This is a genomic window from Streptosporangium pseudovulgare (genome assembly GCF_014648055.1).
In the GTDB taxonomy this organism is placed as follows: domain Bacteria; phylum Actinomycetota; class Actinomycetes; order Streptosporangiales; family Streptosporangiaceae; genus Streptosporangium; species Streptosporangium pseudovulgare.
Genome location: NZ_BMQJ01000016.1, coordinates 168,975 through 211,288, shown reverse-complemented (window position 1 = coordinate 211,288; position 42,314 = coordinate 168,975). Strand labels below are relative to the sequence as shown.

Genomic DNA, 42,314 nt, shown 5'->3' with positions numbered 1-42,314 from the left:
AGCCCGTCTCCCGCCACAGCAGCCGCGCGCAGTCCGCGGCCACGCGCGGCGCGACGGCGCCCTCCAGCTTCACGAAGCCGTCGCGGAGGAAACGGGATACCAAGGTCGTGTCGTCCATGCCCCCATCGTGCGGCGACACCGGCCCCGATCACCCGACATTCTCCGTACCGCCTTTGTCGGGTATGGGGGGTGTGGTCCCCGGTCACGCCGCCCGCTTGAGCCCGTGCCCGGAAGAGGCGGTGCGTCGGCCGTCGGCCTTCGTCGTCTTCGGCGGCGTCCGGGTCCCGGAAGGGGCGAAGGCCCCGACCGGAGCCACTGGCCTTCCGGCGTGTCCCGCCTCGTCCGGCGTCTCGGTGACGCCGGGTACGGGCGGCGGACCCGCGTGGGTCAGGTGTTGATCTGCAGAACCCACACCGACACGTGGTCGCCGCCCCGGGTGTAGACCAGGCGGAACGTCTCGGCGCGGAACTCGAAGGCGTCCGGGATGCCGCCGTACGGCCGGGCCCCGATGGGCTCGGGGTCGGCGGTGAGATCGAGCAGGGTGTCGGCGATCGTGGCGCGCAGGCCGGGCGCGGCCGCGCGCAGCAGTTCCCGTACGACGGAGGCGAGCAGGAGGCGGCGCTTCAAGAGCGCCCGCCCGGGGCGGGCAGGTCGAGGTCGGCGTACAGGTCGGCCGCGCTGTCGTAGGCCGCCATGTCCGTCTCGCCGCGGTCGTGGGCGGCGATCGCGGCGGTGACGCCGGCGATCTCCCGTTCCCGGCGCAGGCGCAGCAGCTCCTCGTACTCCTCTTCGGAGATGAGGACGGCGCGTTCGCCGGCGGAGCGGCGGATGCGGGTGGCCTCGTGGCGGTGGGCGGCGCGGGCCACCAGGACGCCGAGGTTGTTGCGCGCCTCGACGATGCCCAGTGCGTCGTTCGTCATGCCCTCCACCATACGCACATGATGTACACCCTGCGCGGGATGTTCAGGATGTACACCCCTCGGACGCCGAGCCCGCCCCGGTGCCCGGGGCGGGCCCGGCGGTCCGGCCCCGTGTCAGGCTCCGCAGGCGCCCTCGTTCCGGCCGGTGAGGGCCTCGAGTTCGGCGACCGCCCGGTCGGTGGCCGTCTCGGCGGCGATCTCGGCCGCCAGCCGCCGCGCCTCGCGACGGTAGGAGGGCTCGTGGAGGACACGGCCGACCGCCCGGGCGATCGTGCGGGGCGAGGCGTTCCTGCTCACGGTGATCCCGGCGCCGGCGAGTTCGACATGCCGCGCCACCTCCGTCTGGTCGCGCCCGAGCGGCACGCAGACCAGGGGCACCCCGGCGGCCAGTGACTTGACGGCCGTCCCGTGCCCGGCATGGGTGATCGTCACCGCGGCGTGGCGCAGCGCGACGCCGTGCGGGGCGGCCGCGGTGACCAGGACGTTGCCGGGCGCGCGGACCGTCGCCGGGTCCACGGCCGGGCCGGTGGTCAGCAGCCCGCGCACCGGCAGCGTGCCGAGGGCGTCGGCGATGCGCTGGAGTTGTGTGCGCTGGTTCATGAACGATGAGCTCAGGCCGACCAGGACCAGGGGCGCGTCGCCTTCCGGCAGCTCCGGCTTCCGGGCCCAGGCCGGGTCGTCGAGCCGCGGGCCGACGTGCCGCAGGTGGGCGGGGAAGCGCCTGCCGGGGTGGTCCAGCGCGCGCGGGGACAGTACGAGCAACCGGTCGACGCGGTCGAACGCGTCGACCACCGAGTCCACCGGCGGCAGGCCGTGCGCGGCGCGGGCGGCGTTCAGCGCCGGCAGTCCCCTCCCCCACGGTTTGACGGCCAGCCGGGCCAGCACCCGGTCGCGCAGGCGCCCCAGCGCGCCCGAGGCGGGGGCGAGGCCCAGACCCGGCGGTGGCGCCCCCGGAGTGGGGAACGGATAGATGGTCGTCACCAGCGAGGCCACCGGGATCCCGGCGGCCTCGCCGCCGGTGAGCGCGCCGAGCAGCATGTGCTCGGCGACCAGCACGTCGGCCGGGCGGGCACGCAGCTCGGCCAGCGTGTCCCGGGCGTAGTCGGCCGCGGGGCCGCAGACGATGCGATCTCTCAGCCGGGCGAGCGCGCCCAGCGGCGTACGGGCCTCGAAGTCCTTGATGACGTCCTTGGCCGGATCGGTGACGTCGCCCTGGGGCGCCGTGGTCCAGGCGACCGGTTCCACACCGGCGGCGGTGACCTCCTCGTGCAGTGACTCGTCGGCCAGCACCCGGACGCCGTGGCCGCGTTCGCGCAGCGCGCGGGCGACCGACAGGACGGGCGGCACGGCTCCGCCGCCGGCCCAGGTGGCGAACAGGAAGTCCTTACGCATCGTGCCTCTTCCGGGGGTCGATGGAGGTCAGCAGGTCGCGCATGGCACGTTCGGCGTCCTCGCGAGACAGGCCGAGGTCGCGCCGCCACAGCTTCCACAGGTAGAGGTCGGTGGCGGCGTGGTGCAGGTTCAGCGCGTGCTCGCGGGCCGGGCCCGGGGCCGGGAGGCGGTCGGCGAAGACCTGCTCCAGCCAGGCGCGGTGCTGGTCGCGCGCGTGGGCGGCCGCCCGCGCGGCGGCCGGGACACGGTCCATCTGCGCGATCCAGAGCACGCCGGCGTCGCCTTGTCGCTCGTAGTCCGCGAAGAGCACGGCCACGATCGCCGCCACGTCGCCGACCGGCGCCTGACGGGCGACCACCGTCTGTGACGCCACCAGGTCGGCGACGGCGTCGGCCAGCCCGTCTCTGCCGCCGAAGTGGTTGACGATCGTCTGCACCGACACCCCCGCCTCGTCGGCGATGTGCTGCAGCGTGACGTCGTCGTACCAGCGCCGCGTCCACAGCGCGGCCGCCGCCTCCAGCACGCGCGCCCGCGTGGCCTCCACGGCCGCGGCGCGGGCGCCCATGCGGTACGGGCGCCTGGCCCCACTTTCCATGGAGTCATTTTTATATTCAATTTAAGAAAGGTCAAGCTGAATTCGTCTCGCCCTGGCCCCGGCCCGGGGTCCACGGTGACGACGGCCTGAGATCCCGGACGATCGGGCGTGCCGGCTCGCCGCCTCCGCCCTGTCAGCGTGCCGCCGGGCGCTGACGGCGGGCGACGACGAAGAGCGTCCCCGCGCCGGCGAGCGCCATCAGCGCGGTCAGGGCGAGCAGCGTCGTCATCGAGGAGTCGAGCGTGGCCGGCCTTCCCCGGCCGCGGTTGGCCGGGAAGGCCAGGCTGCCCGAGACGGTGTGCGTGATGCGTCCGCTTCGCACCGTGAGCTGGAACTTCCACGGCCCGTCCGGAAGCCGGTCACCCAGCGGGACGGTCACCCTGCCCGCCTGGTCAGGGGCCAGGGTCGTGCCGGGAGGGATCTGGTAGGGGCCCGCCCGTATTCCGCTGGGACCGTCCGACAGCGTGAGCTGCCCGGTCAGGTCGATGGCCCGCTCGCCGGTGTTGCGTACGGCTGCCGCGATCGACGGCCGGCCGTCGTCCAGGCGCTGGGGCACCACCTCTCCGATGCGGAACTGCGACGGCGGTTCACCTTCGGGGCCGACGTCGAGATAGACACGGATCCCCACGCGGTTGACCAGCGCGATGTTCCGTTTGGCGTTCGGCCGCCCGGTGGACACCTGCGCCCAGATGACGCCGTACTGCTCGCCCTTGGTCGCCGGTTCCGGGACGCGGACGGTGGCCGTCACCTGCGAGCTGCCGTGCGGCGGCACATCGACGGCGGGACGGTTGAGCGTGATCCACGAGGTCAGCTCGTTCTGGGTGCGGCCCGGCGCGAAGGTGAACCTGCCCTGCCTGATGTCCGCGGCGGCCGCGTACAGCTTCACGCGCTGCCGCCGCGGGGAGCTGTTGGTGATCTGCAGGCGCCGGCTGAAGGTGGTTCCCGGGTTGACGTGGTCGACGATGAAGATGCGCGCGCGGGGGTCGTCCATCCGGTTCTCCGGCGCCTCCAGCAGGACGATCCCGATGGCGCCCTTCGCCCGGGGACGCGGCGGGTCGGCGGCCGCGACCGCCGCCGCGCCGAGCCCGCCGGACACCGCGAGCGCGAGTAGCGCGGCCGGCAGGCTCGCCCGCAGGAGGATGTCAGGCGACAGAGTGGTTCACCGTCCCGGTGTAGACGCCGGCGACCGCGCCGGCGGGGACGTTGATCACGACGGTCGGGTTCCAGGTGGCGGAGTTCGCGCCGGAACCGGTCGTCTTGCTGAAGGCCGTGCGTGAGAGGTCGAGCGACTGCGCGGCCGCGGCGTTGGCCTGGCCGGGCACGAAGGTGCCGCTGCCGGTGGTGCTGGTCGCGGCCCCTGACCAGTACAGGACGGCGGTGTTGGGGATGGTCTCCGGTGCGGTGCCGCCGCCCGTGGTGAACCCGCCGGTGGCCGCGACGACCGACGCGGTCCAGGTGGCGGCCAGCGTGGCCCGCTGGTCCGACACCGTGATCGAGCCGAGCTGGCCGCTGATCTGCCCGCCCGGGGCTCCGCTGCCGATGTTGACCGGTCCGCTGGGCACGGTGATCGTCAGCCCGTCGGGGGCGGTGACGGTGAAGGTCACCGTGGTGGAACAGGTGGTCGAGGCGGGACAGGTGCCCGCCGTGGCGGGCAGCGCGACCGTCAGGGCCGCCACCAGGCCCACGACTCCCCAACAGACTGTGCCGAGACGGCGTGCGGACATGGCCGCTCCTCTTTCATTCCGTCCAGGCCCACGTCAGGACCTGCGTACGCGGCTCATCCTGGCCAGGGAGATCAACGAGGAGGACCGTTGGGTGTGCCGTCTGCCGACTCTTCATCACGACCTGTACAGTCTTGGCGGTTATGCGGGATCACCAGACCCCGTCCATGCCGCGGGGTGGCCGATCGGACGGCCGCGCCTTCGGCGGGCGGTGCCGCCGCCCGTCCCCCGCGTGCTCCGCGCCCGCCCCCGTCCGCTCCGCGCCCGCCGCCGCGCTTGGCCGCGGCCCCGGCGCGGGACGTCCAACCCGGTCCTTGCCAGGGGATTACCTGTCCCGGGCGGCGGAGGGAAAGGAGGCCGGACCTCGATGATCTAGGCTGTCGATCGGTCCTCCCGCCAGCGGCGAACCGGTGCCCGGGCACGTCGCCAAGACATCTGTGAGGAATCGGCATGAGCAAGGCCCGTACCGGCGTCTTTTCCGCGAGAGCCCCTCTGGCGCCGCCGTGCCTGGCCGGTGTGCTGCTCTGCCTGGCCGCACCGGCCGCCGCCGGCCCCGTCCCGGGCTCGCCGGCCGTCCGGATCGCCACGGTCGCCCTGCGCGTCGATCCCCTGGCGATCACCGTGCCCGGGTCGGTGAACCTGGGAAGCGGACCGGCCGGCGGCTCGATCAGCGCGTCCATGGGCACGGTGACCGTGGCCGACAACCGAGGGGGAACCCCGTCGTGGACGGCGACCGTGGCGGCCACGGACTTCACCACCGGGTCCGGGACGCCCACGCAGACGATCACGAAGGGCAACGTCGCCTACTGGTCCGGCCAGGTCACCGCCTCCTCCGGCACCGCATCCCGGACCGCCGGGCAGCCGACGGCCGACCAGCAGGTCGCCCTGTCCTCGCCGGTGACCGCGTTCTCCTCGCGCAAGCTGGTGGGGATCCCCACCTCCACGAGCTGGGCGCCGACGCTCGTCGTCACCGTCCCCTCCACCGCCGCCCCCGGCGTCTACACCGGGGTCGTGACCCACTCCGTCGCCTGAGCGGCCCTGCCGGGAGAACCGGCCCGCGATAAGTTGGGGCTTTCCTGACCGGCCACGGACCGTGCGCGACCGAGGATGTTCGGTGACCCTGCCAGATTGGGTTCGCCGGGCCGGACACGGGCCGACGACGGCGCCCGGAGCGCCGCCCGGGACGAGGTCGTGCCGATGGCGCGGCACCCACGACTCCCCGGTTCCACAGCGCCACGGCGTTCGACGTCCGGGCGCTTCGCCGCGAGGTGTCACGGGGTGTCACGGACCGCCCGGCGTGACCCGGCGACCGGCCCGCGCTCGTGCCGAACGTCTGCTGAAAGGGATGTCATGCGTCATCGCACTCGACGCCTCGGGTATCCGCTGGTCGCCCTGGCCCTGGCCATGACGGCGATCGCGCCCGCGTCCGCGGCGGTCTCCGCTCCGCCGGGGCCGTCTCCGCTGCGGCCCTGGGTGAAGCTCTGCCTCACACTCAAGCGGATGCCGGAGCATCGCGGGATCCGCTGCCACTATCCGCCCGCGCCGCGGCCCGGCCCCCGGCGCATGGCCGGGGCGCTGAGCGCTCCGACGATCAACGAACTGCAGATCCCCACCAGCCCGTCGACACCGGTGGGGCTCACGACCGGGCCGGACGACGCGATCTGGTTCACCGAGAACTACGCCAACAAGATCGGCCGTGTGACCACCGGCGGCACGTTCACCGAGTACTCCCTCCCCACCTTCGACGCCGAACCGGCCCACATCGCCACCGGATCCGACGGCGCCCTGTGGTTCACCGAGTCCAACAGCGACAAGATCGGGCGCATCACCACCTCGGGGACCATCACCGAGTACAGCCTGTCCACCCCCGGCGCCTTCGTCTGGGCCATCACCGCCGGCCCCGACGGCGCCCTGTGGTTCACCGAGTCCAACGGCAACAAGATCGGGCGCATCACCACCTCGGGAGCCATCACCGAGTACAGCCTGCCGGCCGCCGATTCGTACCCGATGCGCATCACGACGGGACCCGACGGCGCGATCTGGTTCACCGAGGCCCTCGCCGGGAAGATCGGGCGCATCACCACCTCGGGGACCATCACCGAGTACACGATCCCGTCCACCGGGGCGATGCCCATCGGCATCACCACCGGGCCCGACGGCAACCTGTGGTACACCGACGGGAACGGAAAGGTGAGCAACGTCACCACCTCGGGCGTCTTCACCGAGTACCCGGTGAGCGACCCCAACAGCTTCCCGTGGGGCATCACCAGCGGCCCCGACGGCAACCTGTGGTTCGTCGAGCAGATCGGCGGCAACGTCGCCAGCGTCACCACGGCGGGGACGATCAACGAATACCCGCTGCCCACGAGCCTGGCCGGGCCGTTCGACATCGTCCTGGGGCCGGACGACAACCTCTGGGCCACCGAGGACTACGTCGACCAGCTCGCCGTCATCACTCCCTGACCCCGTGCCGGACCGGCCGGTCCGGCGGCCCTCCCCCGGTGGGAAGGCCGCCTGACCGGTCGTGCCGCGAGACCCTCTCGTCCGCGCACCCGTTGAAGCGCCACCGGAGGCCGTCCGGTTCCCCGTGCCGCCGCCACCCGGTCGAAGTGCCACCGGAGGCCGTCCGGTTCTCCGTGTCGCCGCCAGCCGGTTGAATCGTCCGGTTCCCTATGCCGCCGTCACCCGGCCCCGTGCTCGCCGCCGACGGCCGAAAGGGCCGCCATCTCCTCGCCGGAGAGCCGCAGCGCGCCGGCGGCCACGTTGGCGGCCAGGTGGCCGGGGTCGCCGGTTCCCGGGATGGCCAGCACGTGCGGTCCCTGATGGAGGGTCCACGCCAGCCGGACCTGCGCGGGCGTCGCGCCGTGCGCGCGCGCCACGGCGAGCACCGTCTCGTCGTCGGTTCCGCGCGCGCCCGCCTCGCGCCCGGCGCCGGCGATCGCGAAGAACGGCACGAAGGCGACGCCCTGGGCGCCGCAGGCCCGCAGGAACTCCCGTTCGGCGGCCGGCGCGCCGAGGCCGTAGGAGTTCTGCACGCAGACCACCGGCGCGATGGCCTGGGCCTCGGCCAGCTGGTCGGGCGTGACGTTGGAGACGCCCAGGTGGCGGATGAGCCCGGCGTCGCGCAGGCCGGCCAGCGCGCCGAAGTGTTCGGCGATCGAGCCGGACCCGCGGCTCGGCGGGACGCGGAGGTTCACCACGTCCAGGTGGTCGCGGCCGAGCTGGCGCAGGTTCTCCTCGACCTGGCCGCGCAGCTGCTCCGGAGCGGCCCACCACCACTCCCCCGACGGGTCCCGGCCCGGCCAGACCTTGGTGGTGATGATCAGGTCGTCCGGGTACGGGGCCAGCGCCCGGTTGATCAGCTCGTTGGCCGAGCGCAGCGAGGAGAAGTAGAACGCGGCGGTGTCGATGTGGTTCACCCCCAGCTCGACCGCGCGCCGCAGCACGGTGATCGACCGTTCCCGGTCGCTGGGCACGCCCAGATCGAAGGCGGCGCTGCCGGTGAGGCGCATCGCGCCGAGCCCGACGCGGTTGACCGTCAGGTCGCCGAGCTTCCAGGTGCCGGCGGCCGCCGCGGTGACGGTGGGCGCGTGCAGATCTGACATGGGTCTCCTTGGTGAGAACGGTGAATGGCGGAAGCCGGACGCCCGCCCGGGGAACGGCTCCGGCGTAGGAGAGCCGGCCGTACCGGGGACGCGGCCACCCCGGGCATGCAAAAGAGCCTCCTCGGTGGACCGGGGTCCGTACCGGGGAGGCTCAGGTGTCAGCGGAGATCATATCGCAGATCCGGGCCGCGCCCCTTTCGGGCGGCGGTCAGCGGACCTTGGCGAAGAACGCGCGCATGTCGGCGGCGAGGTGATCCGGCTGGTCCTCGCCGCGACATCGATCGCCTGCGCGAGCTGGGGTATCCGGTGCGGGCGACGATGGGCGCGGTGGGACGCGACCGCGTTCGTCACCGGCAGGCTGTACTCGCTCGCGCCCACGTACGAGGTGGTGGCGACCCTGAGCCTTCCCGCGGACCAGGTGGCGCACCTGCGCCCTGGCCGCCCGTGCCGCCCGCGCCACCCGGAGCTGACCGGCCCGCGGGGCCGGGCGGGGTCAGTCCGGCAGGTAGTCGAAGGTGTCCGGATGCGGTCCGACCCGCCCCCGCTCTCCCTTGTCGAGCGCGCCGATCGCGTCGACCTCCTGCGGGGTGAGGGAGAAGTCGAACAGGGCGAAGTTCTCCTCCATCCGCTCGCGGTGCATCGTCTTGGGGAAGATGATGTCGCCGCGCTGGATGTGCCAGCGCAGGATGACCTGCGAGGTGGTCTTGCCGTGGGCGGCGGCGATCTCGGTGATCCTCTCGTCCGCAAGGACGGCGCCGCCCTGCCCGAGCGGGCTCCACGCCTCGACGGCGACGCCGTGGCGGCGGGACGCCTCGCGCGCGGTGTCGTTGGCGAAGTAGGGGTGCGCCTCGATCTGGTTCACCGCGGGCACCACCCCGGTCTCGGCGACGATCCGGTCGAGGTGGTCGGGCTGGAAGTTCGACACGCCCGCGGTACGCAGCCGGCCGTCGGCGATCAGATCGGTGATGGCCTTCCAGGTCGAGACGTAGTCACCGTCGTACAGGGTGGGCAGCGGCCAGTGCATCAGGAACAGGTCCAGCCGCTCCAGCCCGAGCCTGGCCATCGTCTCGTCGAAGGAACGCCGCACGTCGTCGGGACGGTGGTTGTCATTGGCGAGCTTGCTGGTGATGTACAGCTCCTCGCGGGGGATTCCGGAGGCCGCGACGGCCTGGCCGACGCCCTCCTCGTTGCCGTACATCTGGGCGGTGTCGATATGCCGGTAGCCGACCTGCAGGGCCTGGCCGACGATGCCGGCGGTCTGCTCGGGCGGGATGAGATAGGTACCGAAACCCAGCTGCGGGATCTGTGTCTTGTCGTTGAGGGTGATCGTTGGAACCATGCCTTCAACGTACCCACGAAACCCCAGGTAAACGGGGGCGCCCGGCAGCGCCCCCACCGGTGCCGGTCCCGCTCGGCCCTCCGGCCGGGCCGTGCGGCCGGCGGAGCGGCGCAGGCCGTGCGGGGTCCGTCCCGGCGCGGCTGCCGGGGGCCGGGGGCCGGTGGTGCCGGACCGCGTCCCGGTCGAGCCGGGCCCCTCGCTCCGTCAGCCGACGAGCGTCTCCCAGGCGGCCATCGCGCAGGCGATGACCGCCTCCAGTTCGGCACGGCCGGCGCCGTCGCGCGCCTGGATCGACATGCCCTGCAGCACGGTGGTGTAGAACCGCGCGACGGCGTCCAGGTCGCCCGCCGCCATGGTCGGCTCGGCGGCCAGCCGCTCCCGGATGGCCTCGAACTGGCCGCGCCGCAGATCGGCCAGGAACTCCCGCACCCCGTGGTCCTCGGCGGCGCCGGCGGCGACGCGGCGCTCACCAACCGGGAGCTGGTCTACCGGCACCAGGTCCACGTGATCGGCTTCAACCTCGGCGTCCTGATCCAGGCCGCCCCGCGGATCTTCGGCGAGGTCATGGAGGAGTTGTTCGCGCTGATCGCCGCCGGGGTGCTCCACCCGGGCCGGCCCACGGTGTACGACTTGGCCGACGGCCCGAAGGCACTGGCCGAACTGGAGGCCCGGGCGACCATCGGCAAGCTGGCACTGCGCCCCTGAGACCCTCATCGAAGGACGGGCGCGACCGGGGCGCGCCCGGAACGTGGCCGACCTGCTCGCCAAGGGATCGGCCTCCCTGGCCGGCCTGGCCGGCGGCCTCGGTTTCCGGCTGGCGGTCTTCGCCGCGGCGATCTTCCTGGCGGTGCGCCTGCGTCAGGGCCGAGGCTGGGCGCGTGTCGCTCTCGCGCTGACCCTGGGGATCTTCGGCACGTTGTCGCTGGTCATCGAGCCGGTTCGGTGGCTGATGGAGGGGAATTCGATCATTGAGTTCTTCGCCGGCGCCGACGCGATGACCCTCGCCTTCACCTTCAGCCGGGTGCTGCACCTGGTGGCGGTGCTGGGAGCGATGGCTCTCATGTTCAGCCCCGGGGCCAACGCCTACTTCCACGGCGCCGGTCGCTCCCGCCGTCCTCGGCGATGAGATGAGCGGCCCCGGGATGACGGCTCAGACGGTCTTCTGGGGTTCGGGTTCGGCGGCGGGCCCGGACCCGGTGGCGAGGCCGGCCAGCAGGCGCAGGGAAGTGGCGGCATCGGAGCCTGGCGGGGCGCTGTAGATCATCATGGTCATGTCGGGGTCATCGGGCGCGCGCATGGCCACATAGTCCAGATCGAGCTCACCGAGCAGGGGGTGGGCGAAGCGCTTGTGGCCGCGGGTCTTGGCGCGCACGGCCTGGTCGGCCCACAGACGGCGGAAGTCGGCGCTGTGCAGCGACAGTTCACCCACCAGGGCGGCCAGTTCGGGATCGTCGGGATGACGGCCGGCGTCGAACCGGAGGTTGGAGACCGTGTCGCGGGCCTTGGTCCGCCAGTCGGGGTAGAGGTCCTTGGCCGCCGCGTCGAGGAAGACCAGGCGGGCCATGTTCCGCTCGGTCACCGGCAGGGCGGGGAAGTCGGCGACCAGCAGCCGGGCGAGTTCGTTCCAGGCCAGGACGTCCAGCCGGCGGCCGATGATGTAGGCGGGCACGCCGGCCAGCGCCTCCAGTGCCTGCCGCAGTTCCGGGCCCACCTTCTGGGGGCGGGCCGGGCGCCTGCGGGCCGCGGCGGGTCTGGCGAGGTTGTTCAGGTAGGCCCGCTCGTCCGTGTCCAGGCCGAGCGCGTCGGCGACCGCGGCCAGCACCTCGGAGGAGACGTTGCGGGCCCGGCCCTGTTCCAGCCGGGTGTAGTAGTCGACGCTCACACCCGCCAGCAGTGCCAGTTCCTCCCGGCGCAGGCCGGTCACCCGCCGTTGCCCGCCGAAGCCACCCGTGCCCGCCACGTCGGGGCTGAGCCGGGCGCGCCGGCTCTTGAGGAACTCGCTGAGCTGCTGTGCACGATCCATGCGGTCCAGTATCGCGAGGTTCGCCGGCTCCTGCCTGGTTCTGTCAGGCCCAGGCAGGAGCGACCCCGGCCGGACAGGGCTCTGGCCGGCTTTCGGCCCGGACCGCACGATGGACATCGTTCGCTCCGGCGAACACCGCAACGATCACTAACCACAGGAGCCACACGTGTCGAACACTCTCGTCATCGTCGCCGGATTCCGCGCCAGGCCGGGCCAGGAGGAGCGGCTGCGCCAGGAGCTGGACGCGATGATCGAGCCTTCTCTGGCCGAAGAGGGCTGCCTGGGCTACCAGCCCTACACCGACCCCGGCCGCCCCGACCACATGATCATCGTGGAGGAGTGGGCCGACAGCGCGGCGCTGGACCACCACTTCTCGTTGCCGCACTTCAAGCACGTGGCCGGGGTGCTGGAGGAGATCCTGGCGGAGCCGTTCACCCTGCGCCGCCTGACCGGAATCCCCGCCTGAGGCCGCGCGTACCGGGCCCGGCCGCATGCCCCGCCCGGGGCATGCGGCCGGGCATCGCCGGCAGGCGGTCGGCATCGGCCTGCCGTCGGCAGGGTCCGGTAAGGGGGTGTTCTCCGAACGAGTGGGTGGGTGTCGTGGGAAGCGGTGACCGGTCGTGGGTCCGGAGGTGACTCACCAGTTCAGTTCGTCGCAGCCGCGGTGGTCTGCCGGTTCCACCTGCAGCGTGGCGTGGGCCACGCCATGACGATGGCGCAGCAGGTCGCGGGCCCGGTCGAGGACGGCGTGGTGGTCTTTCTGGTCGGCGGTGACCAGGTGGGCGGTGGCCACGTTCATACCGGAGGTGAGGGTCCACAGGTGCAGGTCGTGCACGTCGCGTACGCCGTCGATGGCGGCCAGGTCGGCGGCGACGGCGGAGGCGTCGATGCCCTCGGGCACGTGCTGGCCGAGCACGGCGAAGACCTGACGGCCGAGCGAGATCGCCCGTACGGCGACGAACGCGCCGATGGCCAGGGCGATGACGGTGTCCCAGTACGCCTGCCCGGTCGCGGCCACCAGCCAACCGGCGGCGATGACGCCGACCGAGCCGGCGGTGTCGGCCACGACCTCCAGGTAGGCGCCCTTGACGTTGAGGCTTTCACTGGCGCCGGAACGCAGCAGGAGCAGCGCGACCAGGTTGACGGCCAGGCCGAGTGCGCCGACGATCAGCATCGGCCCGGTGGAGACCTCGGCGTTCTGGCCGATGCGGCCGATCGCCTCGGTCACGACGTAGACCGCGACGCCCAGCATCAGCACGACGGCCAGCAGAGAGGCGAAGATCTCGGCCCGGTAGGAGCCGTAACTGCGGCGGCCGGTGGTGTCGGGGCGGGTGGCGATCCTGGTGGCGACCAGCGCCGCGCCGAGGGTGACCACGTCGGCGGCCATGTGCCCGGCGTCCGACAGCAGTGCCAGCGAGCCCGACATCAGGCCGAAGACCAGTTCGACCACGAAGAAGCCGCCGATCAGGGCGAAGGAGACCGCCAGCCGCCACCGGTGCCGGCCGCCCGCATGCCCGTGTCCGTGTCCGGCGCCCATCAGGTGGTTCCGTCGCGCTCGGGGTGGAGGAGCTCGGTGTGCTCGATGTGGGCCAGCGCCACATCGAGCAGCAGCCGCACGTGCGGGTCGGCCAGCCGGTAGTAGGCCATCCGGCCGGCGCGGCGCGCGACGACGATGCGGTGCGCGCGCAGCAGCCGCAGCGCGTGGGAGGCGGCTGACTCGCTCTGGCCGGTCACCGCGGCCAGGTCGCACACGCACAGCTCCCCGTCCAGCAGTGCGACCAGCAGCCGCAGCCGGTTCGGGTCCGACAGCAGGCCGAAGACGTCGGCGGCGTCGGCCAGGTCCCCGGCCGCGGGCATGCGCTCGCGTACGGCGACGACCCGGTCGGCGTCGACCACTTTGGCGGTGCAGCCGTCCACCGCCACGACACCATCATCTGAATACTTATTCATATGAGCAATATAGGGGGAGATCGGGAAGGTCCGTCAAGGTCGATGCTCCGGGGCCGGATGTCCGCTCCGTCGCCCCCTTGCCATGACATTCCTGATACGGGTTATCATCGCCATATGGCGATTGATGATGATGCCGGCCGCTGCGTCAGCGCCGACATCGCCGCCGGCATCTCCCCGGCGGCGGCCCTGTTCCACTCCCTGGCCGATGAGAACCGGCTGCGCATCGTGGCCCGGCTCGCGCGCGGCGAGGCCCGGGTGGTCGACCTGGTCGGCGAGCTCGGCCTGGCCCAGTCCACGGTCTCCAAACACCTGGCCTGCCTGCGCGACTGCGGCCTGGTCGACCACCGCGCCGAAGGCCGCCAGTCCTTCTACTCCCTGACCCGCCCCGAGCTGATGGACCTGCTCGCCTCGGCCGAGCATCTGCTGGCCGCCACCGGCCACGCCGTGGTGCTCTGCCCCATCCACGGCACCCGGCACGGCACCACTCACGGCGCGGCCGACGCGCGCGGCGCGCTGCGGGCCGAACTCGATCACGACCTGGAACGCCTCGACCGGCAGGCGGGCGAGATCGAAGGGAAGACGGTGTCGTGACCACGCTCAACCTGCCCGCCCCGGACCGGCGCGCCGTACTGCGGCGCCGCATCCGGCTGCTGGTCGCGGCCACCATCACCTACAACGTGATCGAGGCGGCGGTGGCCCTCACCGCCGGCACCGTCGCCTCGTCGGCCGCCCTGATCGGCTTCGGCCTGGACTCCATCGTGGAGGTCGCCTCCGCCGCCGCCGTGGCCTGGCAGTTCTCCGCCACCGACCACGAGGAGCGGGAGAGGACCGCGCTGAGGGTCATCGCGATCTCGTTCTTCGCGCTGGCCGCCTACGTCACCTTCGACGCCGTGCGCGCCCTGTTGGGCGTCGGCGAGGCCGAGCACTCCACCCCCGGGCTGATCCTGGCCGCCCTCAGCTTGGTGGTCATGCCGTTCCTGTCGTACGCCCAGCGCCGCGCCGGCCGCGAGCTCGGCTCCGCCTCCGCGGTCGCCGACTCCAAGCAGACCCTGCTGTGCACCTACCTGTCGGCGGTGCTGCTCGTCGGGCTGGCGCTCAACAGCCTGTTCGGCTGGTCCTGGGCCGACCCGATCGCCGCCCTGGTCATCGCCGCCGTCGCGGTCAAGGAAGGCCGCGAAGCCTGGAGAGGGGACGCCTGCTGCGCCGTCCCCACCTCCCTCTCCGCAGGCAACACCGCGGCCGTCACCACGGCCGTCACCACGTCCGTCACCGCGTCCGTCACCGCGCCCGGAGCGGACGGCTGCGCGGACGGTTGCTGCCTGCCCGTCCAGGTGAACACGCAGGAGGACCAGCGATGATCGGCCGTCCGATGCCCGAGCGGGTGCGGGCCGCCTACCGCGCCGAGATGCGCGCCGCCCGCGCCGCCACCGAGCCCGAGTCTCGCCGGCGGCACCTGGAGCGCGCGCACATCATCTCCCAGCCCTGGCCCCACACCCGCAACCACATCGCCATGTTCGCCCTCGCGATCGCCCAGCGCGACCGGCGTGAAGCGTTCGGCCAGGTCGTCCGGATCATCGTCGCCGCTCCCGGCAGCGCCTTGGGCCGATACCCCGAAGGCAGCACCGGCCGCGCCACCGCGAGCCTCACCCAGCCGATGCCCATGCCCGACGATCTGGCCGCGCTGCTGCGAACCGCCTGAACCGGCTCCTCCCCGGAGGCCGACCCGCCCCTGCCGCGAACGCCTCTCTGACGTCCTCGAACCCTTTGGTGATCATGCCCTGGACGGTCATCGTCCGGTGTCCTCCTGCCGGGCGGCCCTGGTCCTGGCGGCGAGGGCGTTCAGCAGGTCCCGCAGCAGGCCGGCGGTCGTCTCATCGATGAGGTCGCCGCCGTCGTCGAAGCGTCCGTGGTCGCGGAAGACGATGAGTTCGGGTTTGGTGACGACGTCCGAGTCGGTCCAGACGAACACCTGACGGAGCGCGAGCTGGGCTCGCACCGATCCGAAGTTGGTGGGGGCGGCGCCGGCGATGGCGATGGGCTTGCGCAGCAGCGGAGGTCCCTCGGTGCCGGTCCAGTCGGTGCTGGCCCAGTCGATGGCGTTCTTGAGCACGCCGGGGATGGAGTAGTTGAACTCCGGCGTCACGATCAGCAGGCCGTCGGCCGCGTTGACGCGGTCGCGAAGATCCTGTGCCGCGGCGGGCCTGCCGAGCGGGGTGTCCAGGTCCATGTCGTACGGCGGGACGTCGCGCAGCCCCTCGTGAATCTCCACGTTCATGCCGGGGGGTGCGAACTTCCGGGTGGCGTGCAACAGGGCGGTGTTGTGGGAGCCGGCCCGAAGGCTCCCGGAGATCCCCAGGATCTTGAGTTCGTTCATCAGCGGCATGCCTTCCACCCCCACACGACGGAAGCCGACGTGGGCACCGCCGTCGCCGCGCTGATCCGAGCCCGGCGATCCGGCGCGCCCCGGCCATCCGCCACGGCGAGACCATCGCTTCCCGAACCGCCGCGTTCGCCGGCGCATCCGTGCCGTCGTGGCTGCGACACACGACGCCGAGGACGACACGGCCCAGGCCGTCAGGCATGTGAGGCGAGCAGCGTTCCGTCTCGCCTCCTCCCTGCTCGACCTCGGCCCTGCGGTCCCGTCACGCCGCGTAGCCCAGCACGCGTCGCGGCGTGATCCGGATCACCACGCGCACCTTCTCCGGGGGAAGCCGGAGGTACTCCTCTCCGCCGCCGGCGCCCTCGTACTTCTCCGCCAGTTCCACCGCCAGTCGCCTTCCCTCGTCCTCGGTGACCGTCGCGAGCCCGCGGATCTCGACGTATCTGTCGGGATCCGCAAGGTCGAACACGCTGAGGCTGGCGCGCGGATCCCGTTCCAGGTTCAGGACCTTGCGTCTTCCGGCCTCGGAGGAGATCACCACGTCGTCACCGTCGGTGCCGACCCAGACGACCGAGGTCTGGGGGCTGCCGTCGGGGTTGAGGGTGGCGAGGACGCCGATGTTGGGGGCGTCGAGGATCTGCCGTGCGGAGTCGCTGAGGGGAACGCTCATGATCGCCAGCTTACGTCTCGGAATGTTCCGGTGGCCTGGCGCTCGCCTCTCCGCGCTTGCCGCGCTTGATGTGGTCGTTGACGCCGTTGTGGTTCTCCACCACGTTCAGCCCGGATTCGGTCTCCCGCTGAAGATCGCGGTCGCGAAGCCGGCGGGACAGGAAGACGGTGCGCTGGGCGCGGCCGACCTCCAGCATCGCGTTGTAACCAGGCTGCAGCGCCCCGTCCACGAGGATCACCACAAGGAACATCAGCGGGGCGAACCCGCATGCCAGAAGCGCCCGGACGCGCCCTCGCGCGGAGCTTCTCAGGTCGGCCATCGCCTCTCCTCGGCGTAAAGCTGCTTTTCGCCTCTGTCTACGATGTAGATTTAAACTACAACGTAGCGGGAGTGAGGAAGTCATGGAAAGCGACATGGTCGTGGTGCCCGGGGCGCGGCTGCACGTCGAACGCACCGGCGATGGACCCGCGCTGCTGCTGATCTCCGGCGGCGGAGGCGACGCCGGCATGTACGCCGATGTGATCCCGCTGCTGGCCAGGACCTTCACCGTGATCGCCTACGACCGGCGCGGCAACTCCCGCAGCCCGTTCACCGAGCCGGACGCCTCGCTCACGGTCCCCCGGCAGGCCGCCGACGCGGTCGCCGTCCTCGACCACTACGGCTTCGAACGCGCGTACGTCTTCGGCAGCAGCGGCGGTGCGATCATCGCCCTGGAGATGGTGGCCCGCCACCCCGGCCGTCTGCTGGGCGCGGTCGTGCACGAGCCGCCGCTGGTCCAGCTCCTTGCGCCGGACGGCCGGGAGCGGCGGGAGATCGAGCGCATCGGCCGGCTCGCCCGGGACAAGCACGTGATGCGGGCCTACGCCGCGTTCGGCGCGATGACGCTGCCCGACCCGCCACGGCTGTTCCTGTCCCCGGCCGGCCAGGCCGTGATCGCCGCCGCCACTCACGTCATGCTCGCGTACGGGAGCCTGGCGCGGAAGATCACCCGGCGCGAGCCGGACGTGATGACCCGCCAGCTCCGCAACGCCGACCTGACGATGCGCCGCGAACTGCCCGCGTTCTGTTTCGACTACCGGCCCGACCTGGCCGCGCTGGCCGCGACCACGGCGCCCTGGTGCCCGGCCACCGGCCGTGACAGCGTCGGCAAGCCCTACCACGCGCCCGCGCACCTGATGTCCGAGCGCTTTGGCGTACCCTGCCAGGAGTTCCCCGGCGGCCACGTCCCGTACGTGCAGCAGCCGGAGGAATTCACCGCGACGCTCACAAAGCTCCTGGAGGGCTTCCAGCCATGACAGCCGACCCCAGTCCGCCGGTCAGGCTGCCTGAGCCGCCCACGCGGCCCACCCTCACCCGCGAATACCTCGCCACCGCCGCGCTCGCCCTCATCGACACCCACGGCCTGCGCAAGTTCTCCATGCGCAAGCTCGGCGCCGCCGTCGGCTTCGACCCGATGGCCGTCTACCGCCACTACGCCGACCAGGAGGATCTCTTCGACGGCGTCGCCGAGGCGTTGTTCGCCGAGATCGACGTCGGCACCTTGCCCTGGGACGGTCCCTGGCGGCGGTTGGCACGCGACTACTGCCTGCGGCTACGCGACACGCTCCTGCGCCATCCCCACGCGGTACAGGTGTTCGCGACCCGGCCGGTACGCTCGCCCGCCTCCATCGACACCGGCGTGAAGATGCTCACCAAGCTCCGCGACGACGGCATCCCCCCCGCGCAGGCCCTGCGCCTTTTCCGCTGCCTGCGCGAGTTCACCGTCGGACACGCGCTCGCCATCGCCGTGACCAGGCTCGGCGCCGGCCGGCGCAGCCGCAGACCCGGGCCCGGCAGCCCCGACTACAACCTGCTCGCCGAAGCCGCCGACGCCACCACCCCCGATGACCACTTCGAGGCCGGCCTCACCGCGATATTGCACGGCTTCGAGCAGCCCGCCCCCTGAACACCCGACCCGGCACGTCAGCCAAGCCCTCATCCCGAAGCAGCCACCGTCCGCATTCGTTACCGGGCACGGCCGGACTCCGGGGGCAGGCACCTCGTCCTGGCCGCCGTCGCCGAACCCTTCGGCCTGCCCGCCGACGCCGGCCGAGCCCGCGAGGTGATCGGCGCGCTGTTCGCCGCGCTGCAGCGCGTCCGTGAACACCACGTGTTCGGCAAGGGCATGGGTCTGGCCGCCCCGCGGACCGGCGTCGGCCGGGCCCGACAGTCACCCATCGTGACCTGCGACAACGCTCTACCTCGCGGCCCATGACACGAATCCGGGTACCGAGCCTCTCGGCCTCTCACGGCGCATCAAGGCGTCACGGTCATCGGGGATCGGGGATCGGGGATCGGGGATCGGGGATCGGGTGATTCGGAGGGTGACGAAAGAAAGGGAGAGCGTTATGCTCAATCCCTCTTTTTCAAAGAAGTTAGAATTCCTCGTTAGGAGTTTATCAGAGAGATGGAGTTCCGTCAACACGAATCCGCTCTCGCCGCCGCGATGCGCGCCGAGCAGGCTCACGTCACCCGGACCTACGAGCGGCTCGACGCCGTCCGGCGGCACACCCGCGCCGCGCTGGAGAAGGCCTACGGGCGCGAGACCGGCGGCCTGCACCAGGCCCGCTACGAACGGGAGGTCACCGCGGGCGAGTACGCCCGCCGCCTGGCCCGCCTGGAGGCCGTCGAGCACGGCCTGTGCTTCGGCCGGATCGACGACGCCGACGGCGAAACCCGCTACATCGGCCGCGCCGGACTGCGCGACGCCGACGGCGAGATCATCCTGACCGACTGGCGGGCCCCGGCCGCCCGCCCCTTCTACACCGCGACCCCCGGCGACCCCGGCACGCTCGTGCGCCGCCGGCACCTGCACACCCGCGACCGCGTCGTGATCGGTCTCGACGACGAGGTGTTCGACCTGGAACGCCTGGCCGAGGGCGAGCGCCGCGCGCTCGTCGGTGAGGCGGCGCTGCTGGCGGCCCTGCGGCGCGGCCGTACCGGGCGGATGGGCGAGGTGGTGGCCACCATCCAGCGCGAGCAGGACCGGGTGATCCGCTCCGGCCTGGCGGGCGCGCTGGTGGTGCAGGGCGGGCCCGGCACCGGCAAGACCGTCGCCGCCCTGCACCGGGCGGCCTTCCTGCTCTACACCCACCGCGACGTGCTGGAACGCCGCGGCGTCCTCATCGTGGGCCCCAACGCCACCTTCTCCCGCTACATCGGCCGGGTGCTGCCGTCGCTGGGCGAGACCGACGTGGTGCTGTCGTCGGTCGGGCAGCTGTACCCGGGCGTGCACGCCGTCGCCACCGACTCCCCCGTCGCCGCCGCCCTCAAGGGCGACCTGGACATGGCGCGGGTGCTCGCCGCGGCGCTGCGCGACCGCCGGCGCGTCCCCGGCGGCGACCTGGAGGTGGACGTCCCGGTGCGCACCTCGCTGCGCGACGGCGTGGAGGTGGTCGTGCAGTGGATGACGTTGCGGGCCGGCCACGACACCTGCGTGCGCGCCCGCGACCGGGCCGCCCATGCCCGCCTGCCGCACAACGCCGCCCGCAAGCTGTTCGTGATGGACATGCTCAGGGCGCTGGCCCTGGACGAGGCCCGGCAGCTGGACGCCCCGGACACGGAGGAGGACCTGCGCCACGCCCGCCGGGCCCTGTGGGCCCATGAACAGGTCCGCCGGGCGCTGGACGCGCTGTGGCCGCCGCTGACCCCCGAGGAACTGGTCGCCGGCCTGCTGTCCGACCCGGCCGCGCTGGAGTCGGCCGCGCCCGGCCTGACCCCGGCCGAGCGCGCCGCGTTGCTGCGGCCCTACGGCGCGCCGTGGACGGCGGGGGACGTCCCGCTGCTGGACGAGGCGGCCGAGCTGCTGGGCGAGGACATCGGCGACGCCGAGGCCGCCGGGATGTTCTCCCGCGCCGAGCGTGAGCGGGCCGAACGTGAGGCCGACGAGCGGTACGCGCTGGGCGTGCTGGAGTACACCGGCCTGTTCGAGGACGACATGATGGAGGCCGCCGCGCTGGCCGACCGCCACCGCGCGCCGGATCCGGAGACCACCACCGCCGAGCGGGCCGCCGCCGACCGCCGCTGGGCCTACGGCCACGTCATCGTGGACGAGGCGCAGGAACTGTCGGCGATGGCCTGGCGCACCGTGATGCGCCGCGTCCCGGCCCGCTCGCTGACCATCGTGGGCGACCTCGCCCAGACCGGCTCGCCGGCCGGGGCCCGCTCGTGGGGTGAGATGCTCGACCCCTACCTCGAAGGCCGCCGGCGCACCGAGCACCTGCTGGTCAACTACCGCACCCCGGCGGAGATCATGGAGGTGGCCGCCGACGTCCTCGCGGCGGTCGCCCCCGGCGCGGAGCCGCCGGAGTCGGTGCGCGACGGCGGCGCTCCCCCGCGCGCCGTACGCCTCGACCCCGGCCTCCCCGGAGGTCGCGCCGCCCTGACCGCCCTGGTGCGCGACGAGCTCGCCGCGATCGGCGAGGGCCGCCTCGCCGTCATCGTCCCCGACGCCCGCCACGAGGCGCTCACCGCGCTCTTCCCCCGCGACGGCGACGTCCTGGACTCCCCCGTCGCGGTCCTGACCGTCACCGCCGCCAAGGGGCTGGAGTTCGATGCCGTGGTGGTCGTCGAGCCCGGTGAGATCCTCACCCGGTCCCCGATGGGCGGCAACGACCTGTACGTGGCGATCACCCGGGCGACCCGGCGCCTGGCCGTCACCTGCCGCGGCGAGCTGCCGCCGATGCTGTCGCGCCTGCGCCTTTGACGCCCCGCCCGGTCCGCCGGGCCGCTCCGGCCCTCGGGTGGGACGCGTCGCGAGGATCGGTCGTGCCGGACGGCCACGCCGGATCCGCCGGCCCGGGGACGCCGGGTCTCGTCGCCCCCGCCGGACGGTCCGGCGCGACCACCGGATACCCTGGTGATTGGCTTATTGCGAATATTCGCAATTCATAAGATGCGATGGCCGGGCGGGAGCAGGCCGGACGGCGAGGAGGCCACCTGATGTCGGTGCCGCTGTACAAGGCCAAGGCGGAGCTGTTCCGCCTGCTGGGCCATCCGGTGCGGATCCGGGTGCTGGAGTTGCTGCAGGACGGGCCGATGCCCGTGCGCGACCTGCTGGCCGCCATAGAGGTCGAGCCGACGGGCCTGTCGCAGCACCTGGCCGTGCTGCGCCGTTCGGGGATGGTCAGCGCGCACCGCGACGGCTCCACCATGGTCTACGAGCTGTCCGGTGGGGACGTGGCCGAGCTGCTGCGCGCGGCCCGCAGGCTGCTGACGCAGATGCTCACCGGACAGCGCGAACTGCTGGGCGAGCTGCTCGAGACCGGGAACGACGCCTCGTGAACACCCTCTCGTCCTTCCTGGGGGCCCGGGTCCGCTCGGTGCTGCCCGAGCGCGCCGAGCTGGCCGCGATGGGCCGCCGTCCCCGCCGCGACCTGCTGGCCGGGCTCACCGTGGCGATCGTCGCGCTGCCGCTGGCGCTGGGGTTCGGCATCTCCTCGGGAATGGGGGCCGAGGCCGGGCTGGCCACCGCCGTCGTCGCCGGGGCGCTGGCCGCGCTGTTCGGCGGCTCCGGCCTCCAGGTGTCGGGCCCGACCGGCGCGATGACGGTCGTGCTGGTGCCGATCATGCACGAGCACGGCGCCTCGGGCGTGCTGACCGTCGGCGTGCTGGCCGGGCTGCTGCTGGTCGCGCTGGCGCTGGGCCGCGCGGGCAGGTACATGGCCTTGGTGCCGGCTCCGGTGGTGGAGGGCTTCACCGTCGGCATCGCCTGCGTGATCGGCCTGCAGCAGGTGCCCGCCGCCCTCGGCGTGCCGGTCCCGGACGGCGACAAGGTCACCGTCGTGGCCTGGAACGCCGCACGTGACTTCCTCGCCCACCCGGACTGGTGGGCCCCGGCCGTCGCCGTCACGGTGGCCGTGCTGATGCTGGCAGGCGCACGGTGGCGGCCCACCGTGCCCTTCTCCCTGCTGGCCGTCGCCGCCGCCACCGCCGCCGCCGAGCTGGCGGGTCTGCCGGTCGCCCGGATCGGCGACCTGCCCGCCGGGCTGCCCGTTCCATCCCTGGCCTTTCTGGACGTGACCGCGGTGCCGTCGCTGCTCGCCCCGGCGGTCGCGGTCGCCGCGCTGGCCGCGCTGGAGTCGCTGCTGTCGGCCGCCGTCGCCGACGGGATGAGCGTCGGTCACCGCCACGACCCGGATCGGGAACTGTTCGGCCAGGGACTCGCCAACCTCGCCGCCCCGCTGTTCGGCGGTGTCCCGGCCACCGGGGCGATCGCCCGTACCGCGGTCAACGTCCGCTCCGGCGCGGGATCCAGGCTGGCAGCCCTGGCCCACGCGGGCATCCTGGCCGTGATCGTCTTCACCGCCTCCGGCCTGGTCGCCCGGATCCCGCTGGCCGCACTCGCCGGGGTGCTGCTGGCCACCGCCTTCCGGATGGTGGAGGCCGGATCGGTCGCGGCGATGCTCCGCTCCACCCGGGGCGACGCCGCGGTCCTCCTCCTGACCGCCGCCGCGACCCTGGCGCTGGACCTCGTCCAGGCCGTCATCATCGGCCTAGTCGTCGCCGGGGCGCTGGCCCTGCGCGCCGTCGCCCGCGACGCCCGGCTGGACCGGATGCCGCTCCGCCCCGACCTGCCCGGCGACCACACCGAGGAGGAGCACGCCCTGCTGGCCGAGCACATCGTCGCCTACCGGCTGGACGGGCCGCTGCTGTTCGCCGCCGCGCACCGCTTCCTGCTGGAGCTGTCGGAGCTCGCCGACGTCTCCGTGGTGATTCTGCGCATGTCCCGGGTGACCGCCGTCGACGCCAGCGGCGCCCTGGTCCTCGGCGACGCCGTCCGGCGGCTGCAGCGCCGCGGCATCACCGTCTACGTCTCCGGTATCCGCGACGGCCACCACCAGCCGCTGCGGGCCCTGGGCGCCATCGCCGACCTCGACAGGGCCGGGCGTGTCTTCGCCACCACCCCCGAGGCCATCGCGGCGGCCCGCGACGGCCTGCGGCGGGCCGGGGTGCTGCCGCCGTCGGAGGACGGCCGGTGCTCGACGGGCGGCGGGCCAGCACGCACCGGCGCTGGGCAGGTCTGACCCTCACCGCCTACCGCGGGCGGTTCCGGCCGACCCCCTGAGCCGGAGCGGCCGGGTCGCCGCCCCCCACCCCCTGATCAGCCGTTGTACGGACTCACCACGTCCAGGACCCAGACGACGCCGAAGCGGTCCCTGAGCATCCCGTACAGCGGAGCCCACTGCGCGGGCCCCAGCGGCTGCATGACGGCCGACCCGGCGGACAGCCTCTGCCAGTATTCGGTGATCTCCTCCGCGGTCTCGCCGCGCACGGAGAGGAAGAACGAGTTCTCGCCCCGGTCCCACGGCAGCCGCGAGGGCACGTCGTACGCCATGACGTGGAAGCCGTTCCCGGCGGTCACCTGGCCCCACATCACCTGGTCCGCCTCGGCGGGCTCCTGCACGTTCCCCGCGTCCTTGTAGGTGACGACGGCGAGGTCGCCGCCGAACACGGACCGGTAGAACTCCAGCGCCGCGCGGGCGTCGCCCCGGAAGTTCAGATGCGCCACGGACTTGACGGACATGTTCGACCCCTGATCTCTGTTCGTTGTCTCCGGGCGTCATGAGGCGTGCCCGGTCCGCACCACCGGCCGCCGGATCCGCGCGGCCGGTGGCAACGGTCGCAGGGGAAGCGGCCAGGTCGTGTCCTCTTCTCCCGGCGGGGCGGATGACATGCCGAAAACCTCGGCGCGGCCGCCGGCGGTGCTCTCGTTGCTCCGGACCCGCCGGGACCGGCCGGGCCCGCCGGCCCGATCCACCGGGTTCGCCGTCACATGCCGTGCCCCGGCCTTGGACGTCCCGGCGGCTCGGATGGGCGCGCATGGCCTAGCCTGGGACCTCTCAGTCAGGCCATGGAAAGGAGCAGATGGTGGCACCGGTTCTGGAGGGTACGGCCCGCGCCCTGCTGCGCAGGATCGCGCAGGAGCAGGCCGGCTCGCGGCTGCCGTCACTGGCGGCCGTCGTGGTGCGCGACGGGCGCCCGGTCTGGTTCGGCTCCCGCGGCCGGGTGGACGGCGCCGCGCCCACCGAGGCCACCCAGTACCGCATCGGCTCCATCACCAAGAGCATGGTCGCCGTCGTCGTCATGCGGCTGCGCGACGAGGGCCGGATCGCCCTGCTCGACCCGATCGGCAAGCACGTCCCCGGCACCCCGGTGGGCGAGGTGAGCATCGCCCAGCTGCTGTCGCACACCGCCGGGCTGACCGCCGAGCCGCCCGGCCAGTGGTGGGAGCGCACCCCCGGCATGCCGGTGGAGGAGCTGCTGGCCCTGCTCGGCCCGGAGACCACCCGGCACCGCCCCGGCCGCCTCTTCCACTACTCCAACCTCGGCTTCGCCCTGCTGGGCGAGATGGTCGCCCGGCACCGGGGGACGGACTGGGCGCGGGCCGTACGGGACGAGGTCCTGGAGCCGCTGGGCATGCGCGACACCACGCCCCGGCCCCGCGCCCCGCACGCGACCGGCTACGCCGTCCACCCGTGGGCCGACGTGCTGCTGCCCGAGCCCGAGCACGACGCGGGGGCCATGGCCCCGGCCGGGCAGATGTGGTCCACCCCCGCCGACCTCGCCCGGTGGGCGGCGTTCCTGGCCGGTGACACCGGTGACGTGCTGAGCACCGAAACCCTGGCCGAGATGCGCGAGCCGGCGACCGTCGACGACGGCGACGCCTGGACCGGCGGCTTCGGCCTGGGCCTGCAGCTGGCCCGCGCGGGAGGCCGCCGCCTGGCCGGCCACGGCGGCTCCATGCCGGGTTTCCTGGCCTCGGTGTGGGCCGATCCCGGCGACGCGACCGGCGTGCTGTTCCTGACCAACGCCACCTCCGGGGCCAGCCGGGCCCTGACGACGGACCTGCTGGCCATCCTCGACGAGCACGAGCCGCGCCTGCCCGCCGAGTGGGAGCCGGCCGCCGTCGATCCCGCCCTGCTGGAGCTGACCGGTCCGTGGTACTGGGGGCCGGCCGCCTACACGCTGCGCCTGACGGGCGGCCGGGACCTGTCGCTGTCGCCGATCGGCGGCCCCGGCCGGGCCTCGCGGTTCACCGCCCGCGCCGACGGCACCTGGGTCGGCCTGGACGGCTACTACGCCGGGGAGACGCTGCGGCCGGTGCACCGCGCGGACGGCTCGATCAGCCACCTCGATCTCAACACCTTCGTCTTCACCCGCACCCCCTACGACCCGGCGGCCGAGGTGCCGGGCGGGGTGGACGAGGGCGGCTGGCGCGCCTGAGACCGGGCGCGGCGCGGGACACGGCGCGGACCGGGCCGTACGGCCGGGCCTCCGGTACGGAACCCGGCCCGGGTCGCGCGTCTCGCCGGGGCACCCGGGCCGGGCTCCGCGCCGGACGTCCGTCGTCGCCCTCCGGGGGAAACCGCCGGAGGGACGGAACCTCGTGTGCCAGCATTGTGCGGGTGACCGAGCCATCGCCGCGGCGCGGCGTCGCACTCCTGGACGTGCACCGTCTCCGTCTGGTCGAGATCCCCGCGCCCCCGGTGCCGCCCGGGGAGCGGGCGGCCATGGACCGCGCGTGGGACGAGGCGGTCCGGGCCAACCCGAGCTTCTTCGACGGGCCGGTGGCCGCCTCGGCGGGGCTGGAGTGGGAGGGGCCGCGCAGCGCGGTCCTGACCTGGGCGAGGATCACCTACCGGCGCTACGCCCTGCGCCTGGTCCCGGGCGCCACCGCGCGGCTGCCGCCTCTCTTCGTCAGCATCGCGCAGCCGACGGACGACGGGCGGCTGCTGGTGGGACGGATGTCGTCGTCGACCGCCGCTCCCGGCCGCTGGCAGCCGCCGGGCGGGTCGGCCGAACCGCCCGAGGACGCCGGCCCCCTCGACACGGCCGCGCTCGCCCGGCACGCCGCCCGGGAACTGGCCGAGGAGACGGGCCTGGACACGGCGCCGGACGAGATGATCCTGTGGTCCATCGTCCACGGCGAGGAGGGCGACGTCGGCGTCCTGTTCCTCGCGCCGCCCCGGCCGGAGCCGCTGCTGCGTGAGCGGTTCGCGGCCCTGGTGGCGTCGGAGACGGCGCTGGGCCGGGAGCCGGAGCTGGACCGGATCGCCCTGGTCCGCTCCCCTGCCGAGCTGGCCCGGCTCGGTGGGACGCAGGTGGACTACCTGGAGCCGATCGTCCGCCGGTACGCGGGATCGGCGCCCCGGAGCGACGCCGGCCCCGTCTAGACGGCGTCGCGTCCGGGCGGACGCAACCGGTGGGCACCGCGGCCCGGCCGACGGTTTCCGGGCGGTCACCGATTCTCCGGCGGCGGCCCGGGGCGGCGACGCGGGTGGCATCCTGGGGATGACGTCGATCATGAGGAGAGAAACGATGACCCCCCACTCCCCCGCCCTCCGGCACACCCCGCTCGACGCGGACGAGATGGCCCGGAGTGAGCTGGCCTTCTCCCCCCTCGTCACCGAGCATCTCCTGGCGAGCGGGCGGTTCCGGGTGACCGCCGAGACCCCGGACATGGTGGAGCTGTTCCAGCGCGTGGCCCGCAGGGTGGGCGACGCGCTGGGAAGGCCCGTGGTCAGCTACGCCAACGGCAGGGACATCGTGATCGCCTTCCCCTCAATGTGAAAGGCCCCGGCGCGGCGCTCCATCTGTTCGGCTCTGGCGCGCCGAACCGCCTCACGGTCGGTTTCTCCTTCGCCACCGTCTCCCCCGCACCGGACCGATGCAGCCGAGACGAGCAGGAGAACGCGGTGCGAGCGGCTTTCTCCGGCTTCGGCGGGGAGGCGCCCCGGACGAGACCGGCCATGGCGGGGAGGGGGAGGTGCAGCGCGAGCGTGAAGGCCGCCGGGGGCGTCCCCGGCGGCCTTCGTTTTCGCGTCCGGACTCCTTTCTGACTCATTTACCGGCAACAGTGACGTTATTCAGTGAAACATTCTTCCGGTCGCTGTTTCTTTCCCGTCCGGCCGTTTCCCTGTCGGCGGGAAACGCGGGTCGGGCGGAGGCTAGCGGAAGGACAGCTGCGTGGACCCCAGGAGGCCCTTGGGGTTTCCGGCGCTGACATAGCAGGCGGTGACCGAGCAGTCCACGGAGCCGGCCGCCGCTCCCTCGGGCGTGGTGGCCTGGAAGCTCTTGCGGACCACGAACGGGACACTCGCCGCGCCGGCGCCGTCCACGGTCACCGTCTTCACCGTCTCCGGGTTGCAGGCCAGCTGGTCCTTCACGGTGGCGCACTGCAGGATGGTGACCTGGTCCCCGGCTGCGGCGCCGGTGACCGAGGCGGTGACCGAGGCGCCGTCCGACAGGCCGGTGGCCGGCGTCACCGAGAAACCGGAGGCGGCGGCGAAGGCCGACGGCTGCGACACCAGGGCCATACCACCGACCGCGACCGCGGCGGCGACACCCAGCTTGGCGAAAAGACCGGTCTTCTTCTGCATTCCTTGCTCCTTCTCTCTCTTGCCTTCTCTGGCTTTTCCCTGTTTTTCTCCGGCGATCGCTCGCCCTTGCAAGAACAACTTTGCGCCATTCGCGAGGGACATTCCATAAAAAGCCGTTTCAGCAAGTTGCCCGCCGATATCAACTTCCTGTCAACGTCGAAGTTGTGTTGCGGGCGAAAGAGAAGTAAGGGGTGCAGCCGGGTTGCGGGCCGTACAAGGTGGCCGGGCGGGTGAGTTCGTCCCCTGGGGTCCGCGTGACCGGTTACAGGGAGTTCCGGGCTGCCGCTCGCGGAAGGCGGCGTATCGCGGGGAGCGGCCGCACCGGAATTGTGCGGCTGAGCCTTCCGCAGGCGACCAGTCATCCGTCAGCTGGTGAAACGTCCTTCACGGGTGTACTTGCAAGCCCCGCTGAGGCAGTTGGGGTTGGACCCCCAGCCGTCGTCATAGGTGACCTTGCGGTGGCGCTTGACGCTGCCCTTGACCTTTTCCGCCTGAAGCCCGGGGCCGACCTTCTCGTCCGCGTGCTTCCACCAGCTGGTGCCGTTCCAGTAGTACACCCGGTGGTGGGCCCACAGGTGACTCGGCGAGCCCTCCGGCAGGCAGTTGAAGATGAAGCTCTCCGCGTGACGCTCCTTGAAACCGCCGAAGTCGTGGGTGGTGTACGACTTGGGAGCCATACCGGCCTTGGCGTTGTCGTGCCAGAGGTGCCAGCTCCAGTATTCGGCGGTGCACGAGGCGGAGAGCACGGCGCCGGCCGGAGCGGTCAGGCCGCGCACGGTGACCGGCTCGCTGGTGATCCGCCGCCGCTGTAACTCGGCGGGGAGGTCGGGGCCGTGGTCATCGACGAGACGCTGGGGCACCGGCACGTCGGGCGGGGTGATCTCCAGGTAGGTCTGCAGGTAGCTGTTGCTCCGATCCCAGGCGATGAGCGGCGCGCGGCCGATGATCCCGAGCTGGGACATCCCCACTTCGTTGGAGGGCTGGCTGTCGGAGAAGTCCACGGTGAGACCGCTCGTGTATTCGATGTGCGCCAGGGGGATCTCCCGGTCGCTCTCCTCGGTTTCGGCCGCGGCCGGGGAGGAGGCGAGCACCATTGTGGCGGCGAGAGCTGCGATTGACCTCATGTCACTCCTTACGGTTGAAGTTGCCCGCGCAGAACGTTAGGAACCGGCTCTTTCAGCGGCCTTGAACATGAGCTGAACGCATACTTTCAGCGCGCTGGCACCGGATCGGATCGCCTGCCGGGTCTGTCACCACCGGCATCGGCGTGGCGGCCAGGGGTCCCGGTGGCACCGGGGAGGTTTTCGACGGATATGCAGGTCGGAGCCCCCGCAAGGGCCTTTGGGCACAGCCGGGAAGACGGGCCGCCGACCTGCATATCCGTCGTTTCCTGCGCCGTTGCCACCGGGACCCCCGGCGACGAGGTCACGCTCTTCGTCCAGGATTGTCCAGTGCTCGGCCAGGTCGCCGATGTGCATCGGGGGGTGCGTCATGCCGGCCCGGCATCGACCAGGCGAGTCACAGCAAGATCAACGCCGTTCGGGGCTCATGACACGTTTCTTACCGGCCCCCCTGGTTCTGCCGCCACCGCTCCACGACCTGCTGGAACGCCTCGCTCACGAGGAGAAGGAGTTCGGCGGAGGACTCGAAGCGGGCGCCCGCCGGAGTCGCGGCCCCGAGGATCTCGGCTCCACGCTGTGACGCGGCCATCAGGGCGTCGTTCATCTGCAGAGAGGCGAGCATGGTCCGGAGCCAGATCTCGTCGTCGATGACGTAGCGTTCGCGCCGTGTGCCGGGAATCCGTTCCCGGCTGAGCATGCCCTGCCGTTCGAGGAAGGCGACGGCGTGCGAGACCGACGCCGGGCTGACGTGAAGCCGCTGGACCAGGTCGGCGGCGGTGAGAGCGCCGGAGTCGGTGATGTACAGGCAGACCAGCACCCTGGCCTCCATCCGGGGCAGCCCCTGCTGGACGAGGAGGGCGGTGAAGGACTCCGTGAAGTCCCGCACCGCCCGGGGATCGCGCCCGTGGCCGTCGTCGGGGACCGGCGGGGCCGGAGGCCGGGCCTGCCGGTGGCGGCGCGCGCGGTGCCGGGTGGCCTCGTGCGCCCGGTCCGCCCCGTAGCCGCCGGGGCCGCCGTTGCGGGTGACCTCCCGCATGACGGTCGAGGCGGGCCGCCCCAGGCGCCGGCCGATCTCCGCGTATCCGAGCCCCTCGGCCAGTCCCGCGGCGATGTGCCGGCGCTCCTCGTCGGTGAGTCTGCCTCCGGGCATCGGTGCTCGTCTCCCATCTGCCGGCACGCGTGGGGATCGGCGCCCGCGCACTCGCTGCACAGTATGCATTCACTCGGAGTCCATTGCAATGCACGCCGGATCTTCCATTGCGTTCAACCTCAGACTCATTGCAAAGGAAGCCCATTTTCCATCTATGACAGGCGACTATGGCCTTCTTTAAGTGTTGTTGGATTGGTAAACGCAATGTATTGTCGCCTTCGTTCAGAGATTTCCAAACGTAGGAGGGCACCTGTGACGCCGCGGAGGGAGTCTCCCGTGACCGAACCCGCCTCCCGCCCCGTGCGTCGCTCGCCGAACCCATGAGCGCCGGACCGGGGCGGGTCCGGCCGATCGAACGCTGTACGCAAGGAGATTCATGATGGAACAGGGCAACGGCGGCTTCTCCGAAGCAGGGCTGCGCAGGCTGCGTGAGGTGCTGGCACGGTATGTCGAATCGGGGAGGATCCCCGGGCTCGTCGCCCTGTTCAGCCGGGGCGAGGAGACGCACGTCGAAGCGGTCGGGACGATGCGTCACGACGGTGGCGCGCCGATGAGCCGGGACACGATCTTCCGGATGGCCTCCACCTCCAAGCCGGTCTCGGTCGCGGCGACGATGGTGTTGCTGGACGAGTGCAGGCTGCGGCTGGACGACCTGGTGCAGGAGTGGCTGCCGGAACTCGCCGACCGGCGGGTGCTCAAGCGATTCGACGGCCCGCTGGACGACACCGTGCCGGCGCGGCGGCCGATCACCGTCCGGGACCTGCTGACCTCCACGTTCGGGCTCGGCATGGACATGACGTCGCTGGGCACGCCGATCATGAACGCGGTCTTCGAGCAGGGGCTCACGCCCAACCTGCCGGTGCCGGTGCCCGAGCCGGACGAGTGGATGCGCCGCCTGGGTGAGCTTCCGCTGATGCACCAGCCCGGAGAGCGCTGGCAGTACCACATCAGCAACGACCTCCTCGGCGTGCTCGTCGCCAGGGTCACGGGCCGGTCGTTCGAGGAGTTCCTGCGCGAACGCATCTTCGACCCGCTGGGCATGAAGGACACCGGTTTCCACGTGCCCGCCGATCAGATCGACCGGTTGCCGACCCTCTACGCCCCGGACCCGCAGACCGGAGAGTTCCTCGTGTGGGACGAGGCCGAGGGGGGACGGTGGAGCCGGCCTCCGGCGTTCCCGGGTGGCGGCGGCGGGCTGGTCTCCACCGTCGACGACTACCACGCCTACTTCCGGATGCTGCTGAACGGCGGGATGCACGGCGGCGAGCGGATCCTGTCCCGGCCCGCCGTCGAGCTGATGACCACCGACCGTCTCACGCCCGAGCAGAACGCCGCCCGCAACGCCATGGCCACCGAGAACGTCCACATCTCGCACGGCCAGGGCCAGCACGGCGGCTGGGGCTTCGGGATGGCGGTGCGCACCTACCGCGGCGACTACGCGCCCATCGGCCAGTTCGGCTGGGACGGCGGAAGCGGCACCGCGAGTTACGCCGACCCGGCCAACCGGCTCACCGGGATCCTGCTCACCCAGGTCGGGGCGTCCACGCCGGACTCGATGCGGCTCATCCACGACTTCTGGACCACGCTCTACCAGGCCATCGACGACTGACGGTGACGATGCGGACGGGTGTCTCCCGGCGAGGCCCGACCCGGCGTCCGGCGGTGAACCCCGCCAGGGCCGCCACGCCGGCTCACCCACCCCGATCTCCGCACCCGGCCCCCCGAAAGGGCCCCTCGAAGAGACTCCTCGAAAGGACCCCTCGAACGCCGCCTGCCTCCGGCGGTGGGCGCGGCCGCCGGAGTTCCGGCCGGCCGCCGGGCGTGAGGTTTCAGGCGGTGAACGCCCGGCCCGTGACATCCCATCCCGTAGAAGAGATCATCAAGCGAAAAGGGGTGAATGAGGGGACGAATCTTGCGACAAAGCGTGGTGGAGGCCGGCGGGATGCCCACCGGCTCGGGTGAGACGGTTCCCGCCGCGTTCCGGCGCCTGGCCGGGACGCGGGCCCGGCGGCGGCTGATCGCGGTCACCCTGCTGCTGGGCCTGGTGATCGCCGCGGCGGTGACCGCGGTGGTACGGCCCGCCGACCTGACGTTCGCCGTGCTCGCCGAGCCGGTGCAGATCCTGATGTCGGTCACGGTGCCGTTCCTCGGCGCCCTGCTGGCCGGTGACCTGCGGCGGAAACCCCGGACGGCCCGGTTCACCCCGACCCTGCTCGCGGCGGCGCTGTTCGCCGCCGCGGTCGGCGTCTTCGGGAACCTCGTCTGCGCCGCCGCGCTGGTGGTCGCCCCGTCCGGCGCCGCCCCGGACGCCTGGCGGTACGCCGGGGCCGTCGCGGCGGGCGCCGTTCTGGTGCAGGTCGTCGCCCAGCTGGTCGGCACCGCGCTGGGCGTGCTGGTACGGCGGCCCGTCCTCGCGTGCCTGGGCACGATCGTGCTGCCGCTGGGCCTGTGGGCCCTGCTGGGCGCGGTGGGTCCGCTGCGCCCCGCCCAGACGTGGCTCGCCCCCTTCGCCTCCGCCCACAACCTGCTCTCCGGCCCGATGAGCACGCTGATGTGGGCGCAGTGGCTCGTCGTCCTGATGGTCTGGGCGGTGAGCCTGAACGCCGCAGGCGCGGCGCGGCTGACGTGGCACGGCCCGATGGGCGGTCCGGCGCGGGCGGTCCTCCCGGGAGGCGGCCCGGCCTGAAGCGGAGCGCCGCCCGTCCGTCGCGGCACGGGCGGGCGCTCCCCGAGGCGACGCCCGGCACGGCGCCGCCGGACCGCCGGACCGCCGGGAGGAACGGGCCGCCGGACCGCCGGGCCGCCGGGAGGAGCGGACCGCCGCGAAGGACGGTTCAGAGCGGGATGTTGCCGTGGCGGCCCCGGACGGCGGGCGCGGCGGCCAGCGCCTCGGCCAGGCGACGGCGGGTGTCGGCCGGATCGATGATCTCGTCGACCACGCCGATCTCGCGGGCCCGGCCGACACCGCCGGCCAGCGCGACGTGCTCGGCCACCAGACGGGCGCGCAGCGCGTCGCGCTCGTCGTCGGGTACGGCGGCCAGCGCCCGCCGGTGCAGCAGGTTGACCGCGGCCTCGGCGCCCATCACCGCCACCTCCGCCGACGGCCAGGCGTAGACGGCGGTGGCGCCCAGGGCGCGGGAGTTCATCGCGATGTAGGCGCCGCCGTAGGACTTGCGGACGACCAGCGTGACGCGGGGCACGCTGGCCTCGGCGAAGGCGTGCAGCAGCTTGGCGCCGCGGCGGACCACGCCGTTCCACTCCTGGTTGACGCCGGGCAGGTAGCCGGGAACGTCGACGAGCACCACCAGCGGCACCCCGAAGGCATCGCACATGCGCACGAACCGGGCGGCTTTCTCGGCGGAGGCGGAGTCCAGGCAGCCCGCCAGCCGCAGCGGGTTGTTGGCGACGACGCCGACGGTACGACCCGCGAGCCGGCCCAGGCCGACGACGACGTTGGGCGCCCACCTGGCGTGCAGCTCCACGAACGAGCCGGCGTCGAGGACCTTGCCCACCAGCGGCTTGACGTCGTAGGCGCGGTTGGCCCGCTCGGGCAGCACGCCGGCCAGCTCCGGCTGGCGGCCGATGCCGTCCGGCTCCGGGGTCCCCTGGCCGCCCAGCAGGGCGGCCAGGCGGCGCGCGACGGCGACGGCCTCCTCCTCGCCGCCCGTCGTGACGTGTGCGACCCCGGAGCGGCGGCCGTGGGCGTCGGGGCCGCCGAGGCTCTCCATGTCGACGTCCTCGCCGGTGACGCTGCGCACGATGTCGGGACCGGTGACGAAGACGCGCCCGGCGTCGCTCATGATGACGATGTCGGTGAGCGCCGGGCCGTAGGCGGCGCCGCCGGCGGCCGGGCCGAGGACCACCGAGATCTGCGGCACCTTCCCCGAGGCGCGCACCATCGCGGCGAAGACCCGGCCGACGGCGTCCAGCGCCGCCACGCCCTCGGCCAGGCGGGCGCCGCCGGAGTGCCAGACGCCGATCACGGGGACCTGGCCGCGCACCGCGGCGTCGATGGCGTCGACGATCTGCCGGCAGCCGTCCTCGCCCATGGCGCCGCCCATGACCCGGGCGTCGGTGGCGTACACGACGACCGGACGGCCTTCGACGGTGCCGCGGCCCCACAGCGCGCCCGAGCCGGCGTCCGCCGGGACGACGCGCAGCGAGCCGGGGTCGGCCACGGCGCCGAGCCGTACGAGGGGGTCACGGCGGTCGGTGGCGGGAACGGCCGAGGTGACGGGAACGGTGGCGGGGGCCGGGGCGGGCGGCGCGAGCAGCGCCGTACCGGGATCGACGGTGATGGTCACGGGGTTCACCTGCTTTTGGCGGGGGCGGAGCCGTCCGCCGCGGGCGGCGGGCGGCGTCGGTGGGTCGGGCCTGGTACGGCGGGGCGCGCGGCGGACGGGACGGGGTGAGCGGCGGACCGGACGGGACGGGGTGAGCGACAGGACGGGGGCGCGCGGCGGGCCGGACGGGACGGGCGGCCCGCCGTACCCGGTCCGCCGCGCGGGCGGACGCGGCGGGTCAGGCCAGCAGGGTCCTGCGCAGGTCGTGGACGGTGGCGGCGTCGACGCCCAGGCCGCGGGCCAGGTAGCCGGCCAGCGAGCCGAAGGTGGTCCTGGCCTGGTCGACGCCGGCGTCCAGGTACTCCGGCCAGGCGTAGTTCACGCCGAAGGTCAGGTTGCTGAGCAGGAACTCGGTGTCGATCTGCGCGCGGTCGACGCCCAGGAGGCTCATCAGCAGCGCGACGGTCCAGCCGGTGCGGTAGGTGCCGGAGTTGCAGTGGATGTAGACCGGCCTGCCGCCGTTTCCGGCGATCTTGCGGATGGCCGCGCCGAAGGACGCCCGGGACTGGGGGCTGGTGACGTACTCGCGGAACTCCTGCAGCACGTAGGCGTCCGGCCTGGTGGTGTCGATCGTCGGCGGCATGGGGTCGGCGGAGTCGTCGCCGACGGGGGCGCTGAACAGCTGGACGCCCTCGGGCAGCCGGTCGGGCCGGCCGGCTGCCAGCTCGCGGTTGCTGAGCAGGTTGATGTCCCAGGTGAGGCCGAGGGTGGCCAGCTGGGTCAGGCCCAGGTCGGTCACCCGGCCCAGCCCGGCGCCGCGCCAGACCACGCCGCGCCTGACGCGACGGCCCAGCCGGTTGGAGTACCAGCCGATGTCGCGGATGTTGAAGGAGCCCTCCACGTCGAAGAAGTGGGTGCGCGGGTCCTCGGTGCCGGTGGCGGCGGCGCCGGCGGGGGCGGGGGCGGACGGCAGCAGCAGCGCGCCCGCGAGGCCGGTCCCGGCGACGGTCAGGAACCGGCGGCGGCCGAGCCGGGCGCCGGGCGGGGTGATGAGGTCGGCAGCGGTCATCGGGGGGTGCCTTTCAGGTGGTGCGGGAAGGGGGGTGCGCGGTGTCACGGGGAAGGGGTGCACGGCGGGCGGCCGGCCGCGCGGGGCGTGGAGAAGGGGGCGCGGCGGGTGACCGGCCGCGCGGGGCGAGGGGAAGGGAGCGGGCGGCGGGCGACCGGCCGCGCAGGGCGGCGAGGCGTCGCGCGCCCGGCGTCAGATCGGTTTGCGGCCGATCACGAGGGTGTCGGTGCCGCCCAGCGGCCGGACCTCGGTGTCGGTGCACCCGGCGGCGACCAGCCAGCCCAGGCACTCCTGGGCGGTGTACTCCGAGCCGCCCTCGGTGACCAGCAGCATGTTGAGGCTGACCAGGATCCGGGCGAGGTCGGCGGGCTCCTGCGGGAGCATCGCGTCGTAGATCAGCAGGGCGCCGCCGGGGGTCACCGCGCGGTAGGCCTTGTCGATCAGGTAGGCGCGCTGCTCGGGCGACCAGTTGTGCAGCACGTGGCCGAGGATGACGACCTCGCTGGAGGGCAGCTCGTCGGCGAAGAAGTCACCGGCGCGGAACCAGGCCCGGCCGGCCACGCCGAGTCGTTCGGCGTGCTCGGCGTGCGGGCCGGCCAGCGGCGGCAGGTCGAACACCCCGGCCGTCAGGTGCGGGTGGGCCAGCATGAGCCGGGCGCCCAGGTTGCCCCGGCAGCCGCCCACGTCCAGCACCCGGCGGTGGGCCGGCCAGTCGAACCGTTCGATCAGGTACGGCGCGACCAGGCTGTTGGCCGAGTCCATCATCCGCAGGTACTGCTCGCGCTGGGCGGGGTCGGACAGCATGCGCAGGAACGCCCCGTCGTCGGCGGCCCCGGCGGTCTGCGGCCGGCCGGTGGTCAGGGCCTCGGTCAGCCGGCCCCAGGCCGGGTAGAGCATGTGGTTGGCGCGGTAGAGGAAACCGCCGATGTAGTCGGGGCGGCCGGGCACCAGGGTGGCCGACGCGGCGGCGCTGTTGCGGTAGCGGTCGCCGTCCAGCTCCAGCAGGCCGAGCAGGACCAGGCCGTGCAGGAAGTCGCGGGCGGCCCGCGGGTGCAGCCCGACGCGGGCGCCGAGCTCGTCGCGGGTGGAGGGGCCGTGCTCCTCCAGGTCGGCGAACACCCCGAGCTCGCCGGCGGTCAGCAGCAGTTTGGCGTGGCAGAACGCGTTGCTGAGCCGCTTGACGTCGATCGCCGAGGGTCCCAGGACGGCGCCGGAGGACTGACTCATGAGGAGCTCCTTTTCGGTTTGGCCCGGGCACTAGCCGGCCAGGACGACGGCACAGACGTTGGCGAGGCTGGCCAGGACGGCCATGGCGGTGCGCGTCAGGTGCCAGGCGCGCCAGCGCGACCGCGGGTCCCGCCAGCCGGCGGGCATCGCCGCCGGCGACAGCCGCTTGACCGCCCGGTTGATCGGCACGTTGCCGAACTGTGAGACCGCCGAGACCCCCAGCTGCAGCGCCGCCGCCGCCGCGAACAGCGGCCGGTACGGCGAGGGCGGCGCGGCGGCGAACAGCACCAGGTCGGCGGCGGTGCAGGCGAGCACCAGCGGCGGCATCACCTTGTCGAAGTGACGGCCCACCAACTGGTGAACGCGGACGTACTCCGCCGGGGCCATCGCCAGGAACGCCGGGACCACGCTGAGGGCCACCGCGAACAGCACACCCGCCAGCAGGCCGCCGCCGACGACGACGAACACACTCAGGACAACGGTCATGGCAGGCAGGATCCGGCCCCGGGCTGAAGCGGCGCTCGACGCGGGCTGGCGCGGCCCGGCCCGGCCTTCGACGCGCACTGGAGCGCGGCTCTAGCGGGCGGCGGGAACGTCGGCGCTGTGACCCGCGCCCGCCGACGCGCCCGTCGGCCGCGGCCTGAGAATCGGAGGACCCATGACGTCGAGCCTCGTGGTCGACCAGCAGCCGGCCGGACCCACCTTCGGGTCGGGCGGCCCGCAACACCACCTGCTGACGGTGCTGGCCGGAAAGATGATCTCTTCGACGGTCTGCGTCCTGGCCCAGGTCGGCGTGGCCGACCACATGGCCGACGGACCGCGGACGGTCGAGCACCTCGCCGAGGCGACCGGGACCGACCCGGGCATGCTGTACCGGTTCCTGCGCGCCGCCGCCTCGGTCGGCATCTTCGCCGAGCTGCCCGACGGCCGTTTCGAGCTGACCGGGACCGGCGAGTACCTGCGCAGCGACGTGCCCGGCTCGCTGCGCTACCTGGCCTGGCTGTACGGCGAGGAGAGCATCTGGAACTGCTTCGGCTACGCGGTGGAGACGCTGCGCACCGGCGAGTCCACCGGGCCGAAGGTACGCGGCGGCAAGGGCTGGTTCGAGTACATGGAGGAGCACCCGGAGTACGCCGAGGTGTTCCACAAGGCCATGACCGGCACCAGCAACATGGCCGCCCAGGTCGCCGACTCCTACGACTTCAGCCGGTTCGGCCACATCGCCGACGTCGGCGGCGGCCAGGGCCGGCTGCTGGCGGCGATCCTCAGCAAGAACCCCGACGCCAGGGGCCTGCTGTTCGACCAGGCATCGGCGATCACCGGCGCCGCGGAGGTGCTGGAGCAGTACGGCGTGGCCGACCGCACCGAGTGCGTGGTCGGCGACTTCTTCGAGTCGGTCACCCCCGGCCCGGACGCCTACCTGCTCAAGGCGATCCTGCACGACTGGAACGACGACGACAGCGTCGCCATCCTGCGCAACATCCGCGCCGCGCTGGGCGACAAGAAGGACGGGCGGGTGTTCATCGTCGAGGCCGTCGTCCCCGACGGCAACGACTGGCACTTCAGCAAGGCCATGGACATCGCGATGGCGGTCAGCCTCGGCAGCAAGGAGCGCAATCTGCGCGACTGGCGCGGCCTCCTCTCGGCGTCCGGCTTCGAGCTGGTCGGCACCACCAAGACCATGCCGCCGCACTGGATCATCGAGGCGCGGCCGGTCTGACCGGGCCGCCGCTCCCCCGCCCCGCTCCCCCTCCCGGGCTCCCCGGCCCCCGCTCCCCTGGGCGCCCGCCGGTGCCCGTGACCGTGCCCCGTCGCCCCCGCGGACGCCCCCGGACCTTCTCCGGCGCCGGGGACACGCCTGCCGCCCCGACCATCGCCGCCCCTTTGAGGAAGGCCCCATGACGACGCCGTCGCACTCCTACCCCTTCGGCTGGCCGTCCCCCGTCGACCAGCCCAAGGAGCTGGCGGACCTGCACGCCGAGCCGATCGTGCCGGTCACGCTGCCCAGCGGCGACACCGCGCTGCTGATCACCCGCTACGACGACATCCGCCAGGTGCTCGCCGACCCCCGGGTGAGCAAGAACCGCAACCGGCCCGACGTGGCCCGGATGACCGCCAAGAAGGTCAAGGTCTTCCAGCGGCAGGTCGACATGGACCCGCCCGGCCACACCCGGATGCGCCGCCTGATCGGCAAGGCGTTCACCGCCCACCGCATCGAACGGCTGCGCCCGCGGATCACCGAGATCGTCGAGGAGCTGCTGGACGGGCTGGAGCGCGCCGGCGGCCCGGTGGACCTCAACCGCGCCTTCTCCTACCCGCTGACGATCCGGATCATCTGCGAGCTGCTCGGCGTCCCCGAGGAGGAGCGCGCGAACTTCGGCGACACCAGCTCCCCGCCGTGGGGCTACATGCGCGACCTGATCGCCCGCAAGCGTGAGAACCCCGACGACGAGCTGATCAGCGCGCTGATCAGGGTCAGCGACGAGGACGACGGCCGGCTCAGCGAGGAGGAGCTGCACTGGTGGTCGACGCTGCTGCTGCTGGCCGGGTACGAGACCACGGCCAGCCAGCTGTCGGGCTGCGTGGTGCTGCTGCTCGCCCACCCCGGCCAGCTCGCGCTGGTGCGCGAGGACCCCGGCCGCGTCCCGGCCGCGGTGGAGGAGCTGCTGCGCTGCCAGGTCGTTGGCTCCTCGCTGTCGATGCTGCGCTACGTCACCGAGGACATCGAGGTGGCCGGCACCGTCATCCCCAAGGGGACGAGCATCATCCCCGCGCTGGAGTCGGCCAACCACGACCCGGCCGCCTTCGGCTGCCCGGCGCGGTTCGACGTCACCCGGCGGGACCGTACCCAGCTGACCTTCAGCACCGGCCAGCACTACTGCGTCGGCGCGCCGCTGGCGCGGGCGGTGCTGCAGATCGGCCTGGCCGGGCTGCTGCGCCGCTTCCCCGGGCTGCGGCTCGCCGTACCGGCCGCGGAGCTGAACCGGCAGCACGACGTGTTCTTCCAGGGCTTCACGGAGGTGCCCGTTGCCTGGTGAGACGCTCCCCGCGAGCGAGACCCCGCGTTCCTGCCCGTTCTCCGGTGGACCCGGTGGACCCGGTGAGTCCGGTGGGATGCCGCCTTCGGCGGAGAGCCCCCGCTCCCTGCCCGGTGGGACGCTCCCCGCGGACGGAGAGCCCCGCCGCTACCCGTTCCCCCGCCCGTCCGCCCTGGAGGTGCCGCGCGAGCTGACCGACCTGCGCGAGCGCCCCGTCGTGCCCGTCACGCTGCCCAGCGGTGACCGCGCGCTGCTGGTGACCCGGCACGCCGACGTGCGCCGGCTGCTCACCGACGAGCGGCTCAGCCGCAACCTGAACCGGCCCGGCGCCGCGCGGATCGCCAGGAACAACCGGATGTTCCAGGACCCGAAGATCGACCCCGACCCTCCGGAGCACACCCGGGTGCGCCGCCTGGTGATGCGCGCCTTCACCCCCACCCGGGTGGAGTCGCTGCGGCCCCACATCCACGAGGTCGTCGACGAGCTGCTGACCGCCATGGAGAAGCGCGGCGGCCCGGCCGATCTGAACGAGACCCTGGCCTTCCCGCTGCCGATCCGGGTGATCTGCCGCCTGCTCGGCGTGCCCGAGGACGACACCGCGCTGTTCCGCTCCTGGACCGACCACTTCCTGTCGGTCAGCCGGTTCCCGCCCGAGCGGATCAGGGCCGCGATGGCGGACATGAACCGCTACATCGCCGAACTGATCGCCGCCAAACGCCGCTCCCCCGGCGACGACCTGGTCAGCGACATGATCAGGGTCCGCGACCGGGAGGACGGCCGGCTGGCCGAGTACGAGCTGCAGTGGTGGTGCCGGCTGCTGCTTCTGGTCGGCTACGAGACCACCGCCACCCAGCTCGGCGGCGGCGTCGCGCTGCTGCTGGCCCACCCCGGCCAGCTCGCGCTGCTGCGCGAGGACTACGGCCGCATCCCGGACGCGGTCGAGGAGACCCTGCGCTGGAAGCTGGCCGGCTCGTCGGTGTCGATGCTGCGCTACGCCGTCGACGACATCGAGATGGACGGCTACACCATCCCCAAGGGGGCCAGCGTGATCCCGGCCGCCGACTCCGCCAACCAGGACGAGACGGTCTTCGACCGGCCGGAGGTCTTCGACATCACCCGCGACGCGGGCCGGCACCTGACCTTCAGCGTCGGCCCGCACTTCTGCGTCGGCGCCGCGCTGGCCCGCGCCGAACTGCAGATCGCCACCGAGGCCCTGCTGCGCCGCTTCCCCGGGCTGCGGCTGGCCGTACCGCCCGAGCGGCTGCGCCGCCACGAGGGGTCGCTGCTGGAGGCGTTCACCGAGATCCCGGTCACCTGGTGAGGAGGGTACGGCCATGCGCGTGCTGGTGACCTGCTGGGCCTGGTCCTCGCACTACCTTCCGCTGGTCCCGCTGGTGCAGGCGCTGCGCGCCGCGGGCCACGAGGTGTGCGTCGCCAGCCAGGACTCCATGGCCGGCGTCGTCACCGGCTCCGGCGCCGCGTTCGTCGCCGCCGGTCCGGACGTCGACCACGCCGAGCTTCGCGCCCGGCACATGCGCGGTCTGAGCCACGACCGCGTCCCGGCCGCGCCGCCGCCGGGCGCGGAGGCCGCCGGGCACTGGCGGCCCGGCCAGCGGGAGAAGGTCGCGCGGGTGTTCGGCGCGTTCGCCGCCCGCGCCGACCTCATGGTGGACGACACGCTGCGCTTCGCCCGGCACTGGCGTCCCGACCTGGTGGTGTTCGAGCCCACCAGCTACGCGGGCCCCCTGGTCGCCGCGCTGCTGGGCGTCCCCGCCGTCCGCCACATCCACGGCGTGGACATGACCTACCAGGCCCGTGACATCGTGCCGGAGGTGCTGGCCCCCACGGCCGCGCGGCTCGGCCTGGACGGCTGCGCGGTGCTGGGCGACCTGACCGTCGACCCGTGCCCGCCCAGCATGCAGATCCCCGCCGAGGTCGAGCGCGCCACGGTCGGCTACGTCCCCTACAACGGCCGGGCGGTGCTGCCGCGGTGGCTGTGGGAGCCGCCGGACCGGCCGCGGATCGCACTGACCTGGGGGGCGACCACCACCAGCGTCGGCGGCGCGAAGAGCTTCCTGCCGCCCAGGGTGGTGGCCGCGCTGGCCGGCGCGGACGCGGAGATCGTGGTGGCGGTCGGCCGGGACGACCTGGAACGGCTCGGCCCGGTGCCGGACGGTGTCCGCGCCGTCACCGGTGTCGCGCTGCACCAGCTGCTGCCCACCTGCTCGGCGCTGATCCACCAGGGCGGGTTCGGCAGCACGCTGACCGGCGTCCACCACGGGGTGCCACAGCTCGTCCTGCCGCAGCTTCCCGACCAGGTCTTCGGCGCCGCCCGGCTGGCCGCCACCGGGGCGGGGACGGTCCTGGCCCCCGAGGAGGCCGACGCCGGGGCGCTGCGCGCGGCGGTCGCG

45 protein-coding genes (1 of these 45 only partly in view) are annotated in these 42,314 nt (G+C 73.1%); 22 read left to right on the top strand and 23 right to left on the bottom strand.

Annotated elements, in window-relative coordinates; all coding sequences use genetic code 11:
• Window positions 1-387: 387 nt before the first annotated feature.
• The 6 genes from IEZ10_RS28865 to IEZ10_RS28840 form a co-directional block, all read right to left on the bottom strand.
• Window positions 388-627, bottom strand: a complete 240-nt coding sequence (locus IEZ10_RS28865) for a hypothetical protein (RefSeq protein ID WP_189249667.1) — start codon at window positions 625-627, stop codon at window positions 388-390.
• The gene (locus IEZ10_RS28860) at window positions 624-920 is read right to left on the bottom strand and encodes a type II toxin-antitoxin system prevent-host-death family antitoxin (RefSeq protein ID WP_179823597.1); all 297 of its coding nucleotides are present in this window, start codon (window positions 918-920) and stop codon (window positions 624-626) included. The genes IEZ10_RS28865 and IEZ10_RS28860 overlap by 4 nt, the downstream gene beginning before the upstream one ends.
• Before the next feature lie 114 nt (window positions 921-1,034).
• Window positions 1,035-2,312, bottom strand: coding sequence for a glycosyltransferase (locus IEZ10_RS28855; RefSeq protein WP_189249666.1), 1,278 nt, complete (start codon window positions 2,310-2,312; stop codon window positions 1,035-1,037).
• Window positions 2,305-2,907, bottom strand: coding sequence for a TetR/AcrR family transcriptional regulator (locus IEZ10_RS28850; RefSeq protein WP_189249665.1), 603 nt, complete (start codon window positions 2,905-2,907; stop codon window positions 2,305-2,307). The genes IEZ10_RS28855 and IEZ10_RS28850 overlap by 8 nt, the downstream gene beginning before the upstream one ends.
• 133 nt (window positions 2,908-3,040) lie before the next feature.
• Window positions 3,041-4,003 carry a lamin tail domain-containing protein gene (locus IEZ10_RS28845; RefSeq protein WP_189249664.1) on the bottom strand — a complete coding sequence of 321 codons (963 nt, stop codon included), beginning with the start codon at window positions 4,001-4,003 and terminating at the stop codon, window positions 3,041-3,043.
• A gap of 46 nt (window positions 4,004-4,049) precedes the next feature.
• Window positions 4,050-4,631, bottom strand: coding sequence for a hypothetical protein (locus tag IEZ10_RS28840; RefSeq protein WP_189249663.1), 582 nt, complete (start codon window positions 4,629-4,631; stop codon window positions 4,050-4,052).
• Window positions 4,632-5,078: 447 nt separating this feature from the next.
• Here IEZ10_RS28840 and IEZ10_RS28835 point away from each other — a divergent pair, with 447 nt between their 5' ends.
• Together IEZ10_RS28835 and IEZ10_RS28830 are read left to right on the top strand one after the other, a co-directional pair.
• A complete protein-coding gene (locus IEZ10_RS28835) occupies window positions 5,079-5,660 on the top strand; it encodes a hypothetical protein (RefSeq protein WP_189249662.1) in 582 nt (193 codons plus the stop codon).
• Between the two features lie 318 nt (window positions 5,661-5,978).
• Complete coding sequence (locus IEZ10_RS28830; protein ID WP_189249661.1) at window positions 5,979-7,091, top strand: Vgb family protein; 1,113 nt, start codon at window positions 5,979-5,981, stop codon at window positions 7,089-7,091.
• Window positions 7,092-7,309: 218 nt separating this feature from the next.
• On the opposite strand, the gene IEZ10_RS28825 is transcribed toward IEZ10_RS28830, so the two are convergent.
• The 3 genes from IEZ10_RS28825 to IEZ10_RS28815 form a co-directional block, all read right to left on the bottom strand.
• Entirely contained in the window at window positions 7,310-8,233 is a 924-nt protein-coding gene (locus IEZ10_RS28825) for an aldo/keto reductase (protein WP_189249660.1), read from the bottom strand.
• Window positions 8,234-8,726: 493 nt separating this feature from the next.
• Entirely contained in the window at window positions 8,727-9,572 is an 846-nt protein-coding gene (locus IEZ10_RS28820; protein ID WP_189249659.1) for an aldo/keto reductase, read from the bottom strand.
• Between the two features lie 204 nt (window positions 9,573-9,776).
• On the bottom strand, window positions 9,777-10,001 hold the full coding sequence (locus IEZ10_RS28815) for a hypothetical protein (protein ID WP_189249658.1): 225 nt from the start codon (window positions 9,999-10,001) through the stop codon (window positions 9,777-9,779).
• A 3-nt stretch (window positions 10,002-10,004) separates the two neighbouring features.
• Between IEZ10_RS28815 and IEZ10_RS28810 the strand changes: the two genes are divergently transcribed.
• Window positions 10,005-10,277: a zinc-binding dehydrogenase gene (locus tag IEZ10_RS28810; RefSeq protein WP_229811748.1), complete on the top strand. Its 273-nt coding sequence runs from the start codon at window positions 10,005-10,007 to the stop codon at window positions 10,275-10,277.
• Between the two features lie 43 nt (window positions 10,278-10,320).
• On the top strand, window positions 10,321-10,698 hold the full coding sequence (locus IEZ10_RS28805) for a hypothetical protein (RefSeq protein WP_189249657.1): 378 nt from the start codon (window positions 10,321-10,323) through the stop codon (window positions 10,696-10,698).
• A 24-nt stretch (window positions 10,699-10,722) separates the two neighbouring features.
• Here the strand turns inward: IEZ10_RS28805 and IEZ10_RS28800 are convergent, their stop codons facing one another.
• The gene (locus IEZ10_RS28800) at window positions 10,723-11,595 is read right to left on the bottom strand and encodes a helix-turn-helix domain-containing protein (protein WP_189249656.1); all 873 of its coding nucleotides are present in this window, start codon (window positions 11,593-11,595) and stop codon (window positions 10,723-10,725) included.
• 166 nt (window positions 11,596-11,761) lie between these two features.
• Between IEZ10_RS28800 and IEZ10_RS28795 the strand changes: the two genes are divergently transcribed.
• Window positions 11,762-12,061 carry a putative quinol monooxygenase gene (locus IEZ10_RS28795; protein WP_189249655.1) on the top strand — a complete coding sequence of 100 codons (300 nt, stop codon included), beginning with the start codon at window positions 11,762-11,764 and terminating at the stop codon, window positions 12,059-12,061.
• Window positions 12,062-12,232: 171 nt separating this feature from the next.
• On the opposite strand, the gene IEZ10_RS28790 is transcribed toward IEZ10_RS28795, so the two are convergent.
• A complete protein-coding gene (locus tag IEZ10_RS28790; protein WP_189249654.1) occupies window positions 12,233-13,132 on the bottom strand; it encodes a cation diffusion facilitator family transporter in 900 nt (299 codons plus the stop codon).
• Window positions 13,132-13,545, bottom strand: coding sequence for an ArsR/SmtB family transcription factor (locus IEZ10_RS28785; protein WP_189249653.1), 414 nt, complete (start codon window positions 13,543-13,545; stop codon window positions 13,132-13,134). The genes IEZ10_RS28790 and IEZ10_RS28785 overlap by 1 nt, the downstream gene beginning before the upstream one ends.
• A 114-nt stretch (window positions 13,546-13,659) precedes the next feature.
• Between IEZ10_RS28785 and IEZ10_RS28780 the strand changes: the two genes are divergently transcribed.
• Genes IEZ10_RS28780 through IEZ10_RS28770 form a run of 3 tightly spaced genes read left to right on the top strand, consistent with a single transcriptional unit; the run spans window position 13,660 to window position 15,244 of the window.
• Complete coding sequence (locus IEZ10_RS28780) at window positions 13,660-14,136, top strand: ArsR/SmtB family transcription factor (RefSeq protein WP_189249652.1); 477 nt, start codon at window positions 13,660-13,662, stop codon at window positions 14,134-14,136.
• Window positions 14,133-14,903, top strand: a complete 771-nt coding sequence (locus tag IEZ10_RS28775) for a cation efflux transmembrane domain-containing protein (RefSeq protein WP_189249651.1) — start codon at window positions 14,133-14,135, stop codon at window positions 14,901-14,903. The genes IEZ10_RS28780 and IEZ10_RS28775 overlap by 4 nt, the downstream gene beginning before the upstream one ends.
• Window positions 14,900-15,244 (top strand): DUF3703 domain-containing protein, encoded by a 345-nt coding sequence (locus IEZ10_RS28770; protein ID WP_189249650.1) that lies wholly within the window; start codon window positions 14,900-14,902, stop codon window positions 15,242-15,244. Before IEZ10_RS28775 ends, IEZ10_RS28770 begins: the two co-directional genes overlap by 4 nt.
• Window positions 15,245-15,331: 87 nt before the next feature.
• On the opposite strand, the gene IEZ10_RS28765 is transcribed toward IEZ10_RS28770, so the two are convergent.
• From IEZ10_RS28765 to IEZ10_RS39305, 3 genes are all read right to left on the bottom strand, one after another.
• Window positions 15,332-15,919, bottom strand: a complete 588-nt coding sequence (locus IEZ10_RS28765) for an NADPH-dependent FMN reductase (protein ID WP_189249649.1) — start codon at window positions 15,917-15,919, stop codon at window positions 15,332-15,334.
• Between the two features lie 268 nt (window positions 15,920-16,187).
• Window positions 16,188-16,595 (bottom strand): PPOX class F420-dependent oxidoreductase, encoded by a 408-nt coding sequence (locus IEZ10_RS28760; RefSeq protein WP_189249648.1) that lies wholly within the window; start codon window positions 16,593-16,595, stop codon window positions 16,188-16,190.
• Between the two features lie 10 nt (window positions 16,596-16,605).
• A complete protein-coding gene (locus IEZ10_RS39305) occupies window positions 16,606-16,914 on the bottom strand; it encodes a Tn3 family transposase (RefSeq protein WP_229811747.1) in 309 nt (102 codons plus the stop codon).
• Between the two features lie 82 nt (window positions 16,915-16,996).
• Here IEZ10_RS39305 and IEZ10_RS28750 point away from each other — a divergent pair, with 82 nt between their 5' ends.
• From IEZ10_RS28750 to IEZ10_RS28730, 5 genes are all read left to right on the top strand, one after another.
• Window positions 16,997-17,890, top strand: a complete 894-nt coding sequence (locus tag IEZ10_RS28750) for an alpha/beta fold hydrolase (protein ID WP_189249647.1) — start codon at window positions 16,997-16,999, stop codon at window positions 17,888-17,890.
• The gene (locus IEZ10_RS28745) at window positions 17,887-18,540 is read left to right on the top strand and encodes a TetR/AcrR family transcriptional regulator (RefSeq protein WP_189249646.1); all 654 of its coding nucleotides are present in this window, start codon (window positions 17,887-17,889) and stop codon (window positions 18,538-18,540) included. Before IEZ10_RS28750 ends, IEZ10_RS28745 begins: the two co-directional genes overlap by 4 nt.
• Before the next feature lie 501 nt (window positions 18,541-19,041).
• Window positions 19,042-21,339, top strand: a complete 2,298-nt coding sequence (locus IEZ10_RS28740; protein WP_189249645.1) for a HelD family protein — start codon at window positions 19,042-19,044, stop codon at window positions 21,337-21,339.
• Between the two features lie 236 nt (window positions 21,340-21,575).
• Window positions 21,576-21,917: an ArsR/SmtB family transcription factor gene (locus tag IEZ10_RS28735; protein ID WP_189249644.1), complete on the top strand. Its 342-nt coding sequence runs from the start codon at window positions 21,576-21,578 to the stop codon at window positions 21,915-21,917.
• Window positions 21,918-21,985: 68 nt separating this feature from the next.
• Window positions 21,986-23,659: a SulP family inorganic anion transporter gene (locus tag IEZ10_RS28730; protein WP_189249685.1), complete on the top strand. Its 1,674-nt coding sequence runs from the start codon at window positions 21,986-21,988 to the stop codon at window positions 23,657-23,659.
• A gap of 77 nt (window positions 23,660-23,736) precedes the next feature.
• Here the strand turns inward: IEZ10_RS28730 and IEZ10_RS28725 are convergent, their stop codons facing one another.
• Window positions 23,737-24,159, bottom strand: a complete 423-nt coding sequence (locus IEZ10_RS28725; RefSeq protein ID WP_189249643.1) for a VOC family protein — start codon at window positions 24,157-24,159, stop codon at window positions 23,737-23,739.
• 344 nt (window positions 24,160-24,503) lie between these two features.
• Between IEZ10_RS28725 and IEZ10_RS28720 the strand changes: the two genes are divergently transcribed.
• The 3 genes from IEZ10_RS28720 to IEZ10_RS28710 all read left to right on the top strand — a co-directional run bounded on the left by IEZ10_RS28720 (window position 24,504) and on the right by IEZ10_RS28710 (window position 27,206).
• Window positions 24,504-25,859 carry a serine hydrolase domain-containing protein gene (locus IEZ10_RS28720; RefSeq protein ID WP_229811746.1) on the top strand — a complete coding sequence of 452 codons (1,356 nt, stop codon included), beginning with the start codon at window positions 24,504-24,506 and terminating at the stop codon, window positions 25,857-25,859.
• Window positions 25,860-26,041: 182 nt separating this feature from the next.
• The gene (locus IEZ10_RS28715; protein WP_189249641.1) at window positions 26,042-26,809 is read left to right on the top strand and encodes an NUDIX hydrolase; all 768 of its coding nucleotides are present in this window, start codon (window positions 26,042-26,044) and stop codon (window positions 26,807-26,809) included.
• A gap of 145 nt (window positions 26,810-26,954) precedes the next feature.
• Entirely contained in the window at window positions 26,955-27,206 is a 252-nt protein-coding gene (locus IEZ10_RS28710; RefSeq protein ID WP_189249640.1) for a hypothetical protein, read from the top strand.
• Window positions 27,207-27,583: 377 nt separating this feature from the next.
• Here the strand turns inward: IEZ10_RS28710 and IEZ10_RS28705 are convergent, their stop codons facing one another.
• The 3 genes from IEZ10_RS28705 to IEZ10_RS28695 form a co-directional block, all read right to left on the bottom strand.
• Window positions 27,584-28,015, bottom strand: a complete 432-nt coding sequence (locus IEZ10_RS28705) for an enediyne antibiotic chromoprotein (RefSeq protein WP_189249639.1) — start codon at window positions 28,013-28,015, stop codon at window positions 27,584-27,586.
• A gap of 365 nt (window positions 28,016-28,380) precedes the next feature.
• Window positions 28,381-29,139 (bottom strand): hypothetical protein, encoded by a 759-nt coding sequence (locus IEZ10_RS28700; RefSeq protein WP_189249638.1) that lies wholly within the window; start codon window positions 29,137-29,139, stop codon window positions 28,381-28,383.
• Between the two features lie 436 nt (window positions 29,140-29,575).
• Window positions 29,576-30,286: a GbsR/MarR family transcriptional regulator gene (locus IEZ10_RS28695; RefSeq protein ID WP_189249637.1), complete on the bottom strand. Its 711-nt coding sequence runs from the start codon at window positions 30,284-30,286 to the stop codon at window positions 29,576-29,578.
• Between the two features lie 379 nt (window positions 30,287-30,665).
• Here IEZ10_RS28695 and IEZ10_RS28690 point away from each other — a divergent pair, with 379 nt between their 5' ends.
• Window positions 30,666-31,895, top strand: a complete 1,230-nt coding sequence (locus tag IEZ10_RS28690) for a serine hydrolase domain-containing protein (RefSeq protein ID WP_189249636.1) — start codon at window positions 30,666-30,668, stop codon at window positions 31,893-31,895.
• Between the two features lie 303 nt (window positions 31,896-32,198).
• Window positions 32,199-32,972 carry a hypothetical protein gene (locus IEZ10_RS28685; RefSeq protein WP_189249635.1) on the top strand — a complete coding sequence of 258 codons (774 nt, stop codon included), beginning with the start codon at window positions 32,199-32,201 and terminating at the stop codon, window positions 32,970-32,972.
• Between the two features lie 148 nt (window positions 32,973-33,120).
• Here IEZ10_RS28685 and IEZ10_RS28680 read toward each other — a convergent pair whose 3' ends face one another.
• The 4 genes from IEZ10_RS28680 to IEZ10_RS28665 all read right to left on the bottom strand — a co-directional run bounded on the left by IEZ10_RS28680 (window position 33,121) and on the right by IEZ10_RS28665 (window position 37,351).
• Window positions 33,121-34,584 carry an acyl-CoA carboxylase subunit beta gene (locus IEZ10_RS28680; protein ID WP_373287429.1) on the bottom strand — a complete coding sequence of 488 codons (1,464 nt, stop codon included), beginning with the start codon at window positions 34,582-34,584 and terminating at the stop codon, window positions 33,121-33,123.
• 223 nt (window positions 34,585-34,807) lie between these two features.
• Window positions 34,808-35,638, bottom strand: coding sequence for a tyrosine-protein phosphatase (locus IEZ10_RS28675; RefSeq protein ID WP_189249634.1), 831 nt, complete (start codon window positions 35,636-35,638; stop codon window positions 34,808-34,810).
• Between the two features lie 192 nt (window positions 35,639-35,830).
• Window positions 35,831-36,865 carry a methyltransferase gene (locus IEZ10_RS28670; RefSeq protein WP_189249633.1) on the bottom strand — a complete coding sequence of 345 codons (1,035 nt, stop codon included), beginning with the start codon at window positions 36,863-36,865 and terminating at the stop codon, window positions 35,831-35,833.
• Window positions 36,866-36,895: 30 nt separating this feature from the next.
• Window positions 36,896-37,351, bottom strand: coding sequence for an anthrone oxygenase family protein (locus tag IEZ10_RS28665; RefSeq protein WP_189249632.1), 456 nt, complete (start codon window positions 37,349-37,351; stop codon window positions 36,896-36,898).
• A 172-nt stretch (window positions 37,352-37,523) separates the two neighbouring features.
• On the opposite strand from IEZ10_RS28665, the gene IEZ10_RS28660 reads away from it, so the two are divergent.
• The 4 genes from IEZ10_RS28660 to IEZ10_RS28645 form a co-directional block, all read left to right on the top strand.
• The gene (locus IEZ10_RS28660) at window positions 37,524-38,585 is read left to right on the top strand and encodes a methyltransferase (RefSeq protein ID WP_189249631.1); all 1,062 of its coding nucleotides are present in this window, start codon (window positions 37,524-37,526) and stop codon (window positions 38,583-38,585) included.
• 178 nt (window positions 38,586-38,763) lie between these two features.
• The gene (locus tag IEZ10_RS28655) at window positions 38,764-39,903 is read left to right on the top strand and encodes a cytochrome P450 (RefSeq protein ID WP_189249630.1); all 1,140 of its coding nucleotides are present in this window, start codon (window positions 38,764-38,766) and stop codon (window positions 39,901-39,903) included.
• A 76-nt stretch (window positions 39,904-39,979) separates the two neighbouring features.
• A complete protein-coding gene (locus tag IEZ10_RS28650; protein WP_189249629.1) occupies window positions 39,980-41,224 on the top strand; it encodes a cytochrome P450 in 1,245 nt (414 codons plus the stop codon).
• A gap of 13 nt (window positions 41,225-41,237) precedes the next feature.
• Window positions 41,238-42,314: the 5' portion of a nucleotide disphospho-sugar-binding domain-containing protein gene (locus IEZ10_RS28645; RefSeq protein WP_189249628.1), read on the top strand. 132 nt of this gene lie beyond the right edge of the window; the window shows 1,077 of its 1,209 coding nt (coding positions 1-1,077); its start codon is at window positions 41,238-41,240; its stop codon lies beyond the right edge, outside the window.

Coding starts and splice junctions, on each gene's coding strand:
- IEZ10_RS28860 (WP_179823597.1), bottom strand. CDS start 920: ATGACGAACGACGCACTGGGCATCGTCGAGGCGCGCAACAACCTCGGC.
- IEZ10_RS28855 (WP_189249666.1), bottom strand. CDS start 2,312: ATGCGTAAGGACTTCCTGTTCGCCACCTGGGCCGGCGGCGGAGCCGTG.
- IEZ10_RS28850 (WP_189249665.1), bottom strand. CDS start 2,907: ATGGAAAGTGGGGCCAGGCGCCCGTACCGCATGGGCGCCCGCGCCGCG.
- IEZ10_RS28840 (WP_189249663.1), bottom strand. CDS start 4,631: ATGTCCGCACGCCGTCTCGGCACAGTCTGTTGGGGAGTCGTGGGCCTG.
- IEZ10_RS28835 (WP_189249662.1), top strand. CDS start 5,079: ATGAGCAAGGCCCGTACCGGCGTCTTTTCCGCGAGAGCCCCTCTGGCG.
- IEZ10_RS28830 (WP_189249661.1), top strand. CDS start 5,979: ATGCGTCATCGCACTCGACGCCTCGGGTATCCGCTGGTCGCCCTGGCC.
- IEZ10_RS28825 (WP_189249660.1), bottom strand. CDS start 8,233: ATGTCAGATCTGCACGCGCCCACCGTCACCGCGGCGGCCGCCGGCACC.
- IEZ10_RS28820 (WP_189249659.1), bottom strand. CDS start 9,572: ATGGTTCCAACGATCACCCTCAACGACAAGACACAGATCCCGCAGCTG.
- IEZ10_RS28800 (WP_189249656.1), bottom strand. CDS start 11,595: ATGGATCGTGCACAGCAGCTCAGCGAGTTCCTCAAGAGCCGGCGCGCC.
- IEZ10_RS28790 (WP_189249654.1), bottom strand. CDS start 13,132: ATGGGCGCCGGACACGGACACGGGCATGCGGGCGGCCGGCACCGGTGG.
- IEZ10_RS28785 (WP_189249653.1), bottom strand. CDS start 13,545: ATGAATAAGTATTCAGATGATGGTGTCGTGGCGGTGGACGGCTGCACC.
- IEZ10_RS28780 (WP_189249652.1), top strand. CDS start 13,660: ATGGCGATTGATGATGATGCCGGCCGCTGCGTCAGCGCCGACATCGCC.
- IEZ10_RS28770 (WP_189249650.1), top strand. CDS start 14,900: ATGATCGGCCGTCCGATGCCCGAGCGGGTGCGGGCCGCCTACCGCGCC.
- IEZ10_RS28765 (WP_189249649.1), bottom strand. CDS start 15,919: ATGAACGAACTCAAGATCCTGGGGATCTCCGGGAGCCTTCGGGCCGGC.
- IEZ10_RS28760 (WP_189249648.1), bottom strand. CDS start 16,595: ATGAGCGTTCCCCTCAGCGACTCCGCACGGCAGATCCTCGACGCCCCC.
- IEZ10_RS39305 (WP_229811747.1), bottom strand. CDS start 16,914: ATGGCCGACCTGAGAAGCTCCGCGCGAGGGCGCGTCCGGGCGCTTCTG.
- IEZ10_RS28750 (WP_189249647.1), top strand. CDS start 16,997: ATGGAAAGCGACATGGTCGTGGTGCCCGGGGCGCGGCTGCACGTCGAA.
- IEZ10_RS28745 (WP_189249646.1), top strand. CDS start 17,887: ATGACAGCCGACCCCAGTCCGCCGGTCAGGCTGCCTGAGCCGCCCACG.
- IEZ10_RS28740 (WP_189249645.1), top strand. CDS start 19,042: ATGGAGTTCCGTCAACACGAATCCGCTCTCGCCGCCGCGATGCGCGCC.
- IEZ10_RS28735 (WP_189249644.1), top strand. CDS start 21,576: ATGTCGGTGCCGCTGTACAAGGCCAAGGCGGAGCTGTTCCGCCTGCTG.
- IEZ10_RS28730 (WP_189249685.1), top strand. CDS start 21,986: ATGGGCCGCCGTCCCCGCCGCGACCTGCTGGCCGGGCTCACCGTGGCG.
- IEZ10_RS28725 (WP_189249643.1), bottom strand. CDS start 24,159: ATGTCCGTCAAGTCCGTGGCGCATCTGAACTTCCGGGGCGACGCCCGC.
- IEZ10_RS28710 (WP_189249640.1), top strand. CDS start 26,955: ATGACCCCCCACTCCCCCGCCCTCCGGCACACCCCGCTCGACGCGGAC.
- IEZ10_RS28705 (WP_189249639.1), bottom strand. CDS start 28,015: ATGCAGAAGAAGACCGGTCTTTTCGCCAAGCTGGGTGTCGCCGCCGCG.
- IEZ10_RS28700 (WP_189249638.1), bottom strand. CDS start 29,139: ATGAGGTCAATCGCAGCTCTCGCCGCCACAATGGTGCTCGCCTCCTCC.
- IEZ10_RS28695 (WP_189249637.1), bottom strand. CDS start 30,286: ATGCCCGGAGGCAGACTCACCGACGAGGAGCGCCGGCACATCGCCGCG.
- IEZ10_RS28690 (WP_189249636.1), top strand. CDS start 30,666: ATGGAACAGGGCAACGGCGGCTTCTCCGAAGCAGGGCTGCGCAGGCTG.
- IEZ10_RS28675 (WP_189249634.1), bottom strand. CDS start 35,638: ATGACCGCTGCCGACCTCATCACCCCGCCCGGCGCCCGGCTCGGCCGC.
- IEZ10_RS28670 (WP_189249633.1), bottom strand. CDS start 36,865: ATGAGTCAGTCCTCCGGCGCCGTCCTGGGACCCTCGGCGATCGACGTC.
- IEZ10_RS28665 (WP_189249632.1), bottom strand. CDS start 37,351: ATGACCGTTGTCCTGAGTGTGTTCGTCGTCGTCGGCGGCGGCCTGCTG.
- IEZ10_RS28660 (WP_189249631.1), top strand. CDS start 37,524: ATGACGTCGAGCCTCGTGGTCGACCAGCAGCCGGCCGGACCCACCTTC.
- IEZ10_RS28655 (WP_189249630.1), top strand. CDS start 38,764: ATGACGACGCCGTCGCACTCCTACCCCTTCGGCTGGCCGTCCCCCGTC.
- IEZ10_RS28650 (WP_189249629.1), top strand. CDS start 39,980: ATGCCGCCTTCGGCGGAGAGCCCCCGCTCCCTGCCCGGTGGGACGCTC.